This window comes from Candidatus Hydrogenedentota bacterium (genome assembly GCA_013359265.1).
In the GTDB taxonomy this organism is placed as follows: Bacteria; Hydrogenedentota; Hydrogenedentia; order Hydrogenedentales; family SLHB01; genus JABWCD01.
Genome location: JABWCD010000008.1, coordinates 1 through 57,671, shown reverse-complemented (window position 1 = coordinate 57,671; position 57,671 = coordinate 1). Strand labels below are relative to the sequence as shown.

At 56.2% G+C, this 57,671-nt stretch carries 37 protein-coding genes and 1 pseudogene; 23 read left to right on the top strand and 15 right to left on the bottom strand.

The annotated features are described in order from the left end of the window. Positions 1 to 92: 92 nt before the first annotated feature. Positions 93 to 599: an Rrf2 family transcriptional regulator gene (locus HUU46_09335; protein NUM53831.1), complete on the bottom strand. Its 507-nt coding sequence runs from the start codon at positions 597 to 599 to the stop codon at positions 93 to 95. Positions 600 to 804: 205 nt separating this feature from the next. Beyond that, positions 805 to 1,719, bottom strand: a complete 915-nt coding sequence (locus HUU46_09330) for a hypothetical protein (protein ID NUM53830.1) — start codon at positions 1,717 to 1,719, stop codon at positions 805 to 807. Positions 1,720 to 1,993: 274 nt separating this feature from the next. On the opposite strand from HUU46_09330, the gene HUU46_09325 reads away from it, so the two are divergent. Further along, on the top strand, positions 1,994 to 2,491 hold the full coding sequence (locus HUU46_09325) for a hypothetical protein (GenBank protein NUM53829.1): 498 nt from the start codon (positions 1,994 to 1,996) through the stop codon (positions 2,489 to 2,491). 555 nt (positions 2,492 to 3,046) lie between these two features. On the opposite strand, the gene HUU46_09320 is transcribed toward HUU46_09325, so the two are convergent. Further along, complete coding sequence (locus HUU46_09320; GenBank protein NUM53828.1) at positions 3,047 to 4,984, bottom strand: sigma 54-interacting transcriptional regulator; 1,938 nt, start codon at positions 4,982 to 4,984, stop codon at positions 3,047 to 3,049. Further along, on the bottom strand, positions 4,885 to 7,218 hold the full coding sequence (locus HUU46_09315; protein NUM53827.1) for a protein kinase: 2,334 nt from the start codon (positions 7,216 to 7,218) through the stop codon (positions 4,885 to 4,887). Before HUU46_09315 ends, HUU46_09320 begins: the two co-directional genes overlap by 100 nt. A 769-nt stretch (positions 7,219 to 7,987) precedes the next feature. On the opposite strand from HUU46_09315, the gene HUU46_09310 reads away from it, so the two are divergent. The 8 genes from HUU46_09310 to HUU46_09275 all read left to right on the top strand — a co-directional run bounded on the left by HUU46_09310 (position 7,988) and on the right by HUU46_09275 (position 20,109). Next, positions 7,988 to 9,322, top strand: coding sequence for a hypothetical protein (locus HUU46_09310; protein NUM53826.1), 1,335 nt, complete (start codon positions 7,988 to 7,990; stop codon positions 9,320 to 9,322). A gap of 48 nt (positions 9,323 to 9,370) precedes the next feature. Further along, positions 9,371 to 9,826, top strand: a complete 456-nt coding sequence (locus HUU46_09305) for a hypothetical protein (protein NUM53825.1) — start codon at positions 9,371 to 9,373, stop codon at positions 9,824 to 9,826. A 59-nt stretch (positions 9,827 to 9,885) separates the two neighbouring features. Then, positions 9,886 to 11,022, top strand: a complete 1,137-nt coding sequence (locus HUU46_09300; GenBank protein NUM53824.1) for a hypothetical protein — start codon at positions 9,886 to 9,888, stop codon at positions 11,020 to 11,022. 629 nt (positions 11,023 to 11,651) lie between these two features. Continuing rightward, positions 11,652 to 12,110 carry a hypothetical protein gene (locus HUU46_09295; GenBank protein ID NUM53823.1) on the top strand — a complete coding sequence of 153 codons (459 nt, stop codon included), beginning with the start codon at positions 11,652 to 11,654 and terminating at the stop codon, positions 12,108 to 12,110. A 463-nt stretch (positions 12,111 to 12,573) separates the two neighbouring features. Then, positions 12,574 to 13,644 carry an IPT/TIG domain-containing protein gene (locus HUU46_09290; protein NUM53822.1) on the top strand — a complete coding sequence of 357 codons (1,071 nt, stop codon included), beginning with the start codon at positions 12,574 to 12,576 and terminating at the stop codon, positions 13,642 to 13,644. Positions 13,645 to 13,829: 185 nt separating this feature from the next. Next, positions 13,830 to 15,209 (top strand): sulfatase, encoded by a 1,380-nt coding sequence (locus HUU46_09285; protein ID NUM53821.1) that lies wholly within the window; start codon positions 13,830 to 13,832, stop codon positions 15,207 to 15,209. Positions 15,210 to 15,375: 166 nt separating this feature from the next. Then, entirely contained in the window at positions 15,376 to 17,679 is a 2,304-nt protein-coding gene (locus tag HUU46_09280; GenBank protein NUM53820.1) for a glycosyltransferase family 39 protein, read from the top strand. Positions 17,680 to 17,688: 9 nt separating this feature from the next. Continuing rightward, positions 17,689 to 20,109, top strand: coding sequence for a glycosyltransferase family 39 protein (locus HUU46_09275; protein ID NUM53819.1), 2,421 nt, complete (start codon positions 17,689 to 17,691; stop codon positions 20,107 to 20,109). A gap of 184 nt (positions 20,110 to 20,293) precedes the next feature. Here the strand turns inward: HUU46_09275 and HUU46_09270 are convergent, their stop codons facing one another. The 6 genes from HUU46_09270 to HUU46_09245 form a co-directional block, all read right to left on the bottom strand. Next, positions 20,294 to 20,812 (bottom strand): molybdenum cofactor biosysynthesis protein, encoded by a 519-nt coding sequence (locus HUU46_09270; protein ID NUM53818.1) that lies wholly within the window; start codon positions 20,810 to 20,812, stop codon positions 20,294 to 20,296. Positions 20,813 to 20,969: 157 nt separating this feature from the next. Next, a complete protein-coding gene (locus HUU46_09265; GenBank protein NUM53817.1) occupies positions 20,970 to 22,235 on the bottom strand; it encodes a hypothetical protein in 1,266 nt (421 codons plus the stop codon). Then, the gene (locus tag HUU46_09260) at positions 22,232 to 23,305 is read right to left on the bottom strand and encodes a hypothetical protein (protein NUM53816.1); all 1,074 of its coding nucleotides are present in this window, start codon (positions 23,303 to 23,305) and stop codon (positions 22,232 to 22,234) included. Before HUU46_09260 ends, HUU46_09265 begins: the two co-directional genes overlap by 4 nt. Then, positions 23,305 to 24,678, bottom strand: a complete 1,374-nt coding sequence (locus HUU46_09255) for a right-handed parallel beta-helix repeat-containing protein (GenBank protein ID NUM53815.1) — start codon at positions 24,676 to 24,678, stop codon at positions 23,305 to 23,307. Before HUU46_09255 ends, HUU46_09260 begins: the two co-directional genes overlap by 1 nt. Further along, positions 24,668 to 25,183 (bottom strand): Rrf2 family transcriptional regulator, encoded by a 516-nt coding sequence (locus HUU46_09250; GenBank protein NUM53814.1) that lies wholly within the window; start codon positions 25,181 to 25,183, stop codon positions 24,668 to 24,670. The genes HUU46_09255 and HUU46_09250 overlap by 11 nt, the downstream gene beginning before the upstream one ends. Before the next feature lie 115 nt (positions 25,184 to 25,298). Further along, positions 25,299 to 28,226 carry a c-type cytochrome gene (locus tag HUU46_09245; protein NUM53813.1) on the bottom strand — a complete coding sequence of 976 codons (2,928 nt, stop codon included), beginning with the start codon at positions 28,224 to 28,226 and terminating at the stop codon, positions 25,299 to 25,301. A 178-nt stretch (positions 28,227 to 28,404) separates the two neighbouring features. Between HUU46_09245 and HUU46_09240 the strand changes: the two genes are divergently transcribed. The 3 genes from HUU46_09240 (at position 28,405) to HUU46_09230 (ending at position 30,867) form a co-directional block, all read left to right on the top strand. Then, a complete protein-coding gene (locus HUU46_09240; GenBank protein ID NUM53812.1) occupies positions 28,405 to 29,118 on the top strand; it encodes a TonB-dependent receptor in 714 nt (237 codons plus the stop codon). 105 nt (positions 29,119 to 29,223) lie between these two features. Then, entirely contained in the window at positions 29,224 to 30,306 is a 1,083-nt protein-coding gene (locus HUU46_09235) for a COX15/CtaA family protein (protein NUM53811.1), read from the top strand. Positions 30,307 to 30,492: 186 nt separating this feature from the next. Further along, positions 30,493 to 30,867: a putative zinc-binding protein gene (locus tag HUU46_09230; protein NUM53810.1), complete on the top strand. Its 375-nt coding sequence runs from the start codon at positions 30,493 to 30,495 to the stop codon at positions 30,865 to 30,867. A 251-nt stretch (positions 30,868 to 31,118) separates the two neighbouring features. Here HUU46_09230 and HUU46_09225 read toward each other — a convergent pair whose 3' ends face one another. After that, complete coding sequence (locus tag HUU46_09225) at positions 31,119 to 34,151, bottom strand: glycoside hydrolase family 2 (protein NUM53809.1); 3,033 nt, start codon at positions 34,149 to 34,151, stop codon at positions 31,119 to 31,121. 279 nt (positions 34,152 to 34,430) lie between these two features. On the opposite strand from HUU46_09225, the gene HUU46_09220 reads away from it, so the two are divergent. The 11 genes and pseudogenes from HUU46_09220 (at position 34,431) to HUU46_09170 (ending at position 48,261) form a co-directional block, all read left to right on the top strand. Further along, positions 34,431 to 36,035 (top strand): c-type cytochrome, encoded by a 1,605-nt coding sequence (locus tag HUU46_09220; protein NUM53808.1) that lies wholly within the window; start codon positions 34,431 to 34,433, stop codon positions 36,033 to 36,035. A gap of 26 nt (positions 36,036 to 36,061) precedes the next feature. Then, positions 36,062 to 39,523 (top strand): molybdopterin-dependent oxidoreductase, encoded by a 3,462-nt coding sequence (locus tag HUU46_09215; GenBank protein NUM53807.1) that lies wholly within the window; start codon positions 36,062 to 36,064, stop codon positions 39,521 to 39,523. A gap of 14 nt (positions 39,524 to 39,537) precedes the next feature. After that, positions 39,538 to 39,828, top strand: coding sequence for a hypothetical protein (locus tag HUU46_09210; GenBank protein ID NUM53806.1), 291 nt, complete (start codon positions 39,538 to 39,540; stop codon positions 39,826 to 39,828). Continuing rightward, on the top strand, positions 39,821 to 41,089 hold the full coding sequence (locus tag HUU46_09205) for a nitrate oxidoreductase subunit beta (protein ID NUM53805.1): 1,269 nt from the start codon (positions 39,821 to 39,823) through the stop codon (positions 41,087 to 41,089). The genes HUU46_09210 and HUU46_09205 overlap by 8 nt, the downstream gene beginning before the upstream one ends. A 32-nt stretch (positions 41,090 to 41,121) precedes the next feature. Then, positions 41,122 to 41,868 (top strand): molecular chaperone TorD family protein, encoded by a 747-nt coding sequence (locus HUU46_09200; protein NUM53804.1) that lies wholly within the window; start codon positions 41,122 to 41,124, stop codon positions 41,866 to 41,868. A 6-nt stretch (positions 41,869 to 41,874) separates the two neighbouring features. Then, positions 41,875 to 42,669, top strand: a complete 795-nt coding sequence (locus tag HUU46_09195; GenBank protein NUM53803.1) for a hypothetical protein — start codon at positions 41,875 to 41,877, stop codon at positions 42,667 to 42,669. Between the two features lie 170 nt (positions 42,670 to 42,839). Then, positions 42,840 to 43,286: a hypothetical protein gene (locus tag HUU46_09190; GenBank protein NUM53802.1), complete on the top strand. Its 447-nt coding sequence runs from the start codon at positions 42,840 to 42,842 to the stop codon at positions 43,284 to 43,286. 306 nt (positions 43,287 to 43,592) lie between these two features. Next, complete coding sequence (locus HUU46_09185; GenBank protein ID NUM53801.1) at positions 43,593 to 44,621, top strand: DUF3179 domain-containing protein; 1,029 nt, start codon at positions 43,593 to 43,595, stop codon at positions 44,619 to 44,621. 97 nt (positions 44,622 to 44,718) lie between these two features. Continuing rightward, on the top strand, positions 44,719 to 45,291 hold the full coding sequence (locus tag HUU46_09180; GenBank protein NUM53800.1) for a class I SAM-dependent methyltransferase: 573 nt from the start codon (positions 44,719 to 44,721) through the stop codon (positions 45,289 to 45,291). Positions 45,292 to 45,900: 609 nt separating this feature from the next. Further along, positions 45,901 to 47,427, top strand: a pseudogene (locus tag HUU46_09175) (IS21 family transposase). A gap of 75 nt (positions 47,428 to 47,502) precedes the next feature. Then, complete coding sequence (locus HUU46_09170; GenBank protein ID NUM53799.1) at positions 47,503 to 48,261, top strand: ATP-binding protein; 759 nt, start codon at positions 47,503 to 47,505, stop codon at positions 48,259 to 48,261. A gap of 715 nt (positions 48,262 to 48,976) precedes the next feature. Here the strand turns inward: HUU46_09170 and HUU46_09165 are convergent. From HUU46_09165 to HUU46_09150, 4 genes are all read right to left on the bottom strand, one after another. Continuing rightward, the gene (locus tag HUU46_09165; protein NUM53798.1) at positions 48,977 to 51,880 is read right to left on the bottom strand and encodes a DUF4968 domain-containing protein; all 2,904 of its coding nucleotides are present in this window, start codon (positions 51,878 to 51,880) and stop codon (positions 48,977 to 48,979) included. Between the two features lie 52 nt (positions 51,881 to 51,932). Continuing rightward, positions 51,933 to 52,643 carry a hypothetical protein gene (locus HUU46_09160; GenBank protein ID NUM53797.1) on the bottom strand — a complete coding sequence of 237 codons (711 nt, stop codon included), beginning with the start codon at positions 52,641 to 52,643 and terminating at the stop codon, positions 51,933 to 51,935. Between the two features lie 214 nt (positions 52,644 to 52,857). Then, a complete protein-coding gene (locus tag HUU46_09155; GenBank protein ID NUM53796.1) occupies positions 52,858 to 55,038 on the bottom strand; it encodes a hypothetical protein in 2,181 nt (726 codons plus the stop codon). A gap of 78 nt (positions 55,039 to 55,116) precedes the next feature. Further along, positions 55,117 to 57,156, bottom strand: a complete 2,040-nt coding sequence (locus HUU46_09150) for a multicopper oxidase domain-containing protein (GenBank protein NUM53795.1) — start codon at positions 57,154 to 57,156, stop codon at positions 55,117 to 55,119. Positions 57,157 to 57,671 lie beyond the last annotated feature (515 nt).

Genomic DNA, 57,671 nt, shown 5'->3' with positions numbered 1-57,671 from the left:
CCGGAGCGGCGCGGTTGGCGGCGCCAACTCTTACGCCCTGCCGTCCGAATCCCATCGGGAGAGCCGTCCGTAGTAAAAGCGCGTTAACAGCGCTACGGCCTCAGCAACACGCCGCGACTCCGCGGCACTGCCCGCTTTGACGGCTTGCGCTTTCGTTCCGCCCGCTTTCCGCTCGCGGCCTGTTGCTTCAGCGCAATTACCGCAATATCCGCGAGCGACTTCGCGGCGAGGTCCTTCAACAGTTTGGTTTTCGCGTCAGCCCACATTCGATGAATCGGACAGGGGTTAACGCCTCCGCATTCGGGAAGTCCCATTACACAGTGGTCAAACGTGTCCCGCCCCTCAACGGCCTTGATTACGTCAAGCAGAGAAATCTTCTCGGCGCTTCGAGCAAGGGTATAGCCGCCGCCAGGTCCCCGGTGCGCATTGAGAAACCCGCCCTGGACAAGCGCCTGAAGTATCTTCCGCGTGAACGGTTCCGGAATCCCGGTGCGGTGACAAACATCCTTCGGCTGGAAACGCGCGCCCTCCCGTTCGAGATGCGCGTACGAAAGGGCCCACAATGCGTGCTGGCATCCTTTCGAGTACAACTTGAACATGATCCCCCTCCCCCGCGTTCGCCTTGACCGCTCGTCCTCCGTGCGCGGCGAGCCCGTTACTGCAAGTCAGTTCCGGTCAGTTATGGCGCAAACCAGCGTATTCTTCGCGATTATCGTGCTTATGGCGCGGCCTGTCAAAGTCCCGATTATTTCCGGTTGTACCACTCTTGAAATATTTGGCCCTCCAAGTCCCCGGCGGGCCGTGTCAAACCTCCGGATGAAATCGCCTAACACAGTCCGGGCACACGCCATGGCTAAATTCCGCGTCGGAATGCATACTGATATACACCTCGAGTTGCTTCCACACACCCGAATCGTCCCGAATTTTCTTGCAGTACCCGCAAATCGGAATTATTCCCTGAAGCGTCTTGATCTCCTTGAGCGCATGTTCCAGGTCGGAGGCGGTCTGGCGCAGTTTTTCGTCCGAAGACTTCCGTTCTGCGATCTCGGACTCCAACGCCGCGTTAACGTCCTTGAAAACCATCGCCAAGAGGCCGAGACCTGTGCTCGGCGATAGCAGAATGAAATCCAGCAGCGTCAGGGTAGTAAATAAGTTTGGGCTGAAAAGGTCGGGCCCGGTCCTGGTGCCCAGCACGGCGAACGCTCGCACCATCATGATAGCGCCGTGAAGCGCGAAGAGCACGGCGACCGCAACCTGCGGGACCCGCGCCCCCGGTTTGATGCGCAGCAGGAGCTTCGCCGTACACGTGAAACCGAGACCACCCAGAACAATCGACACCACTATGATGCGCGACACAATGGACGGCTGAATGAACGTGTAGTACGCGAGCAGGCCGATTGTGGGGAGAACAATGAGCGCAAGCACGGGCTTGGAGTCCGAGTATCCGAGAAATCGATCAATCCCGACGACAAAGCATGACCCGCCCAGGACGACAAGACTGTTCGCAAGTACAATCGAGGCGAAGTCCGGCCAGGTACCGCGTGTCCAAAGGAGCGCATAGCCCACGCCCGCGACTAGGTAGCCTGCGGACCAGATGCCAAGGCCCGAGTGCTTGCGTATCGTTCCGACGGCGACCCCGAGGCCCGCGCCGAGACACAGTGCCGTGAGCGCGCACACGACGGTCAGCGAGCGAATATCGAGGGAGTAGTTCAGGAACATCCCGTGCCTCCTTTTCCCTCAATTCGGCGTCCTGTAATGCCGGCCCCGACTCGGTCCCGGTTTTCCCGGGGGTAAAAGTATTCGGACTGCATCGCCCCCGGGCGCCCGATGCCTCACGTGCAGCCGCCCGTGTAGCTAAGGTACCATCGGTTCGTGACACATTGCATACTGCGACGCGCGGGGCAGTTCCGAATTCATCGAAATCGCCTTGAATGCGGGGGAAAGCAGTTAGCGCGTGTCCTATGACGGGGGCCTTCATCGCGGGGAAGAAGATATGAGACGCAAGAAACCGTTCGTTGCGCGCATCAACCAGGTGAAAATAACGAGGGACGGCGAGACCGCTATCGTCGAGTACAGGGACGAGAGCACGTCCAGCGTCAATCTCCATATCGGCCCCGAACTGCCGGAAACATCCGATCAGGACGTTCTCGACTCGCTCAACGACATGATTCGTGCGCAACAGCAGAAGCCCGCGCCGTGCGACTATGTCGCAGTGGAAATCCCGGAAGGCAGCCCGCAAATCGAGTTCTGCGCCCAGCGCCGGCATTGGGTGCCGCGCGGCGACGTATTGCGATGCGTAGTGAACGATGGCGGGCTTGACGGAGAAGCGACCGTATACATTGACGAGCGCGAACTTTCCCTGCACGACTTTGGACGAATTCTGGCAACGCGCGCAGGTTTCGGCATGCGCATTACATTCGTTCCCGATGACCGGCTGACCGAGACCCCGAATATCGAAGTACGCGATCCGGCAAAATCCGAGACCCGATGAATGCACGCGATCCGCGGACTTCCAGCCCGGACAAAAGGAAGAACCTCAAACTCGCGGACACGCGAACGACCCATTAAAAACAAAGCGATTCGTCACCGTAGAGGGGTTAGCAAATGGTGGGCGGCGAGGGATTCGAACCCCCGACCCCCTGCGTGTAAAGCACTAAAAGTGGTTTTGTCGGTTACTGCCACAGATGGTAAACCCGTGCCACTTCAGCGACTTGCTATTGCCTTAAACTGTATTCAAACGCACAAACTGCCGCGTTCTTAAAAGAAATTATACACCATCCGCTACACCCCAGCCATTTGGCTTCAGGACAAGTGTTCTGCATTGGGCGTAGTCGATTGGATTGCATTGTGGATGTTGGGGCGGCACCATCATTCTTCGATATCGTCAAGTTCACCCATGCCTTTATTCTTTTGATTATTCCTACTGCTTCATGCCACTTTGATTTGCGAGTGATTGTAGTGCCCTTGTTTCCATGCCGGATCGTATTTGTCTACGCGTCGGCGCGCTGTTTCTTGAGGCACACCTAACTTTAAGAGGCACGAACCACTACTTTGGTTGGCGCGCCTTAATTCCGTGGCGTGAAAGTCGGTAATAGAGCGTGCTGCGAGAGATCCCGAGGGCGCGCGCGACATCCACAACCCTGTTGTTGTGGCGCTGCAGCATCGCGACGAGGTGCTGACGTTCTAAGTCTTCCAGCGTTGCGTTCTCGCGATGAATCGGTCCGATAGGCGCAGCATCTTCAATCAGGATATTCTCGGCGTCAACGTATGGGCCGCGCGACAAGTCGCAGGCGCGCTCTACAACGTTGCGCAGTTCGCGCACGTTTCCGGGCCAGGCATACGCCGCCAGTTTTTCCAATGCTGCGTCTGCGAATCCCGTCGGATGGCTGGCTGAATGCAGCGCGGCTGTTCTTAGAAAATGCGCGGCGAGCACCCGTATGTCATCCCTACGTTCCCGCAATGGTTTGATGCGCAGAACGATCCCGGCGAGGCGATGGTAGAGATCGTTCCGGAAATAGCGTTGTTCGGGGTCCGGGAGAGGCCGGTTTGTTGCGCAAACAACGCGAACATCTACTTTCAATTCCCGTTCAGCGCCCACTGGTCTAAACGTGCCGGTTTCCACCGCGCGCAACAGGTGCGCCTGATTGGCAAGACTCAGTTCCGCGATCTCGTCTAGAAAAAGCGTACCGCCCTGGGCCAGTTCAAATAGCCCCTTTCTCCGCCTAATTGCGCCCGTGAACGCACCGCGTTCATGGCCAAACATTTCACTCTCGAATAGTTCGGGGGCAATGGCGGCGCAGTTCACCACGATATACGGACCGGAACATCGAGCGCTGTGGTCATGAAGCATGCGCGCCGCTAACTCTTTGCCTACTCCGGTTTCACCCTGTAATATCACATGTACCCGCGTCGCGGCGGCCCGGCGGATTTCGCCTTGAAGCGCGCGCATCTCACGGCTGTCCCCCAAAAGTTGAACAGACGTATATGGTTCTTCCGACTTTGCATTCATGTCACGCTGCATTTGCTCGAACCGTTCCGCCGCGCGGATCAATGGGGCGCAGCAATCCGCTACCGCTACGAGATACTGCAGGTCTGCCGGCGTGAACTCCCCTAGCGAACGCGGACGGCCGACAACAAGTGCGCCAATACTCTCTCCGCCGTGCAGCAACGGTGCTGCGATAAGCCAGCGCCCCTCCGTATTATCGGCCCCCTCAATCATGAGGCCTGCTGACATTGCGCACGCCTCACGCATAACGCCAAACGGCGCGGTACGTGTTTGCTCCGCCGTTACGGGCGGAAGGAGAATCAAGACGCCATCCGCCTGCATGCGCAGTCCGATCCAAACGCTCTCTGCGCGGAACCGGTCCGTCAAATGGTTTACCAGTTGCGCTATCAATGCGTCGAGTGACGTGGCCCTGCCCAGTGCGCGCACGATACCAACCAGTGAATGCAGATCTTCGACCAAGGTTGCGTCGTGTGTATACCTATTCGCATCGAACGAGGACTGCAAATGGACAATATCGTCTAATGACTGAGTCGTCCGGGTGTCCATTGCGAATGGGGCCAATGCAGTATCCGCTGCCGGGTTTTGGTCTATCACCAGCGAAATCCCGCAGAATGAAATAACATCGCCAGGCGTGAGTACCGCATTGTTGCATGCGTTACCATTCACCATCGTCGGATTACGCTCACTAATAGTTCGCAGCCGGACGCTTGAGCCTTCGCGCGCAATCTCGCATTGCACGCGCGATACATGCGAGTCGTCAACTCGAATGTGGCAACCCATTGAGCGGCCGACAAGCGTCAATGGCTCCGTCAATGACCAAGACATTCCGGGCATTGGGCCTGTCGTCATGCGTAGGCAGTAGCGATTGCCAGCACAGGTCATGGCGTGACCGCCTCGATGGCGAGAGGAACGACGGTTGTCTCGGGATAACCGGCCAGCGCTATCTCCGGTACGTCGAATCCGGGCGAAAGCTTGCACACCGTTATCCCATATGTGGCGGTCTTTGCCAGGAATAATCCCTCTCCGCGGTCAGTCCACTGGAGCATATGCGGTTCGGACCCTGTCGGGCCAGGGTACAGGTCTGCTACAAGTTCCGTAATCCATCGTTCTTCGTCCCGATGCGTGCGCCACAGCTCTTCTCCATGTTCGGGATCTTTTGCGGAGAAAAACAGGTACGGACCACGCGCGACCATGTTATAGGGCTCACCGGATTCCGGGCCGGGCATCAGATCGCAGACGCGCTCCGTTCCGGCAGCTGTGCCGTTTGTCACCCAAAGCTCCCGGCCACACGCGTCATCCTTTGCCCGAAAGAACACATACTCGCCCAACGGAACAAAAGAATTAGGGTCGCTGTCAGCTCGCCCGGGATTGATGTCCTTTATGAGCCCCGTCCCGCCTGCCGATCCGTCGCTTAACCACAATTCGATTCCTACTTCGTCGGTCTGCGCGCGGAACAGCACTTGATCGTTCCAGCTACCAAACTCCGAGGGATACGAACCATCGGGTCCTGGTTGCAGGTCGGCGATCATACCCAGCACTCTATTCTTTGCGTCGTATGTCCATAACTCGTACCCGTGATCGTTGTCAGTATTGGCCATGAACACCTTCCCATTGGCCGTCCCGCGCGGTGCCGTGTCTTCGCCCACATCGCCAATTTCACGAAGCGTATTATCGGAGAAGTCATATTTAAACAACACACAGCCGCGAATTGCGTCGGGAATGGCCACCACGTACACATTGTCCAGCACGCCGTACACGCGCGGGCGCATTGGTATGGATCCTTCCACACCTGGGTTAAGGTCCCTCACCAGCGCGGTCTGTTGTTCGCTTATGCCGGTCGTGCACCACAATTCTCGCCCCTCCATCAAAGTGGTCGCATAAAAAAGCACCATCGTCCGTGCGCTCGCTACTGGCACCGGTTCGCTACCCATGGGACCCGGCAGTATGTCTTTGATCATCATGATCGAATAACTACTCCCGTCAGGAGAAATCCCGTACCAAAGTTCTTCGCCCGTCTCCGGTGTCGTCGCGGCAAAGACAAAACCGCCGTGGGGACGCGCCATCAAATTGCGTGGATTACTCGAACCGGAACCGGGCACAATATCCGCCACCAACCTGCACTCACCGCCCTGTGCCACATCCGCAACCCACAACTCGCGCCCGTGTTCGCCGTCGTCTGCTGCAAAGTACCCACAATCGCCTATTACAAGCAGGTTGGACGATTTTGGGTCCCTTGTAGTAGGCGTGATCGAACCGCTGCCTGACTGCAGGCCGGCGCTCCTGGGCCAAGCGATCCCCGCAACTGTAGCCGCCATGAGGAGGATCGCTAACATGACAGATACGACAAACGTCGAGCGACGTGATCGATCTGCACCTTTCACTGATGGATCGGGCCCGATACAGGTCAACGGTTGTGTATCCCAGGCATCACCGCTTGAGCGGTGTTCGGGTGTGTCGCGCAACACGGCGAGCGCCACTTTCGCACTCGCAGGCCGCAATTCAGGATCGCGGGCCATAAGTTGCGAAACGAGGCGGGAGAAGGCGCCCGAAACATCGGGCCGAATTGTGGACAGCGGCTGCGGCATAGAGGTCAGAATCTGTTTCATCAGCGCCATGCGGGTCTGGCCACTGAATGCGGGCCCGCCCGTTACCGCTTCATACACCAGAACACCAGCCGCGTACAGGTCCCAGCGAAGCGAAACGTCGCTCCCTTCCCAGGCTTCTGGCGGACAGTACTGTGGTGTGCCCCACAAGGGCGCGGACAACGCGCCCGACTGCGTTCCAGCCATGTCCGCACCATAGAGCGCGCGGGCAATTCCGAAGTCGGTCAGCACTGCATGCCCGTCCTGCGTGACCAGTACGTTTCCGGGCTTCAAATCGCAATGAATGACGCCCTGCGCGTGGCACGCCGCTAGCGCCTCAAGTAATTGTCGCAGGAGATTCGCCGTATGTGTGGGCGAGAGCGATCCGGACTGAAGCAACACGTTCAATGGTGTGCCATCAATGAACTGCATCTCGATGACCGTACGCCCGTCCAGGTTGTCCACACGGTACACGCGCACTACGTTGGGATGCTCGATTCGCGCCGCCCGTTTTGCCTCGTTCTCGAACCGCAGCGCGATAGAAGGATCTTGGAGCAGGTGCGGATGTACGGTCTTTATCGCAACGCGGCGCTCCAGACGCGTGTCCCACGCCTCATGAACAACGCCCATCCCGCCGCTTCCAATTATGCGAACGATCTCGTAGGGCGACCTCTCATCCCCTCTGTCATTTACTTCACTCATGCTCCACTTACCCGCACGCTTCTCACCAGGGCGAGATATTGGAATCGATCAAACCACGCGAACCTCGCCCCGGCCACGTCCCGTGCCCCGCCTCAATCATCGCTGCACCCGACGATACTTCACAAATGCCGCCTAGAAAATTGGACTTTATTATCCATTAATATAGCAATTGAGACACAGACAAGCAAGCCAGCCGCCCGCAAGAATCGCGGTGCGTCCATGTTTTTGGGATTCGTCGTTCAAGATTCTGGAATTTCGGACGTATTATTCGGCCTTCCTCCGAGGGTCACGCTAAATCCGTTCGTCCACAAGTGATTGACTTCTGGTTGATTGCTTAACCGTAACTCATCGCCGCGTCGAATTGGCCCAACTCTTGCGTGTAAGCAAATGTGGTGTGCCATAGAACGCCCTCGCTGCATGCGATAACGGATTATTCCAAACTTGGAGTAAAGGCATCATGTATTGGTCGTGCCCCTACAGGCACCGATTTCGGCTCGGACTTGCCATTGTTACCACATGGATCTGCGCGACATGGGCAGGAGGCGAGTCCAATTCTGATGTAACGGAGAGTCTAGCACTCGCGCCCCAGCCGAATTCTATACAAGTTACTTTGCGCCCGCCTGCGGTCGTCGATTTGGGCGGGCAATGGAGCGTAGATGGTGGCACGTGGCACGACAGTGGGGACACGGAATCGGGATTGGCCGTTGGCAACCATACGGTCTCCTTCAAGGCCATTACCGGTAGCTGGAACCATTCCGGCACATGGCAAACTCCCGCACCCAAAATCGTTACCGTAAATGAAGGGCAAGACTTGGCTTGCGCATTCGAGTGGGGATTCGTCCAACCGAGCGGCGTGTACGAAGTCATCCTTGGACCTCAGGGCGCAGTATCGGCAGGGGCGCAGTGGCGGCTTGATAACGGCACATGGCTGAACTCCGGCAATACCACAATCGTCCCATACAACCCGGATCCTTTCGGCTACAAAATCGAGGCAAAGGCAATAGCCGGCTGGATCACGCCATTCCCAAGTTACTCGATATTCACGTCTGAACCTCGCGAAGGATACCAGTTCATTACATACGAACCGGACTCGCGCGGCCTCAGTGTGACTCTTTTTCCCGAGGAAGCCAATGTGGCCGGTGCCCAATGGGCCGTCGATGGTGGCGAATGGCAGAATAGCGGTTCTACGGTATACGACTTACCGATCGGCATTCATTACCTCTCGTTCAAGCCTATCGCTGGCTGGACAGCGCCGAACACTCATGGTGTTGCTATTAGCGGAGCAGTCCCCATCCAACGTTATGCCGAGACCTATTCGCCGAGCGACTACGATGTGGGAACACTCTGGGTAAGCGTCGAGATGCAGGGATTCGTAAACCAAATCGTAACGACTGGACAATGGCGGGTCGACAACGGTACATGGCGATCAGAGACCCTTGGTGGCATTCCAGCAGGCGAACATACGCTCCAATTCAGTACGGTCTGGGGTTGGGTAACGCCAGAAAGCCAGCCTGTAACTATCGACGCAAACGGCCTGAGTCCAGCGTACGCCACGTACACTCAAGCCGGGCAGCTCCGTGTCACAATCTCGCCTCAGGAGGCAATTGTCGCTGGCGCAAAATGGCGTAGACAAGGGACCGCGGAGTGGCTCAACAGTGGCGATTCTGAGGGCAGCCTTCCTCCCGGAGCTTACACCGTGGAGTTTCTGCCTATAACCGATTGGACAACCCCGCAGGCAGTCGATGTCGATCTAAGCGCAGGGCAATTGACGCAGGAAGACGGTACATACCAGCGTCAGGCCGGGCAAGTAGCAGTAGCAATAAAGCCCAAGGCCGCCCGGAAAGTCGGTGCGCGCTGGCGCATTGATGACGGAGCATGGAGAAAAGGCAGCGCAACCAAGTTCTACGATGTGCCGGTCGGCTCGCACATGATCGACTTCAAGACAATAACGGGATGGTCTAGACCGGCCAGCATTCCAATCAATGTCGAGGAGGGTGGGTCGATCTCCAAGAATGGTAAATACACCAATTGACCTTGGGTTACATCGGTGTAGAAAACTTAAGGGAAGGAGTACGGCGACGTGCGCAACAAGTTTCAATATGAGATCGCGCTACTGGTGGCGACAATCCTAGTTTCGGGCTGCCCGATTTGGATCGATCTGGGGCCAGATGAATTGCTGACCGCCGCCGATATTCCGGGAACGTGGTATCAAAACTTTAACTGGTGCTGCGACAATTCGTGGGCCGGAGAAGCCTATATTACCTTCTATGAGGGTGGCGGTCTCAGCAACAACGAAATCAGCTTGGATTACTGCAGCAAATTGGACGATGCTCCATCCGAATACGAGCCCGCAGGCGTAGCAAAATCCGGATGGAGCTTCTACGAAAACGAAAATGGTGATTCTGTATTCGAGTTCACCTTGGGGGGGACGACATACCGGTGCGTCCAGCCGTACAAGGACGCAACACTAAATGGGTCCATGTGGGTAACAAACGATGTTACCGAGAATGGCTGCTTCAAACTTACAAAGCAATAAAGGCGACATTTCGTATTCGTGTGTTCACTCAAGAATCGTCGTGTACGAGGGATTGACCAATGACATCTCGCTCCTTCTTCTTTTTCACCGCCGTCTTCGGATGTTGCATTGCCGCGTTGGCAACCCCATCGCGCGAGCAAGTCGAAGGTAACGTACAAGCAAATCCGTACTCCGGACCGGCAACGAACGGATTCTATGTGAGAGGAAACGACGGAAACATCACTTTTGTGCCAAATGGCGATCCCTCCAAGTATGCCGTGCTGTATTGGTACGTCGAGGTATGGACCCACGACAATTCCAAGCATTGGGGTTCTATTTCAGGAAAGACCATCGGCGACGTCATGGAGCGGCTGCAGTATTCACGCGACCTTATGGTCCAATCTGACCGCTGGAGCAAGGGCTATCATTCGAACAATTGCTATCACAACGTTAAGGGACCGATCGCATTTCTCAACTGGGTACCTGACGAGAAACAACCGGAAAAGCCGACGAGTAAGCCCGGTTCGACTTCACCCGGCACACCTCGGAGCGGCGCATCCCGGAACGTGAGCGGCGATCCGTTTAACGAGGCGGCGCGCGTCGTGCATGGTGAAGCCATCTCCAAAGCGACCGAAGAGGTGTTGAGTCAAGTCCAACAGGGCTTGGGCCAGTTTGCATCCTGGTACATGATGAACAAGTCCATCCTCGACGGACGCAGTTTGCGCGATCCTGTAGATGTACCTAACGAGGTAGGCGCGAATGTCAGTTCGTACCTCAGCCAGCTTGCGGAGAACGCACAACTCGCGCACAAGCTTCAGATGAACCTGCAGCAAGCGCACTCGAAAGCCGTTGACAATATCACGCGCAAACTGCTTGACGATTTGAAGTCAAAGGCGCCGCGCCTTGGGCGGGCCTTCGAGACAATGTGGAACGGCTGGGACAAGGCGTTCCCGAAGGGTCAAGTCCCACAGGCGAAGCCGAGCCAGCCGATGCAAGCGCAACAACCCAAGAAGAAAGAGAATAAGGCCGACGTCGAAGCGCGAATCGCGACGATGAAACAACAGGCGGATGCGATGATTGAACAGAACTTCATAACTAACGGTCCCAAAATCTTAAGTCTTTGGAAAGAAATCGCCTCGCTCTATAGGCAGATCGGAAACGAAGAATTGGCGCAGGGATACGAAAAAGCAATCCGAGACGCACAGCAGAGTCTGTGATGGACGGCATCTTAAACGCACAAACGACGGCACGTTTTCGTCCGCGTGTCCTGGTCCGCCGTGACATTAACGGGTTCACGAGTTCGCGGCCGAGAGCAAGATCGAAACTTTCCTTATTTCTGGTCGCGCTGTGTCTGTGTTCGGGTTGTCCCATGTCGAACGCGCCGCTGGGGGTGTCGGAGACGGTACACGACTTCGGCGATTCGGAATGCGTTTGGACGTTTTATGTTTACAATGCTGGCGCGAATTGGGGTGGGTTTCGCGTTTCGAGCGATGTGCCGTGGGCACAAGTGGTTACTCATCGCGGAATCGTGACGCCCAATGGTCATACACCGGTCTTGGTACGTCTCGATCGATCCTCTATTGGCAAATCGGATTTCAGGGGTACGCTAACGGTATCGTACGGGGACGACGCCCCGTTTGGAGACTTTGTCGAGATCTACGCTACCGACGGCGAACCTTACCATGTGCGACTACGCGAGTTCTGGCCGTTCGACGTCGGTTACGAGTGGACATATGCATCACGATCCGAGGACATCGGTGGCCCTGCTGGCGACACTACTTTAATCGAAACATCGCGATACTCAGTCACGGGCCACACAAGGCGATTGGGCTTCGATGTCTGGACGATGAAATATGAGGATGTACTCGCAAAGTCTTCGACAACGCTATTCGCCGTCTTCCTCGATGAGTACCCCGTGTTCTTCAAGGACCCGGACACGCTGCGCCTTCTTCCGAACCAAGAGGCGTTTCTCGATGCGGTTCTTACGGACGACATAACCGAGTACTGGCTGAAAGGTATTTTCGAACCTGACGAACTGGGCGTGTACACAAATTCCACACGCTACACGACGCTCGCCTTGAGCGAGATTACCCCGATGCGCTACGTGTACGTGGCGGGTAAACTTCGCGCCAAAGATTTTCCCGCGCCGCGCTCTACTCCGTGCCTTGCGCTGCGCGACGATCCGTATACGCATCCAAGGCAACGCCCGCAGTACTTCGCCATTCTCGGTCAGGGAATCGGCCCGCTGATGGATCCCTTCGGCGGCAGCGGCATATTGCAATCCTACGGAAACTTGGCCCGCTGATTGCAGGCCCCCCACGCGCGCAAATCGCAAGTACCGCGGCATGCGGACGTCAGGCGACAACAACATTTGTTCAAGTTGTGTCTTGATTCCCGCCGTTGTGGGCACGGCGTGACGATCTCGCGCTGGGTCGGTTCGAGAAAAAAACTCGCTTAATCACAGCAATCGATGACTTCATTCGCCACATGAAAATCAAGACACGTCCAATCTTTTGGGATTTTCCGTTCAAGATTCTGGAGTTTTGAACACTTCATTAGGATTGTGCGCGACTTGTGGTTGCGGTTTCTCGCACTCGCAAGTGTCTGTATAAAAATGGTTTGCGCACCAATAAATATTGTTGCCTCAACTTGGCGCAGATGTTGCTTAAAAGACGACCGAATCGGGGAACCTGCGGGCCGGTCCCATCACGTGTGTGGAATGGGTGCGACGATACGAGCCGCTATCAACAGAGGGAGGATAAGTCAATATGGGGGATCGTCTTTTGGGTAAAGCCATTTTGGCCTATGTTTTTTTGTTTGGAATTGTCTTGGCGCAGTCTGCTGGCGCCGTATCGGTGGTGGTCGTGACTCCCAACACTGGATCGGAAGTTGGCGGCACGAGTGTCACAATAATCGGCCTTGGATTTGACGAAAGCGGCACGACCAACGTGTATTTTGGCGCCGCCCCAGCGACAAACGTCACCGTCCTACCCAATGCAACCTACTATTCCGGAGACGAAACGATGATCACGTGCGAGACGCCTCCCGGGACGGGCGGTTCAGTTGTGGATGTGACCGTCGTCAACCCCGACATGCAAAGCCACGCTAAAATCGGCGCATTCACCTATCTCGAACCGACGGTCACCGCAGTATCCCCGAACGTGGGTGGCGCTTGCGGGGGTACGCCAGTTGCCATCGCCGGGACTAATTTTCATTCCGGTATTCAGATTCTCTTCAACGGCACGCCAGCGCAGCAGGTTCAAGTGCACACGTCAAGTAGCATAACCTGTCTTACGCCTTATCAAGGCGTGGACGGTCCGACGTGCGTAACCGCCACCGCCCCCGATGGCGCCACTTCGACAAACTGCAGTGTGTTCGAATATGGGACTTGCGATCAGACCGAGCAACTTCCTGTAGATCCAATTGACGGCGGACACTATCTTCCCCCTGGCGAGCGCCTGAGACTACGTGCGACGGTAGAGGCCCCGCGTCAGATGAAGTTTTGGACGAGATCGGCGGTAATGGGAGTGAGAGGCAAGGCGTATCCGCTAGTCCCTCTGGACGGTACCGTTTTGAGCAACGGTGGTAACGTCTCGGGTGCAGACACTGCTGAACTGATCATCGACCCGGTAACTGAGGGCGACACGGGGTACTATTGGGCGACGATGGAGGATGCGTCCGGAGACCAAATAATGACCGAGCCCTACCAGGTTCAGGTCATTGAGTCAGCCCCATCCGCATCGTCGCGAGGTCTGGCGTATTTGGTGGCAATGATTATGGTTGTAGGCTTGGCAACTTTATTGGTGCGGACCTTGGTGAGGACGCAAACCGGACGGTGAGCGGAATGCAGGTTGGATGTCTGCCGCATTACCGCGTCCTGACTTGTCGTAAAGTTCGGAGCGTGGGAGGGAAGAACCGTGCTTCCGCCAGAATAGGGTTGCGTTCGTCGTGGCTGGTGACGGTGGTTGTAGCCGCGTCTGTTGCAGCGCAACACGTGCGGGCGGAACCGTCTGCGAGTGATTCCGTGCAACGACAATTACCTAACATCGTCTTTGTTGTTGTAGATACGCTGCGTGCGGACAAGCTCGACGCCCAGCGCAACGGCGTGCCGATTATGCCGCAGTTGTCTGAGTTCTCGCGCAGCGCATGCCGTTTCGACGCATGTATGACGCAGGAAGTTTGGACCCTGCCTTCGGTTACGTCCCTATTTTCGTCGCTTTACCCGGAGGTGCATGGAATCCGGTATTCAACGGATCCAAACGCCATCTGGAGATCGGACCGTGACAAGCCAACGCGTAATCGGGTGTCGTCACGGATCCCGCTTGCCACCGCTGTGCTCAAGAAGGCAGGTTATTCCATGCTGGCGGTGCAAACGAACTCGCACCTGCGCACAGGGATGGGGCTTGACCGGGACTTTGATGAATACAAGTACATGTGGGCGGCATTGGGCGAAACGGTCACAACGGAGGCTATCCAGCTTGCCGGAAGCGCGAAACCGCCGTATTTTCTGTACTGCCATTATTTCGACCCCCATTCCGTCTATGTGGAACACCCCGACTTTTTTCACAAGTACGGAACTCCCCCAACTATCGATGACCAGGATCGGAGGTTGATTTCAAACTTTGTAGACTACTACATCGACCATTTCTACTCGCATTTGCGGCTCTCAAAGGATCGAAAGTACGCCGAGATTTCGCCCGCTGGACGCGAGCATGTCCGGTATCTATACGATGTCGAGTGCGCGTACGTTGACTTCCACGTAGCACAGCTTATCCAAGTGCTCGACCACATAAGTGGCGGGGAAAACATCGTTGTCGTCACGAGCGACCATGGCGAAGAACTCTGGGATCATGGCGCGCTCGGGCATGGCAAGACAGCGTACAGCGAGCTCGTCAACGTTCCACTACTGCTGCGGATGCCAGGGTTAGGGCCAACTCGGTCGAAAGATCCGATCCAGTTGATCGATGTAATGCCTACACTCTTGGACTATCTGCACATCGAGTCGCCCAGCGAATGGCAAGGGATCAGTGCCTTGCCTAGGCTCACCGACGTCGGCCGGTCGTCGAATGGTCTACCTGCATTCACGAGCGTGGGCGGGACCCAAGCATTCACGGGTCTTAATACGCTTTGCGTAGTGACTGACTACGCAAAGCTGGTCATCGATAATAGTAGTGGCGTAGAGCAGTTATTCGACATCATCGCCGATCCCGGGGAACGTCACAATCTCGCGCAGAGCAGGACCGACTTGCGGGACAAGTTACGTTCGCTAGTCTTGGCACACAGCCGCGAGAACGAGAAGCACTCCAACTTTGGAATGGAACTGGAGACTGCACCGGCGGACCCAGAAATGGTACAGGAACTAAGAGCGCTTGGGTATGTCGGTACGTCGCCTGCCAAGCCATAGTTGAAAACGTCTGTCGGACTATCTCTTGCAACAATGTGAAACTTGATGCGTTATGAAGTGGCCACTTGATCGAACTCCCGTCTCTTGTGAGTCCGACATACTAGATGGTGGGCTCGCTGTGAGCGACGCTATACAAAACGTATCGAGGAGAAGGCACGCCGCAATTGTGGCGATCATACTGCTGGCGGCGCTGATTGTGCGCTGCTATGACTTGGATCGGCTACCGCTGTGGTACGACGAAGTTATTCATCTGGAGTGGTGCCGGACTCTTCCGTTTGGGCTGTTTGCCGGAAAGACCGAGATAGTAGAGCCGTTTTTTTGCATACTTCTTTATCTCATTCAACTTGTTGACACCGCCGACTGGTGGGTACGTCTCCACTCGGTAATCGCGGGTACGCTGACCGTGGTGGTCGGGTATAAGCTCGCGTTGCGAGTTGCTGGACAACGCGCAGCGCTAGTCACGATCGTTCTGCTGTCCGCAACGCCTTTTCTTGTCTACTACAGCAGGGACGCCAAGGAATATGCATTGCTGGCGTTAATTGAAATTGGAGCCGTATATACTGCTATCGCCTATCGCACAGGCCCGCATCGTAACAGTTATCTCGTTGCATACGTCGCGCTGGCCGCTGGGTCGGTGTACACCCATATACTGTCCCCCCTCTGGCTCACGGCGCTAAACGCGACTTGGTTTCTTCTAGGGCCGAGATGGAACGGCGTCGCTCTGCGCTGGTATGCGGCCCAGATCGCCGTATTGATTTTGTCTATCCCGTTTCTTATCGCGGAAATTCGCTTTTTGAGCAATATGGAAGCGAAATTCTTCTGGGCGCCACGACCATCCCTTTCAGGAGTACTGACGAGCGTCCAGAACTTCGTGGTTGGCTATGCGGTCGATGATTGGGTACGTTGGTTAGGAATTGCCATAACGGTAGTAGCCACTCTGCGCGCCGTGATAGGAGACTCTCCGCGGCGACAGGCGTGTCTGTTTCTGCTCGGAACTGCCTTCGGGCAACTGGTTTTGCTCGGCCTCGCATCCACGTTTGGCCGGAATTCCTACTATGTAGATCGATTCATGATTGGGTCCGCGGGTGCGCTAATCGTTGTCGTTGGTATCGGAATTGCCGCAATTCAAAGCAGCGCATGGCGTCGTGCGTCGGGGGTGGCATTATTTACCGCAATGGCAGTCACGCTATATCGCGTATTTGCAAACGACCTCGATCTCGACTGGCTCAAGCATGTAGGCGTGTATCGAACATTCGACACTCGAAGTATGGCACGTGTCTTGGCTGGTTCCGCCAGACAATCTGAACCAGTCTGGCACCTCGACCATCATATGTTGGCTCCCTTGCGATGGTACTCGCAAGATTACCGACACATTCGCGTAGACCTGGGTGGCAGACTGCGTATGGCGGAGGAATATCGCGCGGCTGCGTCGGCGGAAAACCTCTCCTCGCCATATAAGGAAGTTGAAGATGCCGCAAAAGGAGCGCGCCGGATATGGATTGCAATGCCGGGTGCCCCGGACACGTTGCAGGCGGGTACCAAAGGCATTCTCGCATGGGCACGGGCGCGTGCTACCGACGAATCGATTGTTACCTTTGGCGGGCCCAACACGATTTTTCCGGAGTCCACGCTTTGTTGCTTCACGATGGGAACCAGCGCCAATACTTTGCAACTTACGCGCAAAGAGACGGTCATCACCGCTTCGGTACCCGAAGACTCACCGCCAACAGAGGAGCCCGCGCGACTCCGCTTTCTCATACCACCACAGCAAGCAGTAGGCGATCGGAGCAATGACTACGCCGAAGCAATAGTGAACGTGCGGAACAGTTCGGCACATTCACAGACCTTCAATTTCGACGCCGTATCCGATGCACGTATCGCCTACGCGGCCGAGTTTGACCGCGCAGAGGCCGGCCTCTCAAAGTGGATATTGCAGTCGTTCCGCGACAGAGTCGTCTTTCGAATGGGGATGGTCATCACAGTAAATGGATCGGACCATGAAAATGATGCGTTGGTGCGTAGCACGCAACTATCCAAAGGCCGGTATAGGGTCTACGTTGAACGAATTGTAAGCGGTTCGAACTATATCGGGCCGCTCGCGGACATCATATTACGGATTGGGGAGAGCACCCTAAGGGCATCACATACGGTTTCCCGCAATGAGCGTGGTGGCTGGGACTGGGTGGACGCGGGGTCGCTAGACTGGGACGGCAGTCCGGAGGCTATTTTGCAGGTTTGCGCTGTAGATACCGGCAATCGCCCCGAGGGTCGCGCTGCATTTAGTCGCGTACTCTTTGTGCCTTACGAACCGGGTAGGCCGACCGACATGCCCGAACTGCGTACGGTCACGCTTGCGCCCTCTGAGGAACGGACAATTCCTATTCCCAATGCGTTTTGCGAAACGCTTCACATTCAATTGGCGAACTCGAGTTCCAGTGATGTCCTCATCGTGCGCACTCCCAGACCATAGTGGGTTTGTATGATCGCTGACTGCCTGACCTACAGGCGGCGCGAGCGCTGGAGATCGCTGCTGCGTACGCCGTGGAAAGTACCATTGAGGACAAACCATGCCGCCCTCATTGTTGTGATTACGGTTGCATTCGCACTTCGCTTCGCTGGTCTCGATGCCAAGGCGTTGTGGTATGACGAGGCGATGGCAGCATTGGCGGCACGCAATGTAGGTATATTAAGCATTCTCGATGCGCTCCCACTTCCACCGCTGTACTTGCTCACGATAAAAGGTCTCGCTGTGTGCGGTGACGCCGCATATCTATTTCGGCTGCCCAGCGCCCTCTTCGGAATTCTCACCGTAATACTCGCGGGATATACGGCGCAGCGTGCGGGAGGCAGGCGGACGGCATTCATAGCCGTTTTACTGGTTTCCACATGTCCATTCCTGGTTTATTACAGCCGCGATGCGAAGATGTATGCGTGGCTCGGCTTTTTTCAGTTGGCGTCGCTGTACTCTCTAATATTGTATGCCCGTTCCGATGGTGCCAGACATCTCTTGTTTTACCATATCGTGACGAGCCTCGTGCTGGCCCATGTCCACCTTCTGGGAGGTTTCTTTGTCGCCACAACCTCGGTGGCATTCCTCATGGCTCGCCTGTGCAGCGTAAAAAGCGTCTATAATTGGTTGTGGGCGCAAGCGCTGCTTTTGCTGCTAAGTGTGCCGAACATTTACTTCATGTATCGGCGTTTAACTGATATGAGTGCGTTGGAGTTCTGGGCGCCAAGGCCAACGCTCACATCGCTATATTTTACGCTAACCAACTTTTTCGCCGGTTATGTCGGATCAGATTATGCTCGGACGCTCGTCGCGATCGTCGTTGTCGCTATGGTCGCGCACGGGCTCGCCGCAAGCACTCGGAATCGGCGCGAATTACTGTTCTTGTTATCAGCCGCAGTAGGCCCAGTTCTGGTGTTCTATGGCCTTTCGGCGGTGCAATCGAATTCTATCTACGTGGACCGTTTCCTAATTGGCTCTGCGCCTCCATTGCTTATCGTCGTGGCGGTCGGTCTGAGTCTGATCGGCAGTAAGTGGAAACGGTCAGCGATGCTGTTACTTGTTTTGACAACACAGGCAATTGGGTTGTATGACCAGTTTCATATGCGCCTGCCCGCCGATGGCCGCAAGGCCCCAGGCGTGTTCAGCACATTTCCAACTCCCAAGATTATCGCGTTTGTACGAGAGAATCTTCGCCCGGACGACCTCGTACTACACACGAACCGCATGTCATGCCCGGAGTTCATGTGGCACTTGTCAGAGGTTCAGAACACGATCATCGACGTCGGAGGAAACGTCAGCTCTCTATACAGTAGCCGCGGCACCCCGAAAGAATTAGAGTTGTTTGACATTCCCATATCGGAACTAGACACGTTGGCGCTTTCTCAACGACGAGCGTGGGTCATCGCGCCCGCACCGGGAGCGTATGGATACGGACATGCAAACCCCGAGATATTGCCGTGGCTAAGCGAGCGCGCCGCATGCGTTAGCGCCAAACGTTTTGGCGATATCTACTATCCGACCTGGGTATACCTGTTCGATTCATCCGAAATGGGACGCGACATGCCGCCAACCACCCTGATCTTGCCTCGACAGCCTTCAATACTGGGAGACGACCCAGTCCCAAACGAGGTCACAATACATATGGATCGTGCCTCAGTTGCGCCCACAGAAGGTGCACGCGCAGGCAGGACGGCAATCACACTCCGAACGCGAAGCGAAATCGAACAGCCGCAATCAGTTTATGTTTCTGCATTCGTAGCGGACGGTCATATCGGCGCCGCGCAATTCGTCCGGACTGCCGCACCCCAAAGCAGGTGGGAGCTTCGCACCTTTCGCGATCGGCGGAGCGCGCGCATGGCCATGCATTATCGTATAGACAACGCCATGTCGCCAGACGCCGACCAACTCGTATGCACCGCGTCATTGCCGCCCGGAACTTACAGTGTATTTGTAGAACGTATTACGAACGGAGTCGATTATCCGGCGCATACTGCCGCTTGCTCGATCCAATTGGACGGAAATCGATTGATCGTTCCCGGCAAGTTGGAAGGGTCGCCGGGCGGTTGGCAGTGGCTCAAAACCGGGTTTCACAGAGTGGAGCATTTGCGCGATACGCAGGTGACCCTCTCCTTGCTGCCATATCGTGCAAACAGCGAAGCGTTCGTAAGTTTCTCGCAAATTGTATTTGTGAATACTGAGGATGCGGCGGAAAAGAGTATGCCGGTGATATGGGAGAAGCATTTCCAAATAGGGTCGAGGCAAGATATCGAGTCTAGACTAGACTTGTTCTTCGATGACTGTCCAGTCTATTTCCTCTTGGCGAACGAACGCTACTGTACACTTGCACGCTTGCCCCACATTTCTCCGAGCGACACGAAACGTCGCAGTTGATCGGCAGGCGCAAGTTGCAGTGAGTTCGACAACGAAATAGTCACCCTGATGCGTGCAGTGGGTGCATCCGAAACTTACGCGCGGCAAGATGCCTGACCACGAAAGTATACGTCGCGCCCAGACTGGTACTGCGCGGCGTTCTACATGGGCCGTTTTCACAGCCTCCGCGCCTAGAGGAACGAGCTTAAGCTTGGAACGTTCTTTGGAGTATTCCGCTTGTAAGAATGCGCGCGCGCAGGCCGCCTCGCCCTTCCAATGCAGCGTACGCGCCGGGCGCAAACGCTCGATCCATCCAGCGGCAGGGCTTACACTCTTCGGCACCTTCGAACTGAATACCCTGTATCTCAAACCGTTTGCCGACGAGATCGTTCAGGTCAAATCCCGCTGTGATGACGTTCCGGCGCAAGACGGATACACTTTGGTCATAAACGCCAACTGCGTCGCATACGGCGCGGTAGACATGCCAATCGAATAGAGTGATCTGGCCCTTGTAGTCGTCCTCATAGTCAAAGTACCTGTCGCCTTCGATGCCTTTTCCCGCGACACAGCGGGCGGTCTCAACCTCTATGGCTTCGTAGTTACCTGGCTCGCGCCCGTGGCGTCCACGAAAATTGTGTCCTAGAGAGACAAAGATATGGAGTATGGTGGCATCAACTGCCGCGAAAGCCGGTCGAGGGGCCGAGTCGTCCGCTATAGAAATCATCACTCACCTCTACTTTGCCGTCTATGATCGGTTCTACACGAGTCCTATTGCGCAGTACATGGCCAACGGACGGGCAACCACCTAAGTGCCGAATCGGCGCATGTAGTGGATATTATCATCCATAATGTGGTATGCCCGCAACTTGGAAGTCAATTGCCTATCCGGGCTGTTGTTGCCACTTGCCTTCGCGTTTGAGGACTTCGAAGAGTTCGCGTTGCTTGGTGATGATGTTCTGCGACTCGGTCTCGCTAAAGCGCATGTCCGAGATCCATTGGCTGACGAGCGCAATCGCTTCGGCATTTGGTAGCCTGCGGCCCACCGGAGGCATCATGACGGCAGGCTCCGTCGATGTCAGGCGGCCCACAAGGAAGGACGACTGCGGATGTCCGGGTTCGATGCTGTACAGGTTTCCCTCGGATCCGCGTCCTGCGGCAACTGGCGGCTTATATATCCCTAACTGGATCGGGTTTTGCTGCGTGAGGCGCAAGTCGAGTCCCGAAACACCGCCGGCGCCGAGTGGATTGTGGCAGTGTGCGCAGTTTACATGAAGCCAGGTACGTGCGCGCTGCTCAACCGTTCCATCGTTCGGGTCGTCCCATCGGACAAGACGGGGCGCTTCGCTCGGGGAGGCCGGCGCTTCAGTAAGGATGCCCCGGCGCGTCCAATATTCGATTTGATTTGCGTTGCCGTCCTCGTACTGAAAATCCCGGTTCAGGTTCGCGATGGTGGGGCCGATCGCGAGCATAACACCCTGGTTTTCGTGGCACCGCTTGCAATCGTTAGCATTCAATATGATGTACCGGTGCGATAGTCCATCGAAAACACCTCCGACCGCGGATAACGGAACTATGCCGCCAGCCAATGCGCGGCGCGCGTCTGTACCGTCCTTGCTCCATTGGTAGGCGACGGCGTCCCAGCCGTTTTGCAGCTTGCGCATGACCCGTGTTTCTATCAATTGTTCTGACGCTGCTGGATCGCTTTGCGCGCTCGGAAGACGGAACGTCTGCAGTAGCACGGTGCCCACGGGAAACTCGAGCACACCGTCCGTGGAGTAACGAATCTGGGCCCCTCGCGGTACCCGGAGGAAGCGCGAGACGCGCGCATAATCCGCGAAGTGTTCCACGTTTAAGGCGAACGGAATGACATCCGCGGCGGGAACTTGACGCGCCAAGTCTTGGAACGCGCCAAATTCACTCAGCAGGGTAGGCGCGGGCTCGTTTTCGGCGGACTCGAAGAGAAAGTCCTCGCTGTCCGCGGCCACCGTGCTTGCTACAGGTTGAGAAGATGTTTCGCGGACTGGTGCGGGCGTCGGTTCGGGTGTGACGGTGTCGATCGTCTGGGAGGGCGAACACCCTAATATAGACACCGTGACTGCGAGCAGGAAGATCCAAAGGTGCTGGTGCAGGTGCATGTCTCCAGTCATTGCGCAGGCGCCATCGGCATACTCTCGATCCACTCGCGAATGAGCGCGACGCCTTCGTCATGCACGAGGCCCCTGCCGACGGTGGGCATACGCACGCCTGGGTCGGTGGTCGCCAGTCTGTACAGCAGGATTGACTCGTCTGGCCTGCCGGGAACGATGTCGTAGCGGCCAATGCTTGCTGCACGGCCGGCGGCGACGGGCGCCTTGAATATGCCAATCCGCATCGGTGTAGCTTGATCGAAACTCAGATCAAGTCCGGATGTGAACGCGGGGCCCGTCGGGTTGTGGCAGTGTGCGCAATTGATATCCAAATACGTGCGCGCCCGTTCTTCGAGCGTGCCCGCATTCGGATCATCCGAACGCCGGGACTTCATCGCCTGTATGGGATCGTCGAGTCCCGACAAGTAACCTGCCTTTATCCAGTGCGCAAGTTGGTTTTCGCGTCCAGACGGGTAGGAATAGTCAAAGTTGAGATAGCGCGCCTTTGGACCAACGGGCGCCGGCAAGCCTTTCCCGATGTGGCAGTGTTTGCACTGGTTGACGTTTGGCACGATGTACTGGAAAGAGTGTGGCGTTCCGCCCGAGTCCACCCACGTCACGGGAACACGGGCACCTGCAAGCGCTAGGCGCGCGTCCGTGCCATCTTCGTTCCAAACGTAGGGATACATTTTCCAATCTGACCGCGCCAGGACCAGGAGGCGCGTCTCGATAAGCTGCTCGCCACGGTCTGGGAAGCGCGCATCGCGCGGATACCCAAACGACTTGATGAGGACTGCGCCTTCAGGAAAGTCGAACACCTCGCGCTCGTGGTAATTTGCAGAAGTACCTGCAGGCATCCACACGAAGCGATGCTTCGTGGCGTAGTCGCTGAAAAGTAGTGCGCTCAGGTCGTAGGGAATGACGCCAGTGTTAGGTTCCTGGATCCCTGGATTAGAAAACAGGTTATAGCCGCTCAGCCACTCAAGCGGGGGCGCCTCGTAGTCCACACGTACCGTTGACGGCGACTCTTCGGACGTTCCACCGGCGAAGGCGGCCAGTAGCACGAACCACTGCAAGACGACGGTCGCCATCATCGTTGTGTGACCGGAATCTCGATGGGCTTCAACGCGGGCAGTTCTCCTGAGTGTTCCGACAGATCGCGTTTGACAACGGCCCCGGTTGGATCGGGCAACACCGCGGCGCCGCCGAGCGATACAAATGTCACTTCACCTTGAGAATCGGTATTATTCCGGATGTAAAGCCCGGCCTCTGGTGGCAACTTTCCATCGACCAACTTGGCCGGGTTCACGATACCGTCCCATACGATGTCGGGCAATGGAGAACCCGCGAGCGCGGCGATCAGCTCACCCCGTTCGCCGCCAGGTTTCGCGCCGCTTGCTCCGAAGGAATTGTCGTGAATGTGAATTGCCTCCGCGTAGGGGTAATAATTCGGGTCCTTAATCTCGATCAATGTCGATTGGTAGCTGACAATCAGCATGTTGGCGGTGTCGTGGTCCCGTATCTCGTTGTTGAACACTTCAACATTCGAGTTCGCCATGACCATGACGCCCGTACCGGTTGGTACCGTCGCGACGATGTTGCCTTTGGGTGCAAAATTTGGCGTGTTGTTTGCAAACACCTTGTTGTCGAGAAGCCGAATATCGTGTCCTCGTTGCTGCGGCAGGTCGGGCAGGTCGAAAACAAGAATGCCGCCGGTATTGTTGGTTGCGGTGCACTCGTAGACGTCCGCGCCGTGGCAATTCTCAATTTCGATACCGGCGACATTGTATTCGGCGCGGCATCGTCGTACGATGACATTCTTGGACTGACCCACGTAGATTCCCGAATCAGAACCCGCAATGGCGACGCAATCTTCGACGAGCACATTAGCGGAACTTACCGGATAGATGCCGTAGGCTCCGTTAGTTTCTTTCGGGCCGCCAGTCCATTCAGCGCGTACGCGCCGAATGACAATGTTGTCCGAGCCTTGCGATTTGATGCCGTTGCCTTTTGTGTCCACTACCGCGAAGTCTTCAAGCACCACGTTTTTGCTCGTGACGAAAAGCCCCTCGCTGCCCGCCACCTGTTGCTTGAAATCCAAGACCGTCTTGTCCATGCCGCGACCCCGGATCGTCACTCCTTCTACATCGAGCGAGAGTCCAAGCTCCAGATCGTAGACACCTTCTTCCAGCTGGACGACGCTACCTGGCTTCGCCAAGATGAGCGCTTCCTGAATGGCTGTCTGCGCATCGGCCCCAGGTAGAATTGATATTTCGTTGGGCGAAGGTGGTGCAGGGGTAGTCTGCGGGGTCTCAGCAAGCGGAGCTTCGACAGGCTCAACAGGGGGCTGCGCGACGGGTGCTGCAGGAGCGGCAGATTGTGGCATTGAAGGTTCTGTACCTGGACCACAACCTTGCAGCAGGCACAAAGCGAGTACCAGTGCGCTCCACCCATTAATTCCCATTAGTCTTGTCCCTTCCTTTCTCTGTTCGTGTCCGCTCTTTGGTTCGTTGCATTTCGACTATTGAAACGGGGCGGACTAATGTTCGCTCGCGCAGGGCGACAGAGCTCGTGAGTTCCGCCAGTGTCACTTCACCAAGTTGGTCGGAGAGCGAATTCGCGCAACGCGCGGTAGCTTCGTGAATCGGGCATCGCACCGTCGATCCGCAATTGCCAAATCCCATTACGCACCGTCTATTATGGTGGCCGACATCAACCAGAGTTACGATTTCCCAAAGCGTAATTCGCTCCGGCGGCCGGGCAAGCGAGTAACCACCGCCAGGGCCACGGTGAGCAAACAGCAATCCGCCTTCGACAAGCATATGCAGCACTTTCCTGGTAGACGGTTCTGGTACTCCGGCCTCTTTACAAAGTGTTCCAGCCTGGAAGCGACCGACCGAATGAATCGCAGCGACATACGCCAATGCGCGAAAAGCGTATACGCATTTTTTCGAGTACGGCTGAAGCACGCTTACATCTCCCCTTTTGATTAGGCGGTCGCAGTCCAAATCGGTTCACGAAACGGACTTGGTCAGCCGGTTACGCAACAGGCATATTGTCTTATGGCGATGATATGAGCGTGAGTCACAATGGTGGCGCGGAGACCTCCGATACGGCCTGCTTCAAAGCGTCCATCGCCGGGTTCCGGATAAACTCGATCAAGTCCGCTAATCCTTGAATATCAAAGGCCGCTTCCAGACCCTCGGGCATTAGCGACCCGCTCCCTGGTGCGATGGTTTCGATGTCCGAACGCTGTACCGTTTGTTCCATTCCGCCAGCCGCGCGAAGCGTAACGCTCGACGCATCTTCCTTGGCCAGCAATCCGGCATAGTCTTCAAAATTCTTTGTCGCGATTGTATAGCTGATAAATTCAGGCAAGACCTCGGCGCTCGGATCGAGAATCGATCGCATGAGTTCCTCCTTAGCCTTTCCGCTCGCGATCGACAACTCTGGACCAACAGTGTTTCCGATGCCATGCATCTGATGGCAGGGAAAGCAATTAATGGAAAATACTTTCGCCCCGCGGGCGGCATCGGCGGGAAGATGAATCGCTTGCGAATACTGCGCGTAGAGATCCGCTTTCGCAGCCGATGAGAATTCGGGGTACAACGCCAGTGCTCTGTCGTGAATCGCAGGATCTGTGGAGTCTAACAACGTCTTGCGGACTTTCAACGCGATTTCATGTTTAAGAACGGTACCTTGATCGATTGCGTCCAAGAGAGTTGCGGTCTGAGCGGGGGCCGACGCGAACTGTTCAACAAGTTGCCCACGCACGTCCTTTGATAAACCGGACCAACGCGCCAACAAGGCCACATTTGTATCGGCTCCACCGCCTTGCCCTAGTGTGGAAACGACTGCGTTAACGATTTCGGGCCGTTCATCGGGCTTTAGCAACGCAAGAAGCGTCTCCATACCACTGCCGTCCGGCCGTTCTACGAGCAACCTGACGGCTGCTTGGCGAAGCGGTAAGCCAGCTCGATTGTGGTGCGCTAGTGCGTCGGCTGTTTCAAACGCGCGGCCTAGCGCTAGCGTTGCAGCGGCGTCTAGCGTGGCAGGAGGACTCGAGAGCACCTGCCGGAGTGAGGTGCCGCTACGTTGAAGGCCGCGACTAAGTCCCGAAAGGAAAATGACATCTGGGCCACCCGTGACTGGACGTTGCGCCGCCAAGAGGGCGAGGAAAGCTCCTACCTCATCCTGTTTACCGGAGGCGCCGACTTTTTCCGCAAGTCCGCTTACGAACTCGGCCCTCCGAGCAACCCACCAGTCAAGGTCTGAGCTGCGCGCAGCGAATACCGACTCGAGTAGTGGCCACGCGTCCGGACCCGCGCTCTCCATTATGGCCATTGTGAGCCATTGGTCGCTTTCTGCTTGTATAGCGAGTGTTTTGCAGGTGGCCACCCGCGATTCCGCAGGCATTGATACTGCCGCAATCGCGACGGCGCGGCGTACCCGCAAATCGGAATCCTGCGTGAGCGACTGGACGATATTGACAAGTTCTGGCAGCGTTGAGAACTTGGATTGGGCGACTACCACCGCCACTGATCTGACGCCGGGGTCTTTATCCGCTAGAGCCGTCTCGATGGCTTGCTTAGACGCATTGCCCAAGGCTCCCATGGTAAACAAAGCAGCTGCCTTGGACTCCGCCAAGTCGGATTCTGCCGCCATTGCCTCGAGCGTGGGTAAAGCCTCCACGGCTTTTCGTTCAACAAGAAGACGTTGGGCCTGACGACGAACCCAGCCATTTGTGCTACGTAGCGAATTTGCCAATTCCTCGCTTGAAGCGCCAGACAGGGTTGGCGGTTTATGAGAAGACCTATTCCACGCTTTTGGCCGGACACGCCAGATCCGTCCCATCGTATCGCCTGATCGCCATGCAATAGACTCGCGTTCGTTCTCGGGCGCGAGAGAGGAGTGCTCAACGTACTGGCGACAAAAATCGACGATGTAGAGTGCGCCATCTGGGCCCGTCGCGACGTTTACGGGGCGGAACCTCTCGTCGCTCGATGCAAGAAACTCGAACCCGGATTCGCCTCTTTTTGCGGCGAGCACGGAGCCGCGCTGGGTAAGCACCCTGCGGTGAACAAGATTTCCGAGCGGTTCACAAACGAACGCGTTGTTCTTATATTTGGGCGTGACATCCCCCACATAACACGAAAGGCCGCGCGCAGCCAAAAAGTACCCATCCGCGCTTGGGCCGAATCTTTTTTGTGGAATGCTGATAGGCCAGATACGGCCGAATTCGAACCATTCGAGAATCGACACATCTTCCACCAGCCCTGGCGTAGGTTGCCCCAGAACGGTTTGGCGGAACGGTGACGTTGGAAGTGAGAGCAATCGATCGCCAAACTCCGTATCGCAGGCGCCAGATTGGCTGAAACCCGGAACCGCCTCGATGACACCTATATCGGGTCGCAGGCGAAAGTCGCGGTGTGTTAGAGATACCGGGGTAGCGCTACCCAACGCGGAAACCGTACCATCGGATCCACCATTGGAACCGTATATCCAAAGGTCGCTGCCCCAATAGAGGCTGTTGACCTGATCGTGGGGCAGTCCTTGCCCAAATCCGGTGAAGAGTGTCCGCCGCTCGTCCGCTACACCGTCGCCGTTTCCGTCCTTGAGAAAAATCAAGTCCGGGGCCGCAGCCACAATTATTCCGCCATTCCACGGGACAGCGGATGATGGAAAGGAAAGCCCGTCCGCAAACACGGTCGACGTTTCGTAGTAGCCATCGCTGTCCGAATCGACGAGAAGCCGTATCGTGCCGCCGCCTGCACCGCTTGGATAATCGCGCATCTCGACGGCAAACATGCGGCCGTCTTCGTCCCATGTAACGCACACGGGATCGACCACATCCGGCTCGGCTGCGGCCACTTCGATGTGCAGGTTCGGGTCTGCAAGCCGAAACGACTGAAGCGCGTACTCGACCGAATGAGCGGACGCGGCGTCTTGCGCGGCCACGATGGCGCTGCCTACGCCCAGCGTAAGCGACAAAACAAGCAGAGTCGATCGCATTTCGTTGCACCCCCTTGTCGACAACAACCTTTTGGGCTTGACTATGCCCGTGGGTTCATGCTATCAACAATGGAGAAAAATGTCCACTATTAGATTGCGCGGGCGCAATTGACGGGACTGGGCAGCGTAAGCGGCCAGATTCCACTTGCATGGAAACCGGCCGAAAGGAGGAGGCAGTATGCGAATGATGTGGAGCCGGACCGGCGTAGTGTGCGCCGCGGCGCTGGTCGCTTTCGGCACGCAGGCATGGGCGGGCAGCGTCACCGGAACGGTGAAATTCGAGGGACAACCGCCCGCGTTAAAACCGCTTGACACCAGCGCTGACCCCGTGTGCCACTCGAAGCACAAGGACAAACCGCTACCCAACGAGGTGCTGGTCCTCGGTCCTGGCCAAACAATGGCGAACATCCTGGTGCGCGTGACCAAGGGTGCGCCCGCCAAGGAACATCCGGCCCCGGCCGAGCCGGTCGTTTTGACCCAGGAGGGTTGCCGGTATGCGCCGCACGTCTTCGCTATAAGGGTTGGCCAGCCCTTGATGGTCCTCAATCCCGACGGAATCCTCCATAACGTCCACAGTTTGCCAAAGACAAACACGGCGCTGAATAGGGCAATGCCCGCGAACATGACCGAAATGGAAACGAAGTTCGACAAAATCGAAGAACCGTTTGCGTTCAAATGCGATATCCATCCGTGGATGCAGGCGTGGTGTTTTGTTACAGACAATCCCTACTACTCGATCACCAAAGAGGACGGTGTATTCTCCATTGACGGTCTTGACGCGGGTGAATACGAGATATCCGCCTGGCATGAACGGCTCGGCGTGAAGACCGCGACTGTAGCCGTGAAGGACGGCGAACCGGCCAAAGTCGATTTCTCCTTCTCCAAGAAATGACCTCTCACACCACCCATCAGAGGGCAGGGACATTCGTGACACGTGCTGGATCGAATGCCCCTGCCCTCTCTCCCGGCGTGGTGAGTTGTTTACAGAGAGACAAACATGGCGATTGCTTCCATCGATAGCATTTCGATTCCCCACCCGGGACACGGTCTTGCTGTTTCGCGCCTTGCCTCGCGCGTAGTGTGCGCACTGACGCTGGTCCTCATCTTTATGGGTGCGCTGGTCAAGAGCCACGAGGCCGGTCTCTCCGTGCCTGATTGGCCCACGACGTATGGTTACAACATGTTTGCGTTCCCGCCGTCCGAATGGCGCGCAAACGTTTTTTACGAACACACCCATCGGCTCGTCGCATCCGTCGTTGGAATTGCTACGCTCTTCCTCTCCTGCTGGGTTGCCTTCAACGATTCGCGTAATTCGATACGATGGTCCGCGGCCGCGGCTCTCGCTATTGTCGTCGCGCAAGGTGTGCTGGGTGGGCTCACCGTTCTGTTCCTGCTTCCCGCGTACCTGTCCGTCGCCCACGGGGTCTTGGCGCAGACGTTTCTCCTGCTGGCGGTGTTTCTCGCGCGCGCGTTCCCGGCATCGTGCGCACATCGACTCCAATCGGACTTCGAACCCGCCGGATTACACACGGCTCGATGGGCTTTCGGTTTGACCGCCGTCGTGTGGATTCAACTCGTGATCGGCGCTATCGTGCGCCACACAGAATCCGGTCTGGCGATACCCGACTTTCCCACCATGGGCGGTCAATGGCTTCCTTTGTTTAACGAGGCGATGCTGTCGCGGATCAATGAGTGGCGCCTTGAACAAACGTTCACGGCGAATACCTTCCTGCCCGATGCGACTGTCGCGCAGGTTGCCGTTCACGCCACGCATCGCCTGTGGGCGATCGTCGTTGTCGCGGTGTACCTGGTGTACCTGCGCGACGCGTGGGTCCGCCGATCTGCCCATCCACGCGCTGCCGTAGCCGCGGCCGCCGTTGGACTTCTGGTCATCGCCCAAATCACGTTGGGCGTGCTGACGATCCTTACCGCGCGGGGGCCGCTCGTTACATCGTTGCACGTTGCCGTCGGCGCTGCGTTGCTGGCGGCAAGCTGGTTCTGCGCGCTGGATACGGCGCCCAAGCTTGCGACTCGTCGTCCGATATCGTCGGTAGAGCCGGCTGTGGTGACGGCACGTTAACAACAGTGCATTGGTGGTCGCGCGCAAACCGGCGGACGGTTACTCGGCGCCAGATGGAGCTTGCTTTGTGCGTCGCGAGATGCTTGAAGCGCTGGCGCGCTTGGAAATTCACCGGCATATGCTCGTCCTCGCGGAGATTATACTCCTGTATCCACGCGCCATCGAACCGGAGCGTCGGAGTTTCAAATGAATAACGCATCCGGCGAAACGGCCAAACCATTGGTATTCGCGTGCGCAGGCTGCTCGGATGTTGGCCGCCTCGCGTACGACGTGGCGCGGGAGCTCGATCGAAGAGGGATCGCCGAAATGTCCTGCCTCGCGGGTATTGCCGCGGGCAAGCCCGCCTTCCTGCGTAAACTCAGAGGGAGACATCTTTGGCTTGTCGACGGTTGTCCCATCGAGTGCGCCCTCGCAACGTTCGCAAACGCGGGCCATGCGATCGCGCGCCACATTCGACTGGCGGATTACGGGTTCAAGAAGAACGTCCCAATTCAGGGCTGGGTTAACATTGACGAGTTGATCGGGCTGGTGCTCGACGCGGCTGGACGCGCCATCACGTAGTGGACTTCTCCGGCCCCCACTATTGACCAGGCGCGCATCACAGTCCACGACTACGGGACACAATTGAACTTCGAGGCCGAACATTAGGTGCGGCGCCGGCTGCGCAGTCTCGCAAATTGGGCTATCTGTATATCGAACTTCACATCAGATACACAAATTCGTAGTTATGTATTAATAATCGCAACTTGACGGTCCAAAATAGGCCACCGTTGTCGTGATCGGACTTACAAACTAAGGCCGACAGACGCTAATCATTCAAAAACGGTGACGGTCACGGGCCCGAGCAGGCCGGAGGGCCGAAGGGCCGTATCCGACTTCCACGTCTTGGTTGTAACAAATGTTTGATGGGTTCCAGCGTTTGCACGTTCGTCGCCCACAAGTCTGTTCAACCACGAATTCACGACATCCACTTCCAGCGTGTTCACACCGGACACAATGGCGTCGCCAATATCCGCAGCGTATGGATACTTCCAAAGAATACCGGCGGTCTTGCCATTGACCCGGACTTGGGCGATCGCTTCGACTGCGCCAAGGTCCAAACGCGCACGTGACACAGGACCGGGCAACGTGAAGGTCGTCCGATAAGTCGCCGTTCCGGAAAAGAACTTGATCTCGGGTTCCGGACGCTCGGTCCAAGAGACCAGGCTCTCGAATGTTGTCTCGCCCGAAGGAAACGTGATGGACCACGGACCGGGTATTTCGAGTGTGGATTCTGAAGTGAGGTCGGGAGTTTCCGCAAGCGCTTTGTGCCTCCGAAACACGACAAACACCGACCCAAATGGATCAAACGGTATTTCGACTTCGGATCGCCCTTCCCTGACATCGGCGCGAACAGATTCTATTCTTCCCGTGTCCGGCCACCACAACTCCGAGGAATGATCGGACACGCGAAACGATATGGCTTCCAACCGTTGCGTGCCAGTTTGATTCGAGAGAAAGTAAATGTCCGTATCGCCGTCCCGGCGGTGTTTCCACAGAATTCCATCTGGACATAACACGTCGGGTTCGACGCGCAGTTGCCGCAGCGCGTGCTCCACGCTCGCGCCGTCGATCACGCGTTCGCGTTTCCACAGAGCGTCGGCGATTTTCCGCACTGCGGCGTCGCATGCCGGAAAGTCCTGCAAGCTCGGCGAACGCTGCGGCTTTGGTCCGAGAATCGTGCCGCCACGCGCGACCAGCCGCTGCACTTTGTTCAGCACGGCGGGCCGCATCGCTTCGGAGTCCGGCAGGACCAGCAGGCGATATCGCTGGCCGTCGGGCAAGATGTACTGGCCGTTGCGTACGCGCAGTCTCGTCTCGATCACTTCGGCGTTAATGAAGTCGAAGTCGTAGCCCTTCGGAAGCGATGGTTCGATGGGGCCTGTCATCTTCGGGGCATCCTCGCCGATGAAGTACGCCACATCGGCGACGTGGTTTCCCGTTTGCAGCATTACGCTGCACCGGCGTAGATAATCCGTCCACGGCTTCATGTATTCGAACCACGTGTTGTGCCTGTTGAATTCGGTCCCGAACCACGCATTGATGCCCGGCTTTCTGTCGTCCCATGGCTGATGAATGTATACGTGTAGCACGAACTGGTTGCTGCCTTCGCAGAGGGCCCAGTCACCTCGTGCCTTGAAGTCCCGCGGTGTGTTTACAAATGAGGGACCTCCGGTAAACGCCTCGGCCCAGACAAGCTTCTTGCCGTAAGTGTGCGCCGCCGAGGCCGCTGCTCTCAGTTCGATGCTGCCGAGATTTCCGGTTACCCAAAACTCGCCGCCAATCTCGTCGCTCGCTCCACCGTACCGCAGGAATTCCGAGGGAAAGCCCCAATGGCCATAATTTTCGAGCCATAACGTGAGTCCGCGCTCGCGGCAAAGATCGCGCAATCCGCCTACGTAATCCAGCGCAACCTTGTCCGCCACGCCACGCCGCAGGTCCCAAAGAAATCGCTCGGATTGGTCCGCCGAACCTACGATGCGCCCTGTCAATACCGGCAACCACGGAATCGGGTCGTATCCGAAGCGTTTGCGAAAATCATCGGCAAATCCATCGGTCCAGTTTTGCGAACCCATCTCATAGCTATCGGCGACGACATGTGTCCACGCGGTTCGCTCCGCGGACGGCAACCGTTGGAGGAGGTCGCCAACGAACGCGTCGAAGTGTGAAGCGAGGGCCGTTCGATTCATCTTGTCCACTTCTAGCCCGGTCGCTTCGGGAGGCGCTGGACTGTTCTGTGTGCCCGTGGGGACCATTACCGCGCGCTGCACGATCCACTCGCCATCCGGGATGTCCCAACGGAGAGTTCCGTCTGCGTCCATTAGAGCGCTGAGGTCGCGGACTTCATTCGTGGAAACAGTAAGGTCTGCCGAGTCGGGCTCAGCCGCGGCGGGCCACTGGTAGAAGTCAAACGGAGGAAGCGGGTCCTGAAACATTTTTGCAAGGGACTTCTCCGGGTACCGCTCGACACGTGCCGCGGACGAGAGCAGCACCTGACCAAGTTCGCATTCTTGGGAGAGGTCCAGCCGGAAGTGCCGCGCGGTAGTCGCCGGGAACGTTACGACGATCGGGGCGAGTGGAACTGGCCCGACGTTGACGGCAATGTTGTGACGATCAATTTCGAACTTCGTCACGCTCCGGTAGTCCGTATCGCCGTCAAATGCTTTCAACTCTGCTGCGACCTTCACCGGTTTTACGGGCCGTACTTCCAAGCTTCTCGCCGTAAACGCGTCTCGCGAGTCGAACAAGATCGACGTCGACGTGCGCGCCGTTTCATCCGAGCATTCTCCGTCGCCCCTCGGCGCCGGAAATGCCACCACGGCGATATCTTGAAACGGCCCCGAAGGCGCGGGAAGTTTGTCCTCGAACCGCTGCGGTCCACGTACGCGAATTTCCGGTAGCGACACGTGCCGCATAGACTGCTCTGGCCTGACCCACGGGCCGCCAGACTGGCTCCAGCCCGGCGAATTGAAGACGCCGATTCCGATGCCGATACGTCCCGCTTCGCGAATGGCGTGATCGATGTAACCCCACCACTCTTCGGACAACGCTTTACACGGAGCGTCCCGTGACACTCCACTTTGGCCGCTTATGACGCCAATGTAAGCCCCTCCAATACCGGCCCGCCGCATCGCTTCAAGGTCTTTAGTTATACCCTCGCGCGATACGAGGCCATCCATCCAGTACCAATAGCAACGCGGTTTGGTGTCTTCGGGGGGATCGGTAAAGCGTTTCTCCAACGCATCAGACCATGCTGCTGCCGCCAGCGCGTACACTACGAGAAACGAAAACCCTAGTCGTGTCATATCACACCTTCGTGGAAATGCGCATCGGACTACGCTCCGTCCGCATGCTGTTGCCCCCAATATACTCCATTATCGCACACGTTATGGCTGCCTCTGCCCTCGGTACGGAACAGGAGAAGGCGCAATCGTCGCACGCGACGCTGGCCGGAAAGAAATGACTTGACTTTCTTATGTCACATGCGCGATAAAAATGGATAAAAGAATCCACTACTGACTCGAACGCGCCGGGGGGCACGTTGTCTGTCGTGGAAACATCGGGGGTGTCGAGGGGGGCTTTATATGGGACCAGTCCATGGGCTTCGAATCTCGCTGGTGGTGGTAATGCTCTCGACGGGTGGGGCGCTGGGTCTGGCGTGGGCGGAAGAACAAAGCGCCCCGGTTCCGCCCGGGCCGACGCCGGCGCTAATCGAGCAGGGGAAACAGCTCTATCTGCGCGAGTGCGCGGACTGTCATGGCGCCGAGGGAAAGGGTGACGGAAGCGCGGCGTATCTCCTTTATCCCAAGCCGCGAAATTTTGTGTCGAGCGAGTACCGCATTGCTTCGACCTGGGAGCGCCGCCCGACGGACACCGACCTGTTCCACACGATAACGCGTGGCATGCCGGGTTCCTCGATGCCGCCGTGGGACCGGCTGAGCGACGAACAACGCTGGTCTCTCGTCTACTTCATAAAGACCTTGGCCGAGAGGCCGTGGCCCGAGGTCTCTGCCGAAACGGCGCAGCCGGCGGCCGCAACCGAGCGCGCGGGCGTCATTTCCGTGCCGCCCGAGCCTGCCTACGACAAGGCCGCAAAGGAAATTGCCGCCAAACTGTACAAAGAAGGTTGCGCTCCCTGTCACGGCGAAACGGGACGCGGCGACGGGCAGCAGAAGCAGATCGACCAGGAAGGGTTCCCAACGCGTCCACGGGACCTGACCAAAGGAATCTACAAGGGTGCGCCGGCCAATGAAGACGTCTACCGCCGAATCGTTGCGGGTATCCCTGGAACGCCCATGCCCATGAGCGACTGGTCGTACGGCGACCAAGCGTGGCACCTCACGCATTACGTGCTGGAAATGTCGTCGGTCGAGCAGCGCGAGAGCGTCGTGCCGCGGCGCCAGACCATAAGCGCGGTGCGGCGAAAACAGATCCCGTATCACCCGGATTCCGCGGAATGGCGCGGCGCGCGAACGGCCGAAGTCGTTACCATGCCCCTCTGGTGGCGTGACGACTACCCGCGCGTCGTTACTGTGCGCGCGCTGCACGACGGCAAGGACATCGTTATCCAACTCACGTGGCCGGATGCCACGCACGACCACACCGCGATACGCCCGCAGGATTTCCGAGACGCCGCGGCCGTCCAACTCTCCGCCGCGAAGTCGCCGCCGTTCATCGGCATGGGAGAGCCGGGCAGTCCCGTCAACATCTGGATGTGGAAGTCCGAACGTCAAGCCGATCTCGAGATGGCATTCCAGGACATCGAGGCGGTCTACCCAAACATCGGCACGGACTCATACCCCAATCTGATGCATTCGCCGCTGGAGCAACCTACCCGCCACGCATTGACGCTCGAGTCCGATCCGACATTCGTCACCGGGTGGGGCGCAGGCAATATCGTTGCCGACCCGACGTACCGGCAGTCGGCGGAAAGTCTGGAAGCGAACGGGTTCGGATCGTTGCGCGTGCGCCCTCTGGTGGACCAAAACGTCGGTGCCGAAGGTGTCTTCGAAACCGCCGCCTACTCGGTCACCTTCAAGAGGCCGCTTTCCCCAAAGGGAAGCGACAAATTGGCGCTCAAACCCGGCGCAACGTATTCGATTGCATTCGCCGTGTGGGACGGCGCTGCCGGGGACCGCGATGGAAAGAAGTGCGTGACGATCTGGCATGAACTGAAACTGGAACCGTAGCGGCGGCTGGCGCGAGGGGCACTACCATGAACGAACGTGAACATCCAGGCGGCATAGCGCGGCGCGACTTCCTGCGCGTGCTCGGCGTGGGTCTGGGAGCCGGCATTGCCGGTCTCCCCATTCAACTCCTGCACGCCGCCGATCCAGCGGCAAATCCCCTTTCCGGCGCGGTCTCGCGCGACTGGGAAAAAATCTATCGCAATCAGTATCGCTACGACAGCATGTTCGACTGGGTGTGTTCGCCAAACGACACCCACGCCTGCCGCGTCCGCGCGTACGTGCGAAACGGAATCGTCACGCGGTTGGGCGCGACCTACGACTACCAGGACTACGCGGACCTCTATGGAAACAAGGCGACCGCGAACTGGAACCCGCGTCAGTGTGCGAAAGGCTACACCTTCCACCGCGTGATCTACGGACCATACCGGCTACGCTACCCGATTGTGCGCAAGGGGTGGAAGGCCTGGGCCGATGACGGGTTTCCCCCACTGACACCCGAACTGCGCACCCAATACAAGTTCGACAGCCGCGGCACCGACACATTCGTGCGCGCATCGTGGGAGGACGCGTTTCGATATGTGGCGCGAGGACTCCACTCCGTCGCCCGGCATTACAGCGGCGAAGAAGGAAAGCAGCGCCTGCTCGCGCAGGGTTACCAGCCCGAAATGGTCGAAGAAACCAAGGGGGCCGGCACACGCTGCATTAAGACTCGCGGCGGCATGGGCCTGCTGGGCGTGATCGGCAAGTACGGCATGTACCGGCTGAACAACTCGCTGGCCCTGTTGGATGCGCACGTGCGCGGCGTCGGGCCCGAGCAGGCGCTCGCAGGCCGCAACTGGTCCAATTACACGTGGCATGGCGATCAGGCCCCCGGCCAACCTTGGGTGCACGGCCTTCAAGCGTCCGACTGCGACTTCAACGACCTGCGCTACTCGAAGCTGATCGTCATGGACGGTAAGAACCTCGTCGAAAACAAACTGACCGATTCCCATTGGTTCATCGAGTGCATGGAGCGCGGCGCGAAAATCGTCGTCATCGCGCCGGAGTATGGGCCGCCATCGACCAAGGCGGACTACTGGATTCCGATTCGGCCCGCCACGGATGCAGCGCTCTGGCTCGGAATCGCGAAACTGATGATGGACAACAAGCAGTACGACGAAGCGTTCGTAAAGCAATTCACGGACTTCCCCCTGCTCGTCCGTACCGACAACTTGAAACGGCTCCGGGCGCAGGACGTATTTGCGGACTACAAGCCAGGCCTGAGCGCCGACGGCGCATCGATGAAGGTGCAAAACCTGACCGCGGAACAGTACGCGAAGTTGAGCGATTTCGTCGTGTGGGACGCAAAGATCAACAAACCCGCCGCGCTGACCCGCGACGAAGTCGGCGCCCGGCTTGTAGAGAAGGGAATCGACCCCGCGCTCGAAATACGCACCACGATCAAGCTGGTGAGCGGCGAAGAAGTAGAGGTGGCTTCCCTGTGGTCGCTGTACCAGGACCATCTCAAGGACTACGACCTTGACACGGTCCATGACATTACCCAAGCGCCCAAAGAGCTAATCCAGCAGTTGACGAATGACATCGCGACGATGAAGCCCGTCGCCATTCATCAGGGCGAAGGCATCAACCACTGGTTCCACGCGACCGAAATGAACCGGGCCGCGTACCTGCCGGTCATGCTTACCGGCAATATCGGCAAACCGGGCGCCGGGTGCCACACCTGGGCGGGCAACTACAAAGCGGCATTGTTCCAGGGATCGCCGCAAACCGGCCCGGGGTTCAAAGGATGGGTCGCCGAGGACCCGTTCCATCTAACGCTCGACGAGAATGTGCCCGGCAAAGACGTGCATGCGCACGCGTATACCAAAGACGAAGAACCCGCCTACTGGAACCACGGCGACAAGGCGCTCATCGTCGAGACGCCAAAGTACGGCCGCAAAAACTTCACCGGCAAGACCCACATGCCCACGCCGTCCAAGGCGATTGTCTTTACCAACGTTAATCTGATCAACAACGCCAAGTGGGTTTACGAAATGATCAAAAACGTAAACCCACTCGTAGACATGATCGTGTCCATCGACATTCAGATTACATCGTCGATCGAGTACGCCGACATCGCGCTTCCCGCGAATTCGTGGCTCGAATTCGAAGACCTCGAAATCACCGCCTCGTGCTCCAATCCCTTCCTGCAAATATGGAAAGGCGGGATTTCACCGGTCTTCGACAGCAAGGACGACCCCGCGATCCTCGCCGGCATCGCCGCAGCGCTTGCCGATGAAACCGGGGACCAGCGCTTCCGCGACATGTTCAAGTTCGAACACGAGGGAAAACGCGGCGTCTACATTCAACGGCTACTCGACACAAGTACAACGACTGCCGGGTACAAGCTTGAAGACATCATGGCCGGCAAATACGGACCCTCGGGCGGCTGCCTGATGAACTTCCGGACGTACCCGCGCATCCCGTTCTACGAACAGATTCACGACTCGCTGCCATTCTTTACCGATACGGGACGTCTCCACGCATATGCCGACACACCGGAGGCAATCGAGTACGGCGAGAATTTCATTGTCCACCGCGAAGGTCCCGAATCGACACCGTACCTGCCGAACGTAATCGTCAGTTCGAACCCTCTGATTCGGCCCGACGATTACGGCGTCCCGCAGTCCGCCGAGCATTGGGACGAACGGACGATTCGAAACGTGAGAATGCCGTGGGCCCAGGTAAAGACAACCAAGAATTTCCTGTGGGAAAAGGGCTACCAGTTCTTCTGCATGACGCCAAAAACCCGCCATCGCGTTCACAGCAGTTGGTCGAACATCGACTGGCACATGGTCTACGACTCGAACTTCGGCGATCCATACCGGCTCGACAAACGCGCGCCAACGGTGGGCGAGCACCAGCTCCACATGAATCCGCAGGCAGCGCGCGATCTCGGCATCAACGACGGTGACTACGTCTATGTAGACGCGAATCCCGCGGACCGCCCGTATATCGGCGCGAAACCCGACGATCCGTTTTACAGAGTCTCGCGTTGCATGTTGCGCGTCAAGTACAACCACGCGTATCCCTACGACATCGTGATGATGAAGCACGGACCGTTCATCGCAACCGAACGGAGCGTGAAAGCGCACGAAACGCGCCCGGACGGGCGCGCGCTCGCCGAGAACACCGGCTATCAGGCCAATATGCGGTACGGATCGCAACAGTCCATCACGCGCAACTGGCACATGCCGATGCACCAGACCGATTCGCTGTTCCACAAGGCGAAAGCCACGATCGGGTTCCTGTTCGGCGGTGAGGCCGACAACCACGCCGTAAACACCGTTCCCAAAGAAACGTTGGTGAAGATCACGAAGGCCGAGGACGGCGGATTAGGCGGGAAGGGCGTGTGGGCGCCCACCTTGTCAGGAATGGCCCCCGACAACGAGGACGACGCCATGAAGCAATACATCGCCGGCGGGTTCCACGGCGAAGCAGCCTTCTGAAGAAGTAACCGGCTATGCCATACAACGATCCCGATCCAGACGATCCAATGACACTGACCGGCGTAACGCTCGAGGCGCCGATCGAGGCGGCGGTCGAAGCGGCGTACGTCTACGCAGAGGAACTGGCCCGATCCGGACTGGACCGCGCCCGCATCATGTTGACGTTTCGCACGCCGGAGTACCGCGGCCCGTACGGCGTCTACCTGGCCTTGGGACACAATCGAATTCAAGACATCGTGAACGAAAATTGCGCGGTCTTTGAGACCTGCCGGGCCGCACGGGTGGGGAGTGACGACCATGCCTAATGTTTTCAACTGGCAACTGGGGCGCGAAATGGAATACCCCTACGACGCGGCCTTTCCCGAACGCCAGTTCGCATTCGTCTTCAATATTAACCGCTGCATCGGCTGCCAAACCTGCACGATGGCCTGCAAATCGACATGGACGTTTAGCAAGGGCCAAGAGGCCATGTGGTGGGCCAATGTTGAAACAAAACCCTACGGCGGCTACCCGCAACATTGGGACGTCAAAATCCTCAAGCTGCTAAACGACTCCAATCCCGACGGGCAAAACTGGTCGCCAGGAGACGGCACCGATCCCAAGAAGCCGTACGGCTCATTCGAAGGCAAGACCATCTATGACGCGGCGAAGACCATGCTTAAGCCAGACAGCGCGCGCGTGCTCGGTTATCTTCCAACGGACGAAGAGTGGATATACCCAAATATTTACGAGGACAATCCATCGGGCAAGTCAGGCGCAAAAGGACAGTACGACACCACCGGCACCACGTTGCCGGAGCACGCAACTTGGTTCTTTTATCTGGCGCGCATCTGCAACCATTGCTCGTACCCTGCATGCCTCGCGGCATGCCCGCGCAAGGCGATCTACAAACGCCCCGAGGACGGTATTGTGCTCGTAAATCAACAAGAGTGCCGAGGTTACCGCAAGTGCGTGGAAGCCTGTCCGTACAAGAAAACGATGTACCGTGGAAATACGCGGATTTCTGAGAAATGCATCGGCTGCTATCCACGTGTCGAAGGGTCTGACCCGGAAAGCGGCGGACTCCCCATGGAAACGCGCTGCATGGCCGCATGTATCGGACAAGTCCGTATGCAAGGAACGGTGAAATTGAACGAAGACGGCACGTGGGCCGAGGACCGATACAATCCGCTCTATTACATGATCCACGTCGCCAAAGTGGCCTTGCCGCTCTACCCGCAGTTCGGTACAGAGCCGAACGGATACTACATTCCGCCTCGCTGGGTGCCGCGCACTTACCTTCGGCAAATGTTTGGTCCAGGCGTAGACGCTGCCGTCGAGAAGTATATGTATCCCGATCGGGAACTGCTCGCGGTTTTGCAACTGTTCCGTCGATCGAACCGCATCATCTACCGATACGAACTCAAGGAGGGGCCAAAAGTTTACGAAGGCACCCTCAGAGGCAAGCCTTTCGAGATGTATAACGACACCGTCATTGCCTTCGGCGAAGACGGAAAGGAAATCTTCCGTACCGATATCGAAGAACCTGTGTTTGTGCGTCCAGATTCGCATCAGAATTCGATCTAGGCTACCTCATGACTACCGCCGAGAGAGACCTTGTGACCGTTTCACTTTCGCGTAGCGCTATCTACGGCGTAATAGCGGCTGCGTTTCGGCATCCAGAGAATCCACAGTTCCGCTCGCTGGAAGATTTATTCGAGCTCGATGCCTTTTGCGATGCAGCCCGCGCCGCAGTTGATGATCGTGCCGAACAGTTGGTCAATCTCGCGCGTGCCTTACATGATACGACGCAGACGATGAATCAACAGGCGCGCATAACGGAATTCATCCGGCTGTTCGGTCACACGTCGCGCGGTGTGGTTCCGCCTTATGAAACTGAGTACGGGTCCGGCGGGCCATTCTCCCAACCGCAAGAAATGAGCGACATTTCCGGGTTCTTCAACGCGTTTGGACTGGTGCTAGACGCGGCCCAACACGAACGTTTCGATCATATTTGCTGCGAACTCGAGTTTATGTGCTTTCTGTGTGCAAAGCAGTCACATGCGCTCGACGCAGGCCATGACACTGATGTCGCCGAGATCGTTCGCACACAACGCATCTTTCTTCGCGATCATCTCGCGCGATTCGCCCATACGTTCTTCATGCGCGTTACAAAAGAGTCATCGGGCACATGGCACGGCGCCGCGGCCGGGCTCGCTTTGGAATATATCGAAGCTGAGTGCCTTAGACTCTGCGTGGCCATCGATCGCACCTACTTACCTCTGCGTCCAGTCGATTCCTTTGATGTGCCAATGGCGTGCGGCTCATGCGCACAAGAATGCCCGACGGAACGCTTCGAAGAGTGACCAGTAATGCAGGGTACCCTCACACCGGAAATCGAATCCGCAATCGCGGCACAAGAACGTTGTGGCAGTTCGTACGTTCAATGCGATCCGCAACTCATTGAATTGACCGTACACGCGGCCGTTCGCGGCGCTGCACTGGAACACGAATACCAAGACGCCCGCGAAGCTTGCTACGAATCGCCGGACAGCGAAGCGCGCGAGCGTGCATTCGTAGCATTGAACCAAGAGTGGTTCGCGCGCCTTTGCCTTGCCGCCCCAGTCTTGAAAGTCATTGAAGAGTGTCCCGACGTTTCCGCGCGTACCGCGCGGTGCATCCTGGCGCCCGCCTATCGCGCGCGTGACGAATGCGCAGAACTGTACGGACATACACCATTGCCCTGTGCTGGCAAGCCAACAATGGTGATTCGGCTGCGCCCAGAGTCGTTTGCCCGACCTGATGAGATGACTGGATTGCTGCGTCACGAGCTCATGCACATTAGCGACATACTGGATCCCGCATTCGGCTACGATCCATCGCCCCAGCAGTTCCTGCACGATGACGGCGTACCCACGGTTCTACGCGATCGCTACCGCGTATTGTGGGACACCTACATAGACGGTAGATTGGTCCAAGAAGGGCGCGGCGCGGGAATTCCCTACGAACGACGACGAACCGAGTTTTGCCTGGTTTTCAAAATGCTCGATCCGCTCAACATCGCAGCATTCGACAAGGTTTTCGGCGCGGTGGAACTGACCCATCGACAAATATTGGAGCTTTCGCGCAGTCCAAGAGCAATTCTCGAAATCGACGCCGAGCGATGAAAACTGAGTCTGGGCAAATTCAATTCTTGCGCGTTCCACGGTGTAGTTGCTCTATCGCACGCCAGACGGACCCGCGCGCAGATATTCTGATCGGGCCGAAAGGTAGTGTGTGTTCAGTGGCTTGTTTGTGTGCTCAGATTTTGATCCTCTGTTTCATATCGATCGCACACATGAACTGTGACGTTCAGCCCCAAGTCGCTTCCAAACAAATTTCCGACAGTCCAGCCGGTAGTGCTGAGATGGTGGATTCAAGTCTACAGGCGGGATCGGATCCGAATCCGACCCATCTTAAAGACAATGGAACTCACCTTAACGACAATTCATCGTTTATCGATGAGTGGCCATCCGACGTGCCGGTGTACCCGGGACTCAGCGTGGTTTACTTGGCAAATATGAAAGATACAATCTCAATTCAGGCTACTGCGGACGATGCGCACGGCAAGGTCGCCGCGTTCTACCAGACAAAGGCGGCTGAGACCGGTTGGAAGCAGGAAACGACAATTACAGAGAAGCAAATGGTACTGCTGAACGTTGTAAAGACCAAGCGGAAGCTTTCCATGGTCATCACTGAGCGGGAAGGCGGAGCTACCATCGCGCTCACTCTAATACACAGCTGATTTGCCCTGAGTGTAATCTTAACCCAAGCGCGGACGGCAATCCACACGCGAGAATCGATGCACGTGTTAGTACCAATCATCGGTAGCACCAAACGTCGATTCTAATGCCAATAATCGGAGTCGCGCGACCACTTGGCTTCTTGGCAGGATGTTGTCCGAATCTTCTGAATGGTAATGATCGAGCGCCCGACGCTGGTATGCCGTATACTCGTGTCTTAACCAGCACATTTCTTTTTACGAATGTTAAGGCAGAGCGTCAGTCGTCCCCAAAGAGCCAGGCACTGGTGTGAAGGAGGAAATTGGCCGATGCGATTCCAGATTCTTGCGAGGAAGGGAGTAGTGATTGTGGCGAGTCTCGTCCCGGCAGGACATTTTCTCGTTGCAGTTGCCGAGGAAAAGAGTATTGCTGGCCTGCTTCAGCGGCCTGACCTCTTCCAGCCTTTGACCGAACCTCCGTGTTCTTACTGCTCCAATCAAGATCGTAAGAATCTAATTGACCGAGACGATCGCGTAATTGCCTGGATCAGGGGCGCACATAACGGTGGCGCGGTTCCGATCCGCCACTTCTTGTCCGCGCCGCGCGTAATCAATGATACCTACGGACTCTTTTTTTACGATCCCGACGGCGGTTATGTCGCGGCTTACAAGAAAGACTACGGTTACAAATTCTACGGCTGGCTCAACGGCGTCATGATTGTCGAGGGTCGCGACGGGACGTTATGGTCGGCGCTTCGAGGAGAGGCTATCAAGGGGCCATTGAAGGGAAGCCGTCTGGAGCGCATCCCAAGTTTCGTCACGGACTGGGGATACTGGAACATGCTGCATCCGGAGTCGACCACGTACGATCTTTTTGACGGAAAGAAATACCCGCAGGCAGCGCTGCCAACGGACATCAGCGCGGACGCGCGCGAGACAATCGGTAAGGCCGATCCGCGTCTCGACACAATGGCAAATGTACTTGGCGTTGAAATTGGAGGCGTCGTAAAGGCTTTTCCGCTTAACGACAAGATCGAGCGCGCTTGCTATATGGATGAGGTCGGGGGAGAGAAGATTTGCGTTTTCTGGTACGCCCCGACCCACACAGCGGTCGCGTTTAGCGTGGGCCTTGAGGACAAGAATCTGACGTTCTATGCCGATGATATTTCTCCGGAGACTGCACCAATCAAGGACAACGAGACGGGAACCCGCTGGTCGCTCGCTGGTCGTGGCATCGATGGTGCGCTTCGTGGCTCTGAGTTGCGTTGGATAAACTCAATTCAATGCCGCTGGTACGCGTGGGCTGCCGAGTATCCGAATTGCGAGGTGTTCGGTCAGGCTACCTCCGGACACCCATGAACATGGCAGAACGCGCACGAGACTGCCATGAGGCCCGTGCTCAAGCAATTCTCCACTAATTGCAAAAGGTGTTGAGCATCTGACTGAGAGCATGCTAATGAAACTGCGTGAAAGCGGAATGCCGGAGGAGACGTACTGGGAATCGCTCTTCGATGTGCGAACGATCCTGGACTGGCTCGGATTCGACGCTACGCTTAAGGACGTGGTTGAACTTGGCTGCGGTTATGGAACCTTCACGCTTCCGATAGCACAGCGCATTGCCGGTACCATAACGACCACAGATATTGATCCGGACATGGTGGACAGGACCGTTCGCCGGGTCAGCGATGCAGGGCTGTCAAACGTCATCTGCCGCGTGGCAGATGTGCTGGAGGATGGCTTTGGTGTCGCTCCGGAATCACAGGACGCATGTCTGCTTTTTAACATTCTCCACTGCGAAGATCCCGTCGGGCTCTTGACGGAGGGGGCGAAGACTGTACGGCCGGGAAGTGCCGTATTCGTTATTCACTGGCGCCATGATCCGACAACGCCTCGCGGACCCAGCATGGCAATTCGCCCCAAACCGGAAAGCATTACAGCTTGGGCTAAAGAAACCCAATTGTTGCAAAGGTTCGGTGAAGTCCTTGATTTGCCCCCTTGGCACTACGGGATTCGCTTTATCCGGCATTGAGCTGTCCGTGGCGGTCAAAAAGTGCAGCGGGAGGCGGCTGAGATGTGCAGCGCCCGCTGACCCCGAGCACTTGGCTTCTGAACAGGTGGTCGCCAGCACAGCAACAATATGTGAACCCGCTTTTTTCTTTACCAGATCAGTTTTCCGTGTGCTCGTTCGGCAATGAACACGTGGTGGCACCGGCTGCAACGTCGTTGGATGACAATGTCCCGACTGCGCCAACTAAGGTGTGCGGTGACCGGCCTGCTTCGTAGCCCTCTGCATTTCGGACAATCATTTCGACTAATTGTGGACGTTATCCGAAATTCTGCATCCTCATATCGTCGTCTTGGCATCGGATTCACCTTACACGGGGAGCTGCGTATTCCGGAGCAAAGCGCGGGGTCATTCCGGGGGAAAGCGCGCAGTGATTCCGGTCCAATCCGCGCAGCGATTCCGGGGGCGCGCGCGGGTCCGTTGCGGAGTAATCCGCGCACTCATTCCGGACCCGCGCAGGGCAGCAGGGCATAGACGACGCGGGACAGTTTCCAACCTTAATCGTATCGTGGGCCTTTTTGGTCATGACGACCAAAAGCCAAGGAGGCCGCGATGCCAAGGGAGAGATTGTCCATGCGCAAAATTCAGGAAGTGCTGCGACTGAAGTGGGAAGGCGGCTTGAGCAATCGGGCGATTGCGGAGAGCTGCGGGATCGGCGAGACCACGGTGCGGGAGTATCTTCGCCGGGCAGTGCGGGCAGGGTTGTCGTGGCCCCTGCCGGAGGGAATGAACGAGACCGGCCTAGAGCAGATGCTCTTCTCGGCGCCGCTGTCCGAAGGCACGCCGAAGCGCCCCACGCCGAACTGGCAGGAAGTCCATCAGGAACTCAAAGGCAAGGGTGTGACCCTATTCCTGTTGTGGCAGGAGTACAAACAGGCCCACCCCGACGGTTACCAGTACAGCCAATTCTGCGAACACTATCGTCGTTGGTCCGGTACCTTGGAGGTCTGGATGCGCCAGACGCACAAGGCCGGCGAGAAGATGTTCGTGGATTATGCCGGTCGAACGATGCCGGTGGTGCGGCAATCGACCGGTGAAGTGCGGCAAGCCCAAATCTTCGTCGCGGCGCTGGGCGCGAGCAACTATACCTACGTGGAAGCCGCGTGGACCCAAAGCCTGCCCGACTGGATCATGGCCCACACGCGCGCCTTCGCGTATTACCAAGGGTGTCCGGCTTTGGTGGTCTGCGACAACTTGCGAAGCGCCGTCTCGAAGGCGTGTCTGTACGAACCGGACCTGAACCCGACCTACCACGCGATGGCGCGGCATTATGGCGTCGCCGTGATGCCGGCGCGCTCGGGAAAGCCCCGCGACAAAGCTAAGGTCGAGAATGGTGTCCTGAATGTGGAGCGGCAGATTCTGGCGCCACTGCGCCGCCGCACATTTTTCTCTCTTCAGGAACTGAACGAGGCCCTGTGGGAGTTGCTCGAGCAGTACAACGAGCGTCCCTTCCAGAAACTCGAAGGCTCGCGCCGCTCGCTGTTCGAGTCGCTGGACAAGCCCGCATTAAAACCCTTGCCTCTCGAACCCTACGAGTACGCGGAATGGAAGCATGCCACGGTCAACATCGACTACCACATCGATGCCGACGGCCATTACTACAGCGTGCCCCATAACCTTGCCCGGCAACGCGTCCATGTCCGCATGACGATAACGACCGTGGAGATATTCCACAACGGCAACCGCATTGCCAGCCACCTGCGCTCGTACCAGAAAGGCCGCCACACCACCATTGACGGCCATATGCCCGAGCGCCACCAAGCCCACCACGGCTGGACGCCCGAACGCATCTCCAACTGGGCGCACAAATTCGGCGACGCCACCGCCGAGCTCGTCGAGCGCATCATCGAATCTCGCGCACATCCGCAACAGGGCTTCCGTTCATGTCTGGGACTGTTGCGATTGGGCGAGCACTTCGGCGCCGAGCGGTTGGAAGCCGCTTGCGTGCGCGCCCTGGCGATCTAATCTCCGTCCTACCAGAGCGTCAAGTCCATCCTCGAGAAGGGTCTCGATCAACGGCCGCTCATGGCCGAGGAGCGCGATGCGGTCCTCATCGAACATCCCAACATCCGAGGTCCTCAGTACTTCAACTCCAACTAAGCGCCGAGGGAAGTCTCGCGCGGAACCGTCTTTCGCATGCGAGCTTCCCGCACTCAAACCATCAGGAGATTACGTATGCTCAACCATCCCACCGCTGACCGGCTCCGAGAACTGAACCTGCTCGGCATGCTCGCCGCCTGGCAGGAACACCAGGAGATGCGCGACATCGCCAGCTTGAGCTTCGAGGAACGCTTCGGACTCATCCTGGATCGCGAGGCCACAACCCGCGCAAATCGTAGACTCGTTACGCGACTCAAGCGGGCCAAGCTGCGACAGGACGCCACGCTCGAAGACATCGACTATAGCGCGCCGCGCGGCATCGACAAATCGCTGTTACTCTCCCTGGCAAGTTGCCAGTGGATACGCGAACGGCACAACTGCCTCATCACCGGCCCCACCGGGTCGGGCAAAAGTTATCTCGCCTGCGCACTGGCCCAGAAGGCGTGCCGGGAAGGACACAGCGCGCTGTACCTGCGCGTTCCACGGCTCTTCCAGGAACTCACCATCGCCAAAGGCGACGGAAGGTACACCAAGCTCTTGGCTTCCTACGCCAAGACCCAGCTTCTCCTCTTGGACGACTGGGGAACAGCGAGCCTGACGGACGAGCAAAGACGGGACCTCTTCGAGGTCATTGAAGATCGCTACGATCGCCGCTCTACACTCATCACCAGCCAGGTTCCGATCAACAATTGGCACCAAGTCATCGGAGACCCCACGCTCGCCGACGCGATCCTCGACCGTCTCGTTCACAATGCGTACAAGATCAATCTGCAAGGAGAGTCCATGCGGAAGAAAAAGAAAGGCTTGACAGACACCAACCCCAAAAACAAATAATCACCCGTCTCGCGTCGCTACGCTCCGATGCCTGCGCGCCTCCGGATTCCATGCGCGCCTTGGATCGGAACTCCCGCGCGGATTCCTTCGGAATGCCTGCGCGCTTTCACCGGAATATGCATGATGAGTTCTTCGACCACTAAGAACGCAAGTTCTACAGGCACTTGGTTGGGACATATACCCTAAAAGTTATTGAGGCCGAGATACTGCGAAAGGTTCTGATTCACTCCCAGCGATTCAAAGAACCTCATGGTCGCTGAAGCGGGGTTTTACACTCCGCCATCATGAAGTTTCGCAGGGCAATGGATAGCTCCCACCACATTAGTCAAGTCTACCGCAAAAAATAGAACAGACTACTCAAAGATCACTGATGGATGGGCACTCTGTTTCTTTTGCGATCTCCGCAGATTGATCTGTCTCAGATACTTCAACTACGACGCAAGCAACGTCGGTTGGGTTTTGCCCTGTACCATCCAACGTCGCGGTCTCTACCTTGTAACGCGCGAAATAATTGTGGTGTTGGAACCTCGGTACTGCACGTCGCACCCTCAGTAGACCCTTCGTTGGAGGCAGTGTACCGACGAATTCGGTGAACCATCGTGCGAAAAGCGCGTCTGATGTCATTCAATGTTCCTTTCTATCGGTGCGGCAAAGTCAAGTGGCTTGCTCTCAAGCCAGGGCAACTTTTCAACTGAGCATTAGAGGCTGTAAGTGACTATGAATAGATCAGCTCGATAGTCACATCGGAATGCGTATCAAACACTTTTATAAAAGTCGCCTTCAGGGATCTGTTGAAATAATAACAATTTGTCTCTGAGTTGAAAAGCACATGACTCGAACCTTCATCAGTTTGTTCTTCAATGCGCGTCACGCTGGCTACAGGGCCCCAGCCAATTTGAATAGATATCGGATCTAACGGGTCAAGGACCGCGATAAAATAGAAAGGCTCCAACGGTTTGAAACCGTCCTTTAACCTCAGTACGTGAATAAATCGTCCTTTCGCAGACCTCTTATGCGACACCTCGACAATGCGCAACTTGCCATCATTTTCAGCACCCAAAGTTTCGCCATCGTCGAGAAAAGTCTTGCGCGAGCCGCTTCTTCCCGAATAAATGGTGAAAGTCAATGGATTTATGTCTCCCTTCGAATAGCGTTCGCCCACAAATTGCTCAAGTTCACGGGTTGCTAATACGGCCCCCTCGCGAACATAGATCGGCACAAAGTTTGGATATGATTCTTCCGCACGGTTCCACGGCGAGTAATAGCTAAATTGAACTCCTCCTTCAATCGGTGGATCGAGCGGAAATCGGTTATCTTTGAACGCATACCATCGGGTATCGGCCGGAAGGTAAACGGGGCGCTCCATGCGGTCACCTGTCACCCATTGAGGCAGTACAATCGGTGCGATTAGAAGGTCATGTCCCAAGAAGAACTGGTCATCCAACCGGCAGTTGTTGTAATGAAATCCGCGGCCGTTTCCAGACCAATACCACCAATCGTGACACTCAAAGACCGCCGGGTCTTTCGATTCCCAGAACAGAGGCCGGACAATGGGAGCGCCGTTCTCGTGATTTTCGTGCATGGCGTCGTAGAAAATTTGAATTAGGCGGTAGCGCAGTTCAATGACACGCCGGCAAACCGCGGCGACGGGGTCCCCATATCGATACGGCTCTTGCTTGGTCTTATTCCCATAGTGCCCATAATGGTTGCGAAACCATGGAAGGAAGGCGCCTGCACAAGTCCAGCGTACAAGCAATTCTGCTTCGCAGTCGTTTCCTCCGAATCCGCCTATATCGGCGCCGCAAATTGGTTGCGCCGACAAGCCCATGTTAAGCACCTGAGGTATATTGGCGATCACAAACTCCCATTCCGAAACATTGTCGCCGGTCCAGACTGCCGCATAGCGGTGTTCCCCGAAAAAACCTCCGCGCGCAATGATAAAGTTTCGAAGATTGCCGCGTAACCTTTCCAGACCTTCAAACGTTGACTTGACCAAATTGAAACTGAACAGATTGCGCGTCTTCGCAAATGGTAATTTTTGAGATGGCATCGGTACAGGGTTGAAACGACTTTCCTCGTTATCCCAAAGTGAGCAATCCATAGGTATGGATCGATACGTCCCGTCTCCTTCCATGCACGGTGTTGTCATGTCTTGCCAGACCATGTCCAGACCCAAATCCACCCAAAAATGGTACAAGTCCCCCCACCACTTTTGAAATTCTGACTTGCCAAGGTCTGGGTAATTGCCCGTCGCGATGCGATCCCCGCCATAATTTACCGTGCCGACAAACGAACCATTGGCACCCCCACCGCCAACGCGTAAATCCGATACTAAGCTTCCCAGAGCGCTTCCGGTGTCCAGGGGTTCATAAGGACTGGCTTGGCCGTGTTCATCCTTCATGTTGCTAATCAGGGGCGTGACGTTTGTACTGAGTTTATAACCACTCTCGTGAAGTTTGCGGAAAACATCTCTGGCGTCCGCAAACCTTTTTCTACTCACGGAAAAGTTGCGGTATTTGTCCTGAATGTCAATGTCAATATGCAGGCCATCGATTGGAATACGATGCTCCCGATACTCTTTCGCTCTTTCTAGAAGTTGATACTGATCATTGTAATTGGGTCCGTACCCGCCTTGATGAAACCCAAACACCCATCGCGGTTTGAGGCGCGGTTTCCCGGTAATTTTGGTGACTTCATCGAGAATCTCCGCATGCGTTGGTCCGGTGAAGAGATAGTAATCCATTTCGCCGTAGAGCGCGCCGAAGTAGTATGTGTCCCCCCAATCTGGATGCCCGCCGCGCAGGTTTACGAAGGATTGGCAGGTGTTGTCAAAGAGGATTGCAGTTGTGTACGGTGGGCCATGAAACTCGCCATCCGGCGCGGGATTGACGTCCAACCAGAAAGGCGACGATTGATACAACGGCACATTGGGATTGAGTGGCCCGGCGTTTTCCCCCTTCGGCGCCGTCAAACCTCTGTTTCGGTAACCGAAATTGTCGAAATTAAAAAAAGTCATACGTGCCGGTTTCCGGTTGTCGGCGGCCCCACTGAGCCATCCAAAATTCCCATTAGGAACAGAGCCTTCCCGGAAATGCCAGTCGGGCACTCGACGCTTGTCCAATGTCGTACCGGCCTTTTCGCCGAAGCCAAAGTAACGCGAACCCAACGGCGCCTTCTTGAAATTCGCGACGACCTGCTGGTCCGGAATGTAAACCAAATTAAAATTATCCGTATCAGAATGAATTAATTGACCATCTCGGTAGACCATGAGTTTGTAGTGATCCAGGGCGATGCGAAAAACGACCTTGCCGGTATCTATCGTAAGAACTCGCGCATCTTCACTAATCGTCGCGTCTGTCTTTTCAATCCTGTACGTCTTTATGACCGGAGAACGTCTTTCCTCGAATACATGGTCTGGATTGGGATCGAAGCGGACGCGACACGCGGTCGGCGATAATAGAGAGAAGATAAGGCTGTGGCCAGTGGCTGTTCGAAACACTACAGACCGCAAGTCAGTGTGAACCTCCTCTGACCAGCTTATGATCTCACCAACGGGCTGCCAGTAGACTTGCGTCTCGGGATCAAATTTGTCACGAGGTACGTAATTGTAATCAGCCATTGTGTCTCGTTCCTTTTGCAGGGAATGCTATGCCCGGTTTGCATGCCTTGTATTAGGAGGTTTGCGCATGCAATTCGACGGCCAGCCAAATGCAATCCGTGTCGCCGTAATACCGGTGCCAAGGATATTTCCACGATCCGTCGCCAGAGATCGCCGCGAATGTGTGGTGTGTCAGGCCTGGACCCATAATGACATCCTCGTAAAGACTGTGTTCGTCATTCTCGTGGAACTTTTGCATGCGCCCAGTCCCGAAAATCTGTGTATGCACTTCGAGAAACTTGTGGCCCGTGTGAATGACACAATCGGTGTTTCCGGGGCAATACCACAGATTTACCTTCACATCGAATGGGATTGCTAATGATTCGGATGGAGACATCCCCGCGAGGCGGCGTGGATCAATCGTGACGGAACCAACAGGATCCTGCGAGGAAACATACAATGGAATATCGCGTGGAAAAGACGGCTCCCGGTCGCCGAACCATTCCCATTTAGGACCAAGGACAACCCCCCCAATGTTCGTGCTCTCGAGAATCCGAAGAACAATCAAAGAATCGGCGTTTCGGAGAAGCGCATGCTGCAACACGGTCGAAGTCCAAGGCCTGATAATCGATGGAGCGTCCGATTCCACGAAGATGGGCGAAGCTGCCACGTTGACGATGATGCATCGTTCGTGTACAGGAAATTCGCCACACTGATTTATCCATTGAGCATCTATGTGGCGATCAGAAAATGACAGCCGTTTTGATTCACCTTGCGTGGCCACGGTCCATACCCCCTTTTTATGAGATTAAGACGTTTATCAAACCATGCCTTTACTTTTTCCCCTGAAACAATTTGGCGTGCCTCGCGGCGCTGTCCCGAATACAGGGTCAACCCACTTTCAGAACAAATCCCAACGTGGTCGTGCCTCTCTATTCTCCGAGTCTATGTCCTTCAGCCTCGTGGGGCGGAGCAACTCTATGGCGCCCATTCCTAGTTTATCGGTCGCTCTTCGCTTTCTTTTGCGGTGTGCGGTTGAGGTACAACATAACTTCGGTATCGTCCGCTTCGTAATAGGTCAAGACGCGATAGGGAATCGTGACGAAATCCGGCACGCCGTCGTTATCAAAGTCGTCCACAATCACCTGCGCGGTCGATACTGGCGACGCTTGTTGGCGAATGAATTTACTGGCTACCAGATCCTGAACCTTGTAAATTTGCACGCCGCAGTACGGCATTGGCCCTCGAAGCCCAACCAGGCATTCATCCGTACCGTCGCCATCGAGGTCGGCCATAGTAATATCGTGGCCAGGACCCTCTCCGCGGTTGTTAAGCGGCCCAAATACGTCCAAAGACTGACGACTCCATGTAATATTTTCTAGCCCGCCGCTCACGTCTTTCATATATACAGAGAGCAGATTCCCGTGAAACGGCTCGGTGGCGACTATGTATGCGCAAGGATCCGGACCGTACCTTCCGATATCAACGGCGCCACTCCCTTTCCAATTATTCGCCGTTACATTGATCTGGCCTAGTTCACCCGTGCCGAGGTTTGACAGCGCCCACTTTTCACCATTGAATCGGAGCCACGAGATTCCCTCTTCACTAGCGGTCAACACCGAGTCCAGGGCCACCCCTTTCACGGTCTCCATGGGTAGGACGGCGATTTCATGAATAACGCGAAGCGAATTGTCCGCCTCTTCTGATGGCCATTCGGTTACGGTTGCCGGATCGTCCGGCTTGCTGAAAACCAAAATGGATATCGGATCGTGAATTTTACCGTCTGGGCCGCCGACAACGGGCACTGCCATCAACTGCAGTGTGTCTGTTTGGGTGAAGTTTCCAAATGCCAAACGGTGCGTGGCCATTAATTTTCCAATTTGGAAACGTTCCCATGGTTGACACGGTTCGACAAACCCCGGGTTTCGGAGCCAGGCAATCGTGCCGTTATCGGGGGTACATCCAAATATGCATGTCCCGTAATCGTAGCAAATGGCCAAGTCAACTCTGCCATCCTGGTCAACATCAGCGGCGTCTAGAGCGACGGGAACGTCAAACATACCGATTAGATGTTTGCGCCAACTAGGATTCTCAAACCATGCGACTTCCGCGAACGATTTACCTGGTTCGCCAAGTCCAGAAGTGACTAGGTCTACCTTGCCATCGCCATTAAAGTCCGATGATAAGGCGAAGTACGAATCCGATTTCTTGTCTGTCACTTTTACCGCGTCGAAAGCTGCGATGAGACCGGAGGAAACGACATATTCTGGAAGACCGGCCGAATTCGATTCGGGTTCGCACGCAGCAAAATTGATCGATCCATTCATGGTTATCCCATGTACCGGGCAGTAGAAGTCGATCTTGTGTTTATCCGACGGAATTCTAACGAGTTTAGCGCGCAAAAAAATCGTCCCTCTTGAATCTGATTCCGAATTCTCCTGCGTTTGACCTTCCTCCACATCAAATGGGACATCGGACCCTAGAATCTCGAAGCACTCCCGGTCGTTATTCCAATTCGGAAAGCGGACCGCGTGCAACCCCGGGTCTCGGTCAGCGATATTTCTCCAAATAAATTCGTCTCCCACTTCAACTCCATCGACGGTCTTGGGAGTGAATAGTTGATTGGGTCCATCGGTTACCGCTTCAAAAACGTGCAGCTTCGCCTGTCCGGGTGGCGTCGGTGGGATTGGAGAGGGTGTAGGCGCAGGCGGCGCGGGAGTCGGCGGCATTGGGGAAGGGGGAGCCGGCTGCTCATTCGATTTGAGAACAATGCTCGACATCATACTAGGATGAACTTGACATTCATACTCAAGCGTTACACTTCCACCCGGTACGCCTCCAGCAGTTTGAAATAAGGCTAAATCAAATAGCACGGTTGAAGATTGCTTTGGCCCGGATTTGGTCAAAATTCGCGTATCGAATATGCGCGTGTCATCTGGTAGTTTTCGTAAACTCCGCGCGGAATGCTGCATGTCCGATTTGTTTACCCACTTAACCGACTGGCCAACGATCACCTCCACCGGCTCCTGGGCGGTCTTACCTTCTTGTACGAACTTCGCGTTAGCCCCAGGGCCAATTATGTTGATGGTAATAATGTCTTGCCCACTGGCCACAAAAACTCCGCATGGCACTAGCGTCAAAAAGACTACGGTGATTTGCATGAGAGATATTGATTTCACGAAACTCTCCCTCTCCTATGTATGTCTGTTAGCGTTGCCATTCGCCTAACCGGTCAAGACTGGGCTTCGTATTTGGCACTAATTGGAATCAAGCACCTGTGTGAGACAATCGATATCGGTGAAAGGTTCGTCGGCTACGGATTGCCAGCGAATCTTCCCTTCGGCGTCAATGAAATAGATACCATGTAGGGCCTCTTTATCGAAGCATTGTTGCGCGCGAAAGACCGTCAAACTCTTATCGGATGCCAGCACAAAGCCAGATGCAAATCGCTCGCGCCATTCTTTGTCCATGTCAATACTGATAAGGTCCGGGCAAACCGCGAGGATACGCACGTCTCGCTCCTTGAATTCAGCGAAATCTGCGGCTAGGAGGTTGATTTGCCGGGAGCAGTGAATGCACCAAAACCCTTTGTGAAGCACCAACAACCACTTTCCGCCGAGAAAATTATCGGGCTTGACCGCTTCGCCAGTGGCCATCGTGACAGTCCAGTCTGGCACAGAAACGGGAAGCCTCATAAAACCGCGCGTGACCGTCTGCAACATAGTGGCGTTCTTAGGGTTTCTAATTCGAACGACCTGCATCATGCCCCGGTCTTCGTGATCAAGATTGTGACAATGCAAGACGGTATCACCGTCGAAGTGTTCATAGCGGGTTCTCAACCTGACTCTTTCCCCGTCCCCAACGAAAATAGTGTCGCGCCAGACCCAATTCTCCGCACCGGTGTCAGGGTCGTTGACAAGCACTTGAAACGGATTGACATGAATATGAAAAGGGTGCGCATCGAAGAGAGAACTAACATTCCATTCCTCAACCGTGCTTAACTCAACAACATGGTCCGCCCTGCCTGGATCGAATGGCTGGCATTCGATGTCAGATTGCATCCCAAACCGTCGCAGCCGCAATTCCCGCGGCGGCCCTACAATTTCACTGTCCGTTATTGGCGGAAGACTTGCCGGGACATACTTAGCGAATGACCCTGGTTCTGGTAACGCCATGTCATTCGGTTCTCCTTGGACGGCGATACGTGCCAGTATGATCTTAGGGACCGCCCGTCCCTTGATTGCGCGCGAGACGTTATTCACCTCGCTGGTCAGATAGTATTCACCCGGGGATACGGGGGCCTTAACCAGAACATCAGCCCGGTACCCAGGCTGCAGCTCTACATGCGAACGGGCGGTCATCGTTCCTGTGGCGATGCCGTCTAACGCGATCTCGTGAAATTTAACGGGATCAAAACCCAAGTTGATTGTTTCTTCCAGTCCGGCATGGATAAGGCGCCACCGTTGCACTTCGCCGGGACGCATGGTAAGAGTCGGCGTCACCTCGCCATTAATGATAGTGACGCGGAAAATGTTGTTGCCGGGTTTGTAGATCGATCCGGGCGTAATCTCAATCACACCGTTGGTATCAACATCATCCGGAAGATTTAGCTGTTGAAAGACCATTACCTTTTCTTGGACGCCAGCCAATTCAGGAGCGCCGTCTAATCCGCCTTCCACAATGAGCGCCCCTGACATGCCGCTGGCCATCTGCAACGCAACGGATCCATGTTTGTGCGGGTGATACCAGAAAGTCCCTGCGGGATGGTCTTTTGGGATTTCGAAACGAAAGTCGAAATACTCCCCCGGTCTTATATCCAGAAACACATTGTCGCTCTCGCCCGTGGGAGAAACGTGCAGTCCATGGGTGTGGATGTTGGTAACATTAAAGCCATGAGGTTCAGTTGCGACATTGGGAGCAGACTGTGTTTCGCGCGGAAGGGCGTTCGTCAAACGAAGTTCTAGCGTTTCTCCGGGCTTGACTCGAATCGTCGGCCCAACGAGTTTCCCATTATACGAACGGTGGAGGAGTCTATAAGGGCCTACGGAGTTTACTGCAAACTCCACAACAAGCTCCAACGCCGTGCGCCCTGATTCCGGCTCAATCTCCGGTATTGCCTGGAAGGGTACATCCCGAGATTTCATTAATTCCGCATCGTGTTGATTGATGAAATTCTTTTGAACTTCATCCTCACCGAAGGCTGTTTGAGAGGCAATGAAGTAAAATAGCAAGGCAATTGGGAATAGGAAATCTCGAGATGCAAGGTTGTGAGTTCGCAATTTAAATGAGCACTTCACCGAGACGCGGTATCCCTATGGCTTATTTCGCAGATAGTGCCACCGTGCCACCTTGTAGCCTCAACATTAAACCGCACCAGGTAGTTGAACCTGTGCTTTATACTACTTCCTATATTACATTTCGGCAAGTGCTTTTTTTTAATAAATTAGGGGCTTTGCCCCACTAAGGTCGCAGCGAGGTCTAAATTGTTGGTGCACTGCGTAGGAATCGCGCCTAGTCTGGGTCCTGCCTCTGAGCGACATGGTTTAGCTGCTCCCCGCATTGTCGCCGCCAACGGACCCCAAAAGGCCAACGCCAGGGACTTCCCTTTACCATGAATCTCAAATTTCTTTATAAAAAGCAGTTTCCTACAAATGGGAGAGGGCGGGGTCGTCGGCGGCCCTCTCCGAATCCTCGCCGGAGCGGGTACCCCCACTGCATATTCCGATGCAAACGGATCGGTGATTCCGAGCGAAACCGATCGTCAATTCCGATGGAAACCGATCACCGATTCCGATTGAATCCGATCATCGAT

What these genes read in the sequence shown, in the direction of transcription:
- HUU46_09335 (NUM53831.1), bottom strand. Translation starts at nt 599, where the DNA reads ATGTTCAAGTTGTACTCGAAAGGATGCCAGCACGCATTGTGGGCCCTT.
- HUU46_09330 (NUM53830.1), bottom strand. Translation starts at nt 1,719, where the DNA reads ATGTTCCTGAACTACTCCCTCGATATTCGCTCGCTGACCGTCGTGTGC.
- HUU46_09325 (NUM53829.1), top strand. Translation starts at nt 1,994, where the DNA reads ATGAGACGCAAGAAACCGTTCGTTGCGCGCATCAACCAGGTGAAAATA.
- HUU46_09315 (NUM53827.1), bottom strand. Translation starts at nt 7,218, where the DNA reads ATGGGCGTTGTTCATGAGGCGTGGGACACGCGTCTGGAGCGCCGCGTT.
- HUU46_09300 (NUM53824.1), top strand. Translation starts at nt 9,886, where the DNA reads ATGACATCTCGCTCCTTCTTCTTTTTCACCGCCGTCTTCGGATGTTGC.
- HUU46_09295 (NUM53823.1), top strand. Translation starts at nt 11,652, where the DNA reads ATGAAATATGAGGATGTACTCGCAAAGTCTTCGACAACGCTATTCGCC.
- HUU46_09290 (NUM53822.1), top strand. Translation starts at nt 12,574, where the DNA reads ATGGGGGATCGTCTTTTGGGTAAAGCCATTTTGGCCTATGTTTTTTTG.
- HUU46_09275 (NUM53819.1), top strand. Translation starts at nt 17,689, where the DNA reads ATGATCGCTGACTGCCTGACCTACAGGCGGCGCGAGCGCTGGAGATCG.
- HUU46_09270 (NUM53818.1), bottom strand. Translation starts at nt 20,812, where the DNA reads ATGATTTCTATAGCGGACGACTCGGCCCCTCGACCGGCTTTCGCGGCA.
- HUU46_09265 (NUM53817.1), bottom strand. Translation starts at nt 22,235, where the DNA reads ATGACTGGAGACATGCACCTGCACCAGCACCTTTGGATCTTCCTGCTC.
- HUU46_09260 (NUM53816.1), bottom strand. Translation starts at nt 23,305, where the DNA reads ATGGCGACCGTCGTCTTGCAGTGGTTCGTGCTACTGGCCGCCTTCGCC.
- HUU46_09255 (NUM53815.1), bottom strand. Translation starts at nt 24,678, where the DNA reads ATGGGAATTAATGGGTGGAGCGCACTGGTACTCGCTTTGTGCCTGCTG.
- HUU46_09245 (NUM53813.1), bottom strand. Translation starts at nt 28,226, where the DNA reads ATGCGATCGACTCTGCTTGTTTTGTCGCTTACGCTGGGCGTAGGCAGC.
- HUU46_09240 (NUM53812.1), top strand. Translation starts at nt 28,405, where the DNA reads ATGCGAATGATGTGGAGCCGGACCGGCGTAGTGTGCGCCGCGGCGCTG.
- HUU46_09235 (NUM53811.1), top strand. Translation starts at nt 29,224, where the DNA reads ATGGCGATTGCTTCCATCGATAGCATTTCGATTCCCCACCCGGGACAC.
- HUU46_09230 (NUM53810.1), top strand. Translation starts at nt 30,493, where the DNA reads ATGAATAACGCATCCGGCGAAACGGCCAAACCATTGGTATTCGCGTGC.
- HUU46_09225 (NUM53809.1), bottom strand. Translation starts at nt 34,151, where the DNA reads ATGACACGACTAGGGTTTTCGTTTCTCGTAGTGTACGCGCTGGCGGCA.
- HUU46_09220 (NUM53808.1), top strand. Translation starts at nt 34,431, where the DNA reads ATGGGACCAGTCCATGGGCTTCGAATCTCGCTGGTGGTGGTAATGCTC.
- HUU46_09215 (NUM53807.1), top strand. Translation starts at nt 36,062, where the DNA reads ATGAACGAACGTGAACATCCAGGCGGCATAGCGCGGCGCGACTTCCTG.
- HUU46_09210 (NUM53806.1), top strand. Translation starts at nt 39,538, where the DNA reads ATGCCATACAACGATCCCGATCCAGACGATCCAATGACACTGACCGGC.
- HUU46_09205 (NUM53805.1), top strand. Translation starts at nt 39,821, where the DNA reads ATGCCTAATGTTTTCAACTGGCAACTGGGGCGCGAAATGGAATACCCC.
- HUU46_09195 (NUM53803.1), top strand. Translation starts at nt 41,875, where the DNA reads ATGCAGGGTACCCTCACACCGGAAATCGAATCCGCAATCGCGGCACAA.
- HUU46_09190 (NUM53802.1), top strand. Translation starts at nt 42,840, where the DNA reads ATGAACTGTGACGTTCAGCCCCAAGTCGCTTCCAAACAAATTTCCGAC.
- HUU46_09185 (NUM53801.1), top strand. Translation starts at nt 43,593, where the DNA reads ATGCGATTCCAGATTCTTGCGAGGAAGGGAGTAGTGATTGTGGCGAGT.
- HUU46_09180 (NUM53800.1), top strand. Translation starts at nt 44,719, where the DNA reads ATGAAACTGCGTGAAAGCGGAATGCCGGAGGAGACGTACTGGGAATCG.
- HUU46_09170 (NUM53799.1), top strand. Translation starts at nt 47,503, where the DNA reads ATGCTCAACCATCCCACCGCTGACCGGCTCCGAGAACTGAACCTGCTC.
- HUU46_09165 (NUM53798.1), bottom strand. Translation starts at nt 51,880, where the DNA reads ATGGCTGATTACAATTACGTACCTCGTGACAAATTTGATCCCGAGACG.